This window comes from Labrenzia sp. OB1, assembly GCF_001624695.1.
Taxonomy (GTDB): Bacteria; Pseudomonadota; Alphaproteobacteria; order Rhizobiales; family Stappiaceae; genus Roseibium.
Genome location: NZ_JSEP01000020.1, coordinates 56,330 through 102,528 on the forward strand (window position 1 = coordinate 56,330; position 46,199 = coordinate 102,528).

Consider the following 46,199-nt stretch of genomic DNA (forward strand, 5'->3'; position numbering starts at 1 on the left):
TGGGGCTGGAAAACGTGCCCAGGGATACGCCAATTCGCATGTTCGACGGCCGGGAATTCTAGCCGCGATTGAAGCGCGACACTTCCGGTCAGATGCGCTGCGGTGCACAAAAAAAGATCAACTGCCTGCTGGTGCAGCTGTTAATTCATGCAGGCAGTGCAAGCCGGCTGGCAGGGGCCTAATGCGTAACTCATTGTAAATCATCAGAAAGATCAAAAATCATTTAATTGGCATGCTTCATGCTTTGAATGAAACGTGGCCGACGATGGCCCATCTTATAACGCGCCCGGTGCTGGGTGCTCAGGCAAAGCCGCCGCTCTGATCTGCATGATTTCCTTCCATTCATGCTGGTCAGACGGCGGTTTTTTTATTTGCGCTGGGCCCGGTCGGGCCGGCGCAGGGCAGATGAGGGAAGAGGACGAAACGATGTCAACGACAACTAAGATCACCCGCCGGGTTGCTCTCGGGGCCCTGATGGCGGCCACGGTGCTGGTGCCCGCTTCCGGTGCCTTTGCCGAGATGCTGGATGTCGAAAAGGATGAGCTGACCTTCGGTTTCATCAAGCTGACCGACATGGCGCCGCTCGCGGTTGCCTATGAACTTGGATATTTCGAGGACGAGGGGCTTTTTGTCACCCTCGAGCCGCAAGCCAACTGGAAGGTTCTGCTCGACCGGGTGATCACCGGCGAACTGGACGGGGCGCACATGCTGGCCGGCCAGCCATTGGCGGCGACCATCGGTTTCGGAACCAAGGCGCATATCGTCACGCCGTTTTCCATGGATCTCAACGGCAACGGTATCACCGTTTCCAACGAAATCTGGGAGATGATGAAGCCGCATCTGGAGATGCAGGACGACGGAAAGCCGGTGCATCCGATCAAGGCGACGGCTCTGAAGCCGGTTGTCGACAAGTTCAAGGCCGACGGCAAGCCGTTCAACATGGGCATGGTGTTCCCGGTCTCCACCCATAACTACGAGCTGCGTTACTGGCTCGCCTCCGGCAACATTCATCCAGGCTTCTATTCAGACACGGATATTTCCGGCCAGATCCAGGCGGATGCGCTTTTGTCGGTCACCCCGCCGCCACAGATGCCCTCGACGCTCGAGGCCGGCACCATCCACGGCTACTGTGTCGGCGAACCGTGGAACCAGCAGGCGGTGTTCAAGGGCATCGGCGTTCCGGTGATCACCGACTACGAGATCTGGAAGAACAACCCGGAGAAGGTCTTCGGAATGACGCAGGAGTTCACGGAGGAATATCCGAACACCACGCTCGCCGTCACCAAGGCGCTGATCCGCGCGGCCAAGTGGCTTGATGAAAACGACAACGCAAACCGTATGGAAGCTGTCGAGATCCTCTCCCGGTCCGAATATGTGGGTGCGGACGCGGAAGTTATCGCCAACTCCATGACCGGCACCTTCGAATACGAGAAGGGCGACAAGCGCGACGTTCCCGACTTCAACGTCTTCTATCGCTACTTTGCGACCTATCCCTACTACTCGGATGCGGTCTGGTATCTGACCCAGATGCGCCGCTGGGGCCAGATCGGCGAATACAAGCCCGACAGCTGGTACGACGAGGTGGCGAAGTCGGTCTACCGCCCGGATATCTATCTCCAGGCCGCCGAAATGCTGGTCGAGGACGGCCATGTCGCAAGGGAAGACTTTCCCTGGGACACCGACGGCTACCGGGTGCCCACTCCGGCCGGGGATATCATCGACGGCATCGCCTACGACGGCAAACAGCCGAATGCCTATATCGACAGCCTGCCGATCGGCCTCAAGGGCAAACAGGTCGTGACCGGCAGCGACGTCGTCGGCGGATAAGGGAGGGAAGAGGGGTGGCGGGCTACAGCCCGCCGCTCCTTGCTTTTCCATTGAGCATCAGAAATTTGAGACGAGGACCTTCATTATGGCCAATGCCGACACCGCAGGCGGTCAGGATCTTGCCCGCGCCGCACGCCGGGAAAAGCTTTTCACGCGGATCAACAAGGCTGCCGGCTGGCTGGACGCGCTTGGTCTGTCGTGGACCGTGCCGCTCCTGAAGATCGCCGCCGGCGACAGCCGCAAGGAACAGATGGGTGAACTCAAGCGGGTGCTTGTGATCCCGCTTCTGGGTATCGCCGCCTTTCTGGTCCTGTGGGGCGTTCTGGCGCCGCAGGTGCAGACGTCTCTCGGTGCCGTTCCCGGTCCGGCACAGGTCTGGGATCAGGCCGTCAATCTCTGGGACGATCATGTGCGCGAGCGCGACAAGGCGGATGCCTTTTTCGAACGCCAGGAACAGCGCAACGCCAAGCTGGTGGCCGAGGGCAAGTCCGACAAGGTCAAGTGGCGCGACTATACCGGTAAACCGACCTACATCGACCAGATCGGCACATCCCTGAAAACCGTGGGGCTCGGCTTCCTGATCGCGACGATCATCGCCGTTCCGCTCGGGATCGCATCCGGTCTGTCGCGGTCGTTCAACGGGGCGATCAATCCGCTTATCCAGATTTTCAAGCCGGTCTCGCCACTCGCATGGCTGCCGATCGTCACGATGATCATTTCCGCGACCTATGCGGATCCCTTCGACTGGCTGTCGAAATCCCTGCTGATTTCCGCCGTTACGGTGACGCTGTGCTCCATGTGGCCGACCCTGATCAACACGGCGCTGGGCGTCGCCTCCGTCGACAAGGACCTGATGAATGTCGGCCGTGTCCTGCAATTGCCGACATGGAAGACCATCACCAAGCTCGTGCTGCCTTCCTCCCTGCCGCTGATCTTCACCGGTCTGCGCCTGTCTCTGGGTGTGGGCTGGATGGTGCTGATCGCCGCGGAAATGCTGGCGCAGAACCCTGGGCTGGGAAAATTCGTCTGGGACGAATTCCAGAACGGCTCTTCGCAGTCGCTCGCAAAGATCATGGTCGCTGTGCTGACCATCGGCGTTATCGGGTTTGCGCTCGACAGGCTGATGTTCGCCCTGCAGCGCGCCTTCACCTTCTCGGCGAACCGGTAAGGAGACCGATATGGCGTTTCTGGAAATCTCCGGCATCTCCAAATCCTATGGCGAGGGCGCCAACCGGACGGATGTTCTGGAAGACATCAACCTGAAGGTGGAGGAGGGGGAATTCATTGCCATTGTCGGGTTTTCCGGCACCGGCAAGACGACACTTATCTCCCTGCTTGCCGGCCTCATCGAACCGGACACCGGCGGCATCATCTTCAAGGGAAGGGAAATCGACGGTCCGAGTCCTGACCGGGGCGTGGTTTTCCAGTCCTATTCACTCATGCCGTGGCTGTCGGTCGCGGGCAATGTGGCGTTGGCCGTCGACAGCGTCTTCAGGAAGAAAAGTTCCACCGAGCGCAAAGCCATCTGCGACAAGTACATCGAGATGGTCGGTCTGGCGCACGCCAGGGACCGCAAGCCGGCTGAGCTTTCCGGCGGCATGCGCCAGAGAGTGGCCGTCGCCCGCGCATTGGCGATGCAGCCGGAGCTTCTGCTGCTCGATGAACCGCTGTCGGCGCTCGACGCGCTGACGCGCGCCAAGCTGCAGGACGAGTTCGCGGCGATCTGCGAGCAGGAGAAAAAGACCATCGTCCTCATCACCAACGATGTTGACGAGGCCATTCTGCTGGCCGACAGAATTGTTCCGCTGAAGCCTGGAACGAGCGCAACGCTCGGTCCGGAATTCAAGGTGCCGTTCAAGCGTCCCCGGGACAGGGGAGAACTCAATCACGACGAAGATTTTATCCGCCTTCGCGCCGATGTGACCGCGTATCTGATGGAAGCCGGCGCGCTGCGCGGTGCGGATACGGAGCGAGACATCGTCCTGCCGAATATCGTTCCGATCACCCGGCGGCCGAAGGGTGGCGACAAATTGCCTGACGCCTATGAACGTGCGGCCGAAACGGCCAAACAGGATCGGTATCTGGAATTTTCCCGTCTCAAGAAGGTCTACCCGACGCCCAAGGGACCGCTGACGGTCGTCGACGGGTTTGATCTGAAAATGAAGAAGGGGGAGTTCATCACCCTGATCGGACACTCGGGCTGCGGCAAATCCACGGTTCTGTCCATGGTGGCCGGCCTCAATCCGATCACCGACGGGGCGATTGTCCTGGACGGCACCCATGTCACAGAGGCGGGCCCCGACCGGGCCGTGGTGTTTCAGGCGCCCAGCCTGATGCCGTGGCTGACGGCCTATGAGAACGTGGAGCTCGGAGTCGACAAGGTCTATCCGGACGCGAACAAGGCCGAAAAGCGGGATGTCATCGAATACTATCTTTCCAAGGTAGGCCTTGCCGATGCCATGCAAAAGGCAGCCGTCGACCTGTCTAACGGCATGAAACAGCGTGTCGGCATCGCCCGGGCCTTTGCCCTGTCGCCGAAACTGCTGCTGCTCGACGAGCCTTTCGGCATGCTGGACAGCCTGACGCGCTGGGAATTGCAGGACGTCCTGATGGATGTGTGGAAACGCACCCGGGTGACAGCGGTCTGCGTCACCCATGATGTCGATGAAGCCATCCTGCTCGCCGACCGCGTGGTGATGATGTCCAACGGCCCGAACGCACGGATTGGCAACATCATGGAAGTGGACCTGCCGCGTCCTCGCTCGCGCAGGGAACTTCTCGCCCACCCGGATTACTACGCCTACCGCGAAGAGCTCCTGGATTTTCTGGAGGCCTATGAGGGCGGCGCCGATCCGAGCGAGGACCAGCTCAAATCCATTCAGGAAAAACGCGCTGCGCGCATGGCCCGGCAGAAGGCCGCGGTCGAGGCTGCCGAATGAAGTCGAGGAGCGAGACAATGAGCAAACAGAAACTCGTCATCGTCGGCAACGGCATGGCCCCCGGGCGGATGCTCGAATATCTGTTCGACAGGAACCCGGACGCCTTTGAGGTCACCATTTTCAATGCAGAGCCGCGGGTCAACTACAACCGCCTGATGCTGTCTCCGGTTCTCTCGGGTGAAAAGACCTATGAGGACATCATCACCCACGGCGATGACTGGTACGGCGAACACGGTGTAACGCTGCACAAATCGGCCCGTGTACGCGACATCGACCGGACGGCGAAAACCGTTATCTCCGAGAATGGCGTGACCGCCACCTACGACAAGCTGGTGATCGCCACCGGGTCCGATCCTTTCATCATCCCGTTGCCGGGCAAGGATCTCGACGGGGTTCTGACCTACCGGGATCTCGATGACGTCGAAAGGATGCTGGAGGCCGCCAGGCGCGGCGGACGCGCAGTCGTTATCGGCGGTGGCCTGCTTGGACTGGAAGCGGCGGCAGGCCTGAAGATGCAGGGCATGGACGTGACCGTCCTGCACCTGATGCCGACGCTTATGGAACGCCAGCTCGATCCGGCTGCCGGCTTCCTGCTGGAGGAAGAGTTCAAGCGGCGCGGCATCGACGTGCGAACCAAGGCCAACAGCCATGAGATCGTCGGTGATGAAGCGGGCAGGGTAAAGGCCATCCGCCTGGACGACGGTTCCCAGATCGATGCGAGCATCGTTGTAATGGCGGTCGGTATCCGGCCGTCCGCGGAGCTTGCCAGGACGGTTGGCCTAAACGTCAATCGCGGCGTTCTTGTCGGCGACGACATGCGCACCAGCGACGAGGACATCTTCGCGCTGGGCGAATGCGTCGAGCACCGGAGCATGTGCTACGGGCTGGTCGCGCCGCTCTACGAAATGGCGGGCGTCATCGCGGAGAACCTGCTTGAGGGGAGCGCGGAATATACCGGGTCCGCCACTGCGACCAAACTCAAGGTTACCGGCGTAGATCTCTATTCGGCGGGCGATTTCGTTGAAGGAAAGGACCGGGAGGAGATCGTCCTCAGGGATGCCTCGGCGGGTGTCTACAAGCGGCTTGTTCTCAGGGACAACGTGATCGTCGGTGCCGTGCTTTACGGTGAAACGTCCGACGGTCCATGGTTCTTCGACCTGATCAAGAAAAAGACGGATGTCTCCGAAATGCGGGAGACGCTTATCTTCGGACAGGCGTATCAGGGGGGCGCCCCCCTGGACCCTACGGTGGCCGTTGCAGCCTTGCCGGATGATGCGGAAATCTGCGGCTGCAACGGCATATGCAAGGGACAGATCGTTTCCGCCATCGCGGAAAAGGGCCTGACCAACCTTGATGGTGTCAGGGCGCACACCAAGGCGTCCGCCTCCTGCGGCACCTGCACGGGGCTTGTCGAGCAGCTTCTGCAGGTCACGCTCGGCGAAGCTTATAATCCCGCGGCTGTCACGCCGATGTGCGGCTGCACGCATCTGGGCCATAACGACGTCCGCCGGCTGATCAAATCCAATGAGCTGAAGACCATTCCCGCCGTCATGCAGGAACTGGAATGGACCTCGTCGGGTGGCTGCGCCAAGTGCCGGCCGGCGCTCAATTATTATCTCGTTTCCGACTGGCCGGACGAATACGCGGATGACTATCAGTCCCGCTTCATCAACGAACGCGTGCACGCCAACATCCAGAAGGACGGCACCTATTCCGTTGTTCCGCGCATGTGGGGCGGCATGACGTCCTCCAAGGAACTCAGGGCCATCGCCGACGTCGTCGACAAGTTCAACATACCGGCGGTCAAATGCACGGGTGGCCAGCGGATCGACATGCTGGGGATCAAGAAAGAGGATCTCCCTGCTGTCTGGGCGGATCTCGGCAAGGCCGGTTTCGTCTCCGGTCAGGCTTATGCCAAGGGCCTCAGAACGGTCAAAACCTGTGTCGGGACAGACTGGTGCCGCTTCGGCACCCAGGATTCCACCGGTCTCGGTATCAAGATCGAAAAGTTCATGTGGGGCTCCTGGACGCCGGCCAAACTCAAACTGGCGGTCTCCGGCTGTCCGCGCAACTGCGCGGAAGCGACCTGCAAGGATATCGGCATCATCTGTGTCGACAGCGGTTTCGAGATCCACTTCGCCGGTGCCGCCGGTCTCGACATCAAGGGCACGGAAGTGCTGGGCCAGGTAAAGACCGAGGAAGAGGCGCTGGAGCACGTCGTGGCTCTTGCCCAGATGTACCGCGAACAGGGTCATTACCTTGAACGGATCTACAAGTGGGCCAAACGCATCGGCTACGACGAGATCCGCCGCCAGATCATGGACGATGCGGGCAAGCGCACGGCCTATTTCGACCGGTTCGTCCACTCCCAGAAATTTGCCCAGATTGACCCGTGGTCGGAGCGGGTTTCCGGCAAGGACAAGCATGAGTTCAATCCGATGGCCGTACTTTCCCAGGAGGCTGCAGAATGAACGCCGAAATTCGCAACTGGATTCAGGTCGGGTCCCTGGAAGACATTCCCCGGCAGGGCGCGCGCTGTGTGAAGGCCAGGGGGATGACCGTCGCGGTGTTCCGAACCGCCAAGGACGATGTTTTCGCTCTGGAAGACAAGTGCCCGCACAACAACGGGCCGCTCAGTCAGGGGATCGTGCATGACGGCTGTGTGACTTGCCCGCTGCACAACTGGGTGATTTCCCTGGAAACGGGGGCCGCGCAGGGTGCTGACGAAGGACGGACTCTGGCCTTCCCGGTCCGGCTGGAGGACAGCCGGATCTATATCGATCTTTCCCATTCGCACGAAGCTGTCTGACCGGACGGCCAACCGGGAAAGGAACGACCATGTCCTGTGTAAATCCCAGGGAATTTGCTCACAAGACGATCGACGCGGGAGAATCCAGGATCTGGGAACAGGCCGTCCCGACCGATCCGTGCATCTACCGTCTTGCTGAGATCGATGGAGTCTGCGGGCCGACAGTCAAGGCGCCGATCCACGAGAACTTCGGGGACGGCATCATGTCGGCCGTCGATTTCGACATGTCGGTGACCCGGGCAGGGAACCCGAAGGGGGACCAGGTGAAGCTAGAAATATCCGGCAAATATCTTGCCTGTAGCGCCTGGTAAGGCTGAACCGGGGAGGGATGGCATGACAGATAACAACAAGACCACCCGGACCACTTGTCCCTATTGCGGTGTCGGCTGTGGCGTGCTCGCCACCCGGCGCGAGGACGGGACAGTTAGCGTTGCAGGTGATCCTCATCACCCGGCCAATTTCGGCCGGCTTTGTTCCAAGGGCTCGGCGCTGGGAGAAACCCTCTCGCTCGACGACCGGCTGCTCTATCCGGAAGTTGCCGGAAGGCGCAGCGACTGGGACACGGCACTGCACCTTGTCGCCGGAAAGTTCACCGAGGCGATCCGCGATCATGGTCCCGACAGCGTCGCGTTCTACGTGTCGGGGCAGATCCTGACCGAAGACTATTACATCGCCAACAAGCTGATGAAAGGGTTCATCGGCTCGGCCAATATCGATACCAACTCCCGGCTTTGCATGGCCTCGTCCGTTGCCGGACACAGGCGCGCCTTCGGCACCGATACGGTGCCGGGAACCTACGAGGATCTGGAACTGGCCGATCTGGTGGTTCTGGTCGGTTCCAACCTGGCCTGGTGCCATCCGGTTCTCTTCCAGCGGCTCGAAGCCGCCAAGGCATCAAATCCTGCGTTGCGGGTCGTGGTCATCGATCCGCGCCGGACGGCGACCTGCGCCATCGCCGATCTGCATCTTGCGCTCAAGCCGGACACGGATGTTGCCCTGTTTAACGGTCTGCTGAGTTTTCTCGCTGAGTCGGATGCCACTAACAAACTTTATATCAATAGCTTCACGAAAGGTTTTCATAAAACACTTGAGCTTGCCGGATCTTGCGAAATTGGCGCCATCGCCGAGGCAACAGGTCTGGAGCGGCGGGATATCGCCCTGTTCTACAAGATGGTCGCGCGGACGGAAAAGACGGTGACCGTCTACAGCCAGGGCGTCAACCAGTCGGTGACCGGAACGGACAAGGTCAACGCCATCATCAACACCCATCTGGCGACGGGACGGATTGGCAAACCGGGAATGGGGCCGTTTTCGGTCACCGGTCAGCCGAACGCCATGGGCGGCCGCGAAGTCGGCGGTCTCGCCAATATGCTTGCCGGCCACATGGAATTGGACAATCCCCATCATCGCCGGCTCGTGAAGGACTTCTGGCAAAGCCCGGTGGTCGCGGAAAAGCCTGGGCTCAAGGCCGTCGATCTTTTCAAGGCGGTCGGGGCGGGCAAAATCAAGGCGTTGTGGATCATGGCGACCAGCCCGGTGGACAGCTTGCCCGATGCCGACAGCGTCGCCGATGCACTGAGAGACTGCCCGTTCGTGGTGGTCTCGGAAGTGACCCGGAACGCCGATACGGTGCCTTTCGCCGATGTCCTGCTGCCGGCTGCGGCCTGGGGGGAGAAGGACGGCACGGTGACCAATTCCGAGCGCCGGATTTCGCGGCAGAAGGCGTTTCTGGATCTGCCGGGCGAAGCTCGCCCGGACTGGTGGCAGATGAGCGAAGTGGCGCGGAAAATGGGGTTCGGCGAGGCATTTTCCCATGACAGCGCGGCCAGTATTTTCCGCGAACATGCAGCGCTGTCCGATCACCGTAATGGCGGTAGCCGGGATTTCGACATCGGTGCCTACAAGGATGTCTCCGATACGCATTACGACAGCCTGTTGCCTTTCCAGTGGCCGCAGTCAGCGGGGACCTCTGCAGCGGATACACGGTTTTTCGCCAATGGCGGTTTCTTTACCGAAGGACGGAAGGGTCGTTTCGTTCCGGTCGTGTTTCAGGCGCCCCGCAAGCGGGAACGGGCATACCCGTTTATCCTGAACACCGGCCGCATTCGTGACCAGTGGCACACGATGACCCGCACCGCCAAGACCGGCCGGTTGATGTCCCACATCGCCGAACCGTTCGCTGAAATTCATCCCGACGACGCCGACAGGCTCGGGATCGCCGCCGCGGATCTTGTCGAGGTGAAAAGCCCGCAAGGCTCTGTCCTTGTGCGGGCGCTGGTCACGTCACGGGTACGTTGCGGCGAAGTCTATGTGCCGATGCACTGGACCGACCAGTTCGCCTCGCGTGCCCGGATCGACGCGGTGGTCGCGCCCGAAACCGATCCGCATTCCGGTCAGCCGGGATCGAAATTCACACCGGTCGCCGTCTCCAGAATGCCGATGATCTGGTTCGGATTCGCGGTTCTGAAAGAACGCCCGGCGGAGATCAGGTCTGACTACTGGGCGATCGCGCCGATTGAGGGTGGATACCGGCTGGAGTTCGCGGGCCGGAACAGGGTGGATTTTCAGGCTGTCTCGGCTTCGCTTGGATCCTTCGGCGAGGACCGGATCTGCATCGAGGATGCGGCGGCGGGCCTGAGCCGGCAGGCCTACTGGAATGACGGTCTCCTGCAAGCGGCATTCTTCTTTTCAGCAGGGCCGGTCGAGGTCTCGCGGCAGTGGGCCTGCGGGCTGCTTGCCGCCGCGCCGGATCGCAAGGACTTGCGCTCGCAGATCCTCGCCGGGCGTGCGCCGGCGGACCGGCCGGATTGCGGGGCGATTGTCTGTTCCTGCTTTCAGGTTGGCTGCAACCAGATCACTGAAGCTGCCCGATGCGGCGCTGATAGCGTCATGGCCATCGGCGAAACTCTGCAGGCCGGAACCAATTGCGGCTCCTGCCGCTCGGAAATCCAGACGCTTCTCGACGACATCGCAAAGGAAAACGTCAATGACACCGACATCGCGCAAGCCGGTTGAGGTTAAAAGCCGACGCCGTCCGGCGCATGTCGGCGCGCTGGCCAGTCTGCCCCTGTTCTTCCCGCTCCAGGGCCGCAAGGTCGTGCTTGCGGGGGGGACGGAAGCGGCTGCCTGGAAAGCCGAGCTTCTGGCCGCAGCGGGTGCCGAGGTTCATGTCTATGCCGTGGACCTGGAGCCTTCTTTCTCCGCTCTGCTGGTGTCAGGCAGCCCGGCTGGCCGGTTGCTGCATCACGCAAGGCCGTGGACACCAGCGAGTTTTCGCGGAGCGGCGCTCGCGATCGCCGACGCGCAGAGTGACGACGAAGCCGAGGCGTTCGTTCATGCCGCGCGGCACTCGGGTGTGCCGGTCAACGTGATCGACAATCCTCCTTTTTGCGACTTCCAGTTCGGCTCCATCGTCAACCGGTCACCGGTGGTGATCGGCATCTCGACCAACGGGGTCGCGCCGATCCTGGGGCAGGCGATCAGAAGACGCATCGAGACGTTGCTGCCGCAATCCTTGCAGAGCTGGGCCGGACTTGCGGGCAGAGTGCGGGGCAGGGCGCTTTCCTTGCTGAGCGCGGGCCCGGAACGGCGTCGCTTCTGGGAGCGTTTCTCGGACCTTGCCTTTTCGGGTCAGGATGCGCCCGAGGAGAGTGCAGAGCTGGAGGCCTCGCTTCTTGGCGAAGCAAGGGCGAGCGATGTGGGTCGTGTGACGCTGGTCGGGGCGGGGCCCGGCGATGCGGAATATCTGACGCTGAAGGCGGTCAGGGCACTGCAGGCGGCCGATGTGATCCTGTTTGACGATCTGGTGGACGATGCGGTTCTTGAGCTGGCTCGCCGGGAAGCCAAGCGGCTTCTGGTCGGCAAACGCGGCGGACGGGAAAGCTGCCGCCAGGAAGATATCAACGCCATGATGGTGCGTCTTGCGCGCCAGGGCAAACATGTGGTGCGGCTGAAATCCGGCGATCCGATGGTCTTTGGGCGGGGCGGTGAAGAGCTTGACCGGCTGGCCGGTGAAGGCATTGCCGTCAGCGTGGTCCCGGGCATCACGGCGGCCTCCGCCATGGCGGCGCGTCTCGGGATATCCCTGACGCACAGGGATCACGCCCAGTCCGTCCGGTTCGTCACCGGCCACGGCCGCCATGGCGACCTGCCGGACACGGCCGACTGGCACGGTCTGACCGACCCTGCAACGACGACCGTATTCTACATGGGCGCGCGTATGGCGGGAAAGATCAGCGCGAAACTGATTTCAGAAGGCATGTCAGCGGACATGCCCGTGGTCGCGGTTGCCGCTGTCTCGCGGCAGCGCGAACGCAAGTGGTTCGGCACTCTGGTCGAGCTTGCAGCCGGTGTTGACGGGTTGGGGCTGGAAGATCCGGTTCTTATCGGCGTGGGAAGTGTCTTTCGGGAGAATTCGTCCCGAAAGGAGGCCGGATCGCCTGAAATCGTGAGAGAAGAAGCCTGCCGGACGCAAGTCGCTGTCAGCTTGTAATCGCGCAATGCAGCAAGGGCTTGGCAAATCAACAGGAATTTGGTTTGTTGAGCTGACGCCTTATCGATTGGCCCTGTTTGAATGAACCGCTCCGAACAAATCTGTTCCGCGTTGAGATCCGCTATTCTCGAACGCGCCCTGATGCCCGGCATGAAACTGCCGGAAGACTCGCTGGGCGAGCGTTTCGGCGCCAGCCGGACAATCGTGCGCCAGGCGCTGGAGCGGCTGGCGGCGGAAGGGCTCGTGGAACTCAGACGGAACCGTGGTGCTGTGGTCGCAACCCCGAGCCTGGAGGAAGCCCGCGATCTCTTCGACCTGCGCTCCCAGATCGAGGACCTTGTGGTCAGCCGGCTGATCGCGAACCTCTCCGAAAGAAAACTGGAGGCGCTGAAGGCGCATCTGGACAAGGAAATCGCTGCCGAGAACGGCCCGGAGCCAGTGTCCATCCGTCTTGCCACGGAATTTCATATCCTGATGGCGCAATTGACCGAAAGCCCTGTTCTGATCCGCTACGTGGAAGACGTCGGCTATCGCTGCGGTTTGACGCTGGCGCTCTATTCGCGGCCCCATTCCACGGATTGCGGCATTCAGGAGCATCGCGAGATCATCGAGGCTCTTTCCAGGGGCGATGCAACGCGGGCGCGCGAACTGATGCGCCATCATCTGGGAGCGGTTGCCGACCGCGCTCTTATCAAGGCGGAAGGAGAAGGCCAGACCTTCTATCTCGATGCGCTTGAGCCCTATGTAAGAGCCGTGCGCGGTAACGACTGAAATAGGGTCAGGCGTCGATGCCCTTGCGCGTCAGGATCCGTTCCGCGCTGTCGTTCCAGACATCCATTTTGGTGATCTTGCCGCCCCGCACCTCGAACCGGTCCACATACCGGTTGCCCTTGAAAGAAGTCCCGTCAGGCCATTCTCCGTAGAGCGTGCCCACGGAGTAAACGACCACATCGTCCGCGCCAGTGGCGACATCGAACCGGTCCATCTTTTTCTTCACCCACTTGTAGCGTCCGGCGTTGAATCCCGTCGGCCCCGAAGGATGGTCGAATATTCGGCCGCCGGTAAAGGTGATGACCACGTCCTCGGCCATGAAGGTCGCGGCAAGATCCGGATCGGGCTTCATGGAGGCATCGAGAAAATTCCGGACGATCCGGGCTTCGGCCGGAAGGGTGTCTGTGTCGTCTTGTTCGGGCATCGACTTTGTCCTTGGCGGAGGGGGAGTAGGGTGATCATAAGGGACACCGGAGAATTTGCATGCGAATTTTGTATGCAAATATTGCATGCAATTTGTGCGATGACTTGGAGTCTGGGTGGGTGATTTATGGTCCTTTTCTGTCAAATTATTGAAAAATATAAATTTTTAATTTCTGGCACAGCACTTGCGGGAGAAGCTTCGTTCGGACGTGTCGTCCGGAAGACCAGAGGAGTCTCATATGAAATCCACACGCATTTTTCCGAAGGTGACACGCCGCGTTCTGATGTCGGGTGTCGTTGGCCTTGCGGTCCTGACGGGGCTTCCAGCCTTTGCAGAAGACACGATCAAGATCGGTCTTGTCGCCGCGTTGAGCGGCCAGTCGGCCAAGTCCGGTCAGGCGATCACCCGGGGGCTCACGATTGCCATCGACGAAATCAATGAAAAGGGTGGCGTTCTGGGCAAGCCGCTCGAACTTGTCAGCCGCGACGACGAAAGCAATCCCGGCAAGGGACTTGTCGCCGCCCGTGAACTCGTGCAGCGCGAAGGCGTGGCCGCACTGATCGGCGGTCTCGATACGCCGGTGTCCTTCGCGATCGTTCCTTTCGCCAACCAGTCGAAGGTGCCGTTCGTCGGCCCCTGGGCCGCCGGAACCGGCATCACCAAGAACGGTGCCGAGGAAAACTATATTTTCCGCGTTTCCGCCGTCGATGAATATGTCGACGAAGCCATCACCGAATATCTCATCTCGAACTACGGCTCCAAGAAGCCGGGCATGATCCTCATCAACAATCCCTGGGGTGAATCCAACGAGAAGGGCCTTCTCAAGGCGCTGGAAAAGCGCGGCATGGAGCATGCCGGTATCGAAAAATTCGAATCCAACGACGTTGATGTCGTGCCGCAGCTGACAAGGCTCAAGGAAAACGGCGCCGACGGCCTCTTCGTGGTGGCCAATGTCGCGCCGACCGCGCAGGTGGTCAAATCCCTCGACCGGATGGGCTGGGAAGTCCCCATGGCCTCGCATTGGGGACCGTCCGGTGGCCGCTTCACCGAACTGGCAGGCAAGAGTGGTGAAAAACTGCACTTCATTCAGACCTACCTGTTCAGCGAAGGGGACCCGAAGGGGGAAGCGATGTTCGCCAAGCTTCAGGAAGCCTTTCCGGAAATCGAGACCATGGCCGACGTGACACCCGCGACGGGGATCGCGAATGCATATGACGCCATGCTGCTTCTCGCGGCGGCAATCGACAAGGCCGGATCCACGGACGGACCGGCGATCCGCCAGGCGATGTACGACATCGAAAACATCGAGGGATTGATCAAGACCTATACCGATCCTTTCTCACCTGAGGATCAGGACGCGATTGCGCCGGAGGACTACGTCTTCGCGCATTTCGTCGAAGGTGAAATCGTTCCAATCAAGAAGTGATGCCGGCGCCTCCCGCAGAGATCTGCGGGAGGCGCCCTTTCTCCAGGGGCACGGTTCCCCTTACCAATTCCCAGGAAACGCCCATGACCCTCTTGATTGCCGCACTTGTGACCGGCATCGGCCTTGGAAGCATGTATGGCCTGATCGCCCTCGGCTTCCAGATCACCTATTCCGTTTCGTCCACGGTCAACTTCGCCCAGGGCAGCGTGGTCATGCTCGGAGCCGTTCTCGGTTACGTCTTTACCGAGCGTCTGCAGATCAACTGGTTACTTGCCTATCCGCTGGCGATCCTGTGCTGCGGTCTCTTCGGCATTCTGGTGGAAATGCTTCTGGTGCGGCCTTTCGTGGAGCGCAAGTCGGAAGCGTGGCTGATGGCCACTGTCGCCGGAGGCATTTTTCTGGACAATGCCGTCCTTTTTTCCTTCGGTAACGAACCCCGCTCGCTGTCGTCGCCACTGGTGCAGTCGGCATGGCAATTCGCCGGAACGGGCGTCTACCCGCAGCAACTGCTGATCCCGCTGGCGTCGGTTGGCGTTGCGCTGGCGCTGCATTTTCTTTTCCGCAAAACCCTGCAGGGCAGGGCGCTGCTCGCCGTGGTCCAGAACACCCATGCGGCCCGCCTCATGGGCATCAACACGACGCTGATGGTATCCGGCTCTTTTGCTATTTCCGCCATGCTTGCAGGCTGCGCGGGATTGCTGATCGCACCGCTTTTTTCCGTCCATTCGGACATGGGAACCCTGTTCGGTCTGAAGGCCTTCGCGGTCGCGATCCTCGGCGGCATGACCTCCGCATCGGGCGTCATGCTGGCGGGTTTCATCTTCGGCGTCACGGAAGCCCTGGTGACCGCCTATCTCGGGTCGTCATCCACCTACGTTGTTGTTTTCGGCCTCGTCATCCTGGCGTTGACCTTGAAGCCGGACGGGCTTTTCGGGCGTCCCGCGGTCCAGAAAGTCTGAGGTTCCATGATGCGAATTACCAACCAGCGTGCTTACCTGGACGGATTTCTGCTTGTCCTGACGGTCGCGGGGTGCGGAGCGGCCCTCGTGAGCGGTGGCTACATCCAATTCGTGATCGGTCTTGTCGCGCTGACCACGATCCTGGGTGTCGGATTGAATGTTCTTTACGGGCTTACCGGTCTCGTTTCGCTGGGACAGGTCGGCTTTTTCGCGATCGGGGCTTACGGGGTCGGCATCCTGACCCTGTGGGGTATGAGCTTTTGGCTGGCCCTGCCTGTAGCGGCCCTGATTGCCGGTGCTGTCGGCGTCCTTCTTGCAATTCCCGCCGTCCGGATGGCCGGGCCGTTCCTGGCGATGGTGACGATTGCCTTCGCCTTTATTGTCGAGCACGGGGCTGTCGAGTTGCGCACGCTGACCGGCGGACAGAACGGCTTGATGGGATTTCCCATGCCTGAACTGGCCGGATTTGTTTTTTCCGAGCGTGAACTCGTGCTCCTTGCCATCGTGCTTGCCGGTCTGTCGCTCTACTTGTTCAGGCGTCTTGCCGACAGCGGCTGGGGCATGGCCATGACAGGGATCAGGGACGCGGAGCTTGCCGCATCTTCCCTCGGTTACCGGCCCTTCGTCGTCAAGGCGGCTGCGTTCGCCATCGCCGCCGCAATGGCCGGCCTTGCCGGCGGTCTTTTCACGCCGCTGATGATGTTCATCGCACCGAGCAATTTTCCTTTCTCCCAGTCGATCCTGTTCCTGTTCGCCATTCTGATCGGCGGTGCCGGGACGGTGCTGGGTCCGCTTGCGGGCGCGCTGGTCACGGTTCTTTTGCCTGAATTTCTGTCCGGTCTTGCCGAATACCGCCTGCTCGTCTTCGGCGGTCTGCTGGTCGGCGTGCTGCTGATTGCTCCGCGCGGCCTCGTCGGGACGCTCGCCGCGTTTCTTCCCGGAGCGGCACGGGAAACATCTGCGCTTTCGGCCGATGAAATCGGAACGTTTTTGAAGGTGGCTGGTTCGCCCGGGCCCCTGAAGATCAGAAATCTCGGGATTTCCTTCGGCGGTGTGCGGGCGGTCGACGGGGTCCATCTTGATATCCTGCCTGGGGAAGTGACGTCCCTGATTGGCCCCAACGGAGCAGGCAAGACGACTGTTCTCAACATGGTCAGCGGGTTTTACCGCCCAAACGAGGGGGAAATCCTGCTGGGCGAGCGCAACCTTGCAGGGGCTCCGGCCCATGCGGTCGCCAGAAACGGTATCGCGCGCACCTACCAGACGACGAAACTCTTCGAGAATCTGTCGGTGGAGGAAAACGTGGTATCGGGCCTGCCGCGTGGCGCGCCGGGCAACCCGTGGTCGGATATCCGTTCAAAGGAGAATCTTGCTCTTGCTGCCGGGCTGCTGCGCTTTTGCGGCTATCGCGGGGCGCTGGAAAAGCGCGCCGGGGATCTGCCTCACGTGGACAGGCGTCTGGTGGAAATCGCCAGGGCACTTGCGACGAAGCCGGTTTTTCTGCTTCTGGACGAACCGGCCGCCGGGCTGATGCATGCCGACAAGGAGGCGCTCGCCGGGCTGTTGCGCCGGATCGCCGATTTGGGTATCGCGGTCGTGCTGGTGGAACATGACATGAGCCTTGTGATGGGGATTTCCGACCGCATTCAGGCCGTCGATGCAGGCAAACCGATCGCCTATGGCAGACCTGAGGAAATCCGGGCAGACGCGGCGGTGATCGCCGCTTATCTCGGCGACGGCGGCACCGCGTCGTTCAAACGCGAGCAGCCGTTGAAAACCGCGGAGACTCCTGTGGTATCAACGCTTGCCCTGACCGCAGGTTATGGCGCGGCGCCTGTCCTGAAGGATGTCTCCCTGAAGGTGCGGCAAGGCGAGATGGTGGCGCTGCTGGGGGCAAACGGTGCCGGCAAGTCCACCTTCCTGTGCGCTCTTTCCGGCCTGCATCGGCCTGTATCGGGTACGATCATCCTGAACGACGAACAGGTGCAGACGCTGCAGCCGCACGAGCTTGTCGGCAGGGGGCTTGTCCTTGTTCCCGAAGGCCGCCAGGTTTTTCCCGAACTCACCGTCCTGGAAAACATCGAGCTCGGAGCCTACAACCGGCGCTCCGATATGTCGCGCAGCGAAATGACCGCGCATCTGGACCGGTTTCCCCGCCTGAAGGACCGGCTGTCGAGCCGTGCAGGACTGCTTTCAGGTGGGGAACAGCAGATGATGGCCATCGCGCGCGGGCTCATGGCACGGCCGAAAGTGCTGTTGCTGGACGAGCCTTCGCTTGGTCTTGCCCCGGCAATGATCGACGAACTCTATGCCATTCTCGGTGAATTGCGGGACGCCGGCATCACGATCCTCCTCGTCGACCAGGTGGCGACCAAGGCGCTGGCGGTTGCCGACTATGCCTATGTGCTGGAACAGGGACGCATCGTCTTTGAAGGCAAGGCTGCCGACCTTGCCTCCGACCCCCGTTTGACCTCGGCCTATCTGGGGGGCGGGGAAGCCGCAGCTACCTCGGAGGCACAGGCGTGAGTGCACTCGTCATCCGCAACGTCCGCATCGGCAACAGGGCGCAAACCGTTGACATTGCCGTCGAGGGTGGACGCATCAGTGATATCGGATCGGACCTTGGCAGCGGAGCGGCAACTCTCGAAGGCAACGGGGCGATGCTTATCCCCGGCTTCGTGGAAAGCCACCTTCATCTCGACAAGGCGTGCATACTGGATAAATGCCACAATGAAACCGGTACCCTGGAAGGAGCGATCGCCTCGGTCGGTGAAGCCAAGAAATCCTTTACGCAGACGGATATCCGCGCCCGCGGCAGGAAAGTCCTCGAAAAGGCCATCGTGCAGGGAACCAATGCGATCCGGACTCATGTGGAGATCGATCCGGGCATCGGGCTCATGGGCCTTGAGGCGGTGTCCCAGCTCAAGCGGGATTTTGCCTGGGCCCTGGATCTTCAGATCTGCGTCTTTCCGCAGGAAGGGCTCACCAACAACCCGGGCACGGAGGAATTGCTTGAGGAAGCTCTGGCGAACGGGGCGGACCTTTTAGGCGGCTGCCCCTATACCGACAGCGACCCGAACGCCCAGATCGCCACCCTGTTCGAGATGGCCAGACGGTTCGACGTCGATCTCGATTTCCATCTGGACTTCGATCTGGACCCGAAGTGGCGTCATCTTGACGAGATTGCCCGGCAAACCGTGGCGCACGGTTGGCAGGGACGCGTGGCCGTCGGGCATGTGACCAAACTGTCGGCGATGCCCGGACCTCAGCTCATGGAGGTCGTGGCTCTCCTGAAAGACGCGGGCATTGCCCTGACGGTTCTGCCTTCCACCGACCTGTTCCTGATGGGCAGGGACGGCGATCACCTTGTACCGCGCGGTGTCGCACCGGCGCATGTCTTTCACCAACACGGCGTCTGCTCCACGGTGGCGACGAATAATGTTCTCAATCCCTTCACTCCTTATGGAGACTGTTCGCTTTCCCGCATGGCTAACCTTTATGCCAATATTCACCAGCTCGGCACGGAACCGGAACTGGAGGCCTGCTTCGACATGGTCACCTCGGCTCCGGGACGCCTGATCAACCACGCACGCAGCATTGAGTTGGGGGAGGAGGCGACTTTCGTTGCTCTGCCGGCCGACAGCGGGATGCAGGTCGTGTCGGAAATCGTCCGTCCGCTCTGGGGGATGAAAAACGGGCGGATGACCTTCGAGCACGCCCCAGCCCGGATTTTCACACCAGGACCACCAGACGGCACATAGAGCGGGGCCAAGGCGTTACGCATCGATGCAAAAGAACACAAGGCGCGCTATCGCTTTAAGATCGATCAACTTTTCTGCTTTCATGCGGTTCCAAATGGACACAGGTTGATCTAGGGTTTTGCCAGTCAGTGAAACGATTCCTTCGGCAGTTCATGCCGATTGTATTTTTATTTTGTACAGCGCCGCCGTGTCTCTTCACGTTTCGAGTAAGCGAGATCACTCCTGGCCTGTCCTGGAGCTTTCGGGGTTCGCAAGAACGCCGTTCAGTGCTTCAGACGTTTAAACCGGTCGCATTTTCTGCTTCCATGCAAATCCGCATCGAGGCAGCCTGATCCAGGGGGGGGAAATGATCGAAGCAAATTCCGGGCGGTCGGCCCGGCGTTCCTCAAGGCCGCTTGCGGCCGTCCTGCTTCTGACCGCCGGCGCCCTGCTACAGGGCTGTGGCCTGTCCGATGCGCCGGTCCTCTTTCCGAAGGGGCCAATCGCATTGGCGGAACGGAATCTTCTGTTCACCGCCTTCGCCATAATGATGATTGTCGCGATTCCCGCGATCGTTCTGACGCTTTTCTTCGCCTGGCGGTACAGAAAGAGAAAGAACGGGGCGGTCTATACGCCGGAATGGGACGGGTCCTGGATCATCGAAGCGGTTGTCTGGCTGGTGCCGGGCGCCATCGTCGTCGTGCTCGGAACGCTGGTCTGGACGCGAACCCATGAATTCGATCCCTACAAGCCTATCGTCTCCGACAAGCCTGCCTTCAGGGTGCAGGCAGTGGCGCTCGACTGGAAGTGGCTGTTCGTCTATCCGGAGCTGGGTGTTGCCAGTGTCAACGAACTTGCCTTTCCCGCCGACCGGCCGCTTTCCATCGAAATCACTTCCGATACGGTGATGAATTCGCTGATGATTCCGGCGCTCGGCGGGCAGATCTATGCCATGGCGGGCATGCGTTCGGAGCTCAATCTCATGGCCGACGGGCCGGGTGTCTTCATGGGACGCAACACGATGTATTCAGGCGACGGTTTTTCAGATCAGCATTTCAAGGCACACGCCTTGAACGAAGACGATTTTACCGCGTGGAAGGAAAAGGTCACCGCATCGCCCGACGTGCTTGACGCCAAGGCTTATCTGGAGCTTCACAAGCAGAGCGTCGCCAATCCGGTGAGCTATTATTCGTCTACCGAAGCCAAGCTGTTCGAAATCATCCTGCGCAAATACGCACCGATTATGGGCCCGTACGAAAGTGAAGCGGCCGAACTGATCTGCCGGGGGGCTGCCTGATGCTTGGACGTCTGACTATCGAAGCGCTGCCGTTTTATTCCTGGGTCGCCATGGGCGGAGCAGGCGTCACCGTATTGGGTGGCGTCGCGGTGTTCCTGCTCATAACCTATCTGCGTGCCTGGAAGGTGCTGTGGACGGACTGGCTGACCAGTGTCGATCACAAAAAGATCGGCATCATGTATGTGGTCCTGTCGCTGGTGATGCTGGTGCGCGGTTTTGTCGATGCGTTGATGATGCGCGCCCAGCAGGCGGTCGCCCTCAACAATGAGGGCTATCTGCCGCCGGAGCATTTCGAGCAGATCTTCTCCTCGCACGGCACGATCATGATTTTCTTCGTGGCCATGCCGTTCCTGACGGGCCTCATCAACATTGTCGTGCCGCAACAGATCGGTGCGCGGGACGTGGCCTTTCCGTTTCTCAACTCCGTCAGTCTGTGGCTGACGGCGGCGGGGGCCGGGCTGGTGCTGGTCTCGCTCGTCATCGGCAAGTTCTCGCAGGCCGGCTGGACGGGCTATCCGCCCTATTCGGGGATCGAATACAGCCCCGGCGTCGGTGTCGATTACTGGCTCTGGGCCCTGATCGTCAGCGGCTTCGGCAGCACGCTCGCGGGTATCAATTTCATCGTCACCATCATCAAGAATCGCTGTCCCGGCATGAAGTTCATGCGCATGCCGCTGTTCACATGGACGGCGTTGTGCGTTTCGATCCTGATCGCATTCGCCTTTCCCGGCCTTACGGTGGTCGCCGCCCAGCTCACACTAGACCGTACTCTCGGCTTCCACTTCTTCACGAATGGCGACGGCGGCAACATGATGCTCTTCGCCAACCTTTTATGGATCTGGGGCCATCCGGAGGTCTACATCCTGATCCTGCCGGCCTTCGGCATCTTTTCCGAAGTGGTGGCGACCTTCTCGCGCAAGCGGTTGTTCGGCTACGCGTCGCTGGTCTATGCGACCGCCTGTATCGCGCTGCTGTCGTTCACCGTCTGGCTGCACCACTTCTTCACCATGGGATCGTCGTCCAATGTGAACGCGGTCTTCGGCATCGCCACGATGATCATCGCGGTGCCGACAGGGGTAAAGATCTTCGACTGGCTGTTCACGCTGTACCGGGGCCGCATCGAGTTTCATCCCGCCATGGTGTTCACCATCGGCTTTATGGTGACCTTCGTGATCGGCGGCGTGACCGGGGTGCTGCTGGCGTTGCCGCCTGCCGATTACCTGATGCACAATTCGACGTTCCTGGTGGCGCATTTCCACAACATGCTCATTCCCGGCGCCCTGTTCGGCTATTTCGCCGGGATGAACTACTGGTTCCCCAAGGCGTTCGGTTTCAAGCTGGATGTCAAATGGGGCATGCGCTCCTTCTGGTTCTGGTTCATCGGCTTCTATCTTGCCTTCATGCCGCTCTATGTGCTCGGCTTCATGGGCATGAGCCGACGCATGGAGCATTACGCCGACCCGACCTGGCAGCCTTACCTGATCGTCGCCGCGCTCGGCGCGATCTGTGTCCTGTGCGGCATCGTCTGCATCGCCGTGCAGCTCTATGTCTCGGCGAAGAACTGGGGATCGGCGCGCGACATCACCGGGGATCCGTGGAACGGCCGCACGCTGGAATGGGCGACCTCGTCGCCTCCGGCTCCCTACAACTTCGCGGTCCTGCCGCAGGTCGAGGACATCGATGCCTTTCACGACATGAAGATCCGCGGCGTCGCCTATCAGGTGCCGGACCGCTATGAGGACATCGTCATGCCGAAGAGTTCGGGACTTGGGCCGATCCTCGGAGGGCTTGCCTTCGTGCTCGGTTTCGCCATGGTTTGGTACATCTGGTGGCTTGCCGCCCTGTGCCTGGTGCTGAGTCTCGTCTGTGTCGGCATTCGCGCCTTCGACGACGATAGCGATTACATCTTCCCGGCTGCCGAGGTCGAACGGATGGAAAAGGCCCGGCTGGAACAGATCACGCCGGCTGATCTGCATGACATGCGTGATTTTCTGCCGGTCGGCCCGGCTTCGGGCGAAATTCTGCCGGGGAGAGTTTGATGTCGGAGACTGCTGTGACGGGGACGGCAAGCGACCTCCTCGAAGAGGAAGAAAAAAAATCGCTGGAATCGCGGGAATTCGGCTTCTGGGTCTATCTGATGACCGATGCCATCATCTTCGCGCTCCTGTTTGCCACTTATGTGGTGCTGTCGAAAAACTCCGCTGCCGGCCCGACATCGAAGGACGTCTTCGATCTGCGTCACACGGCAGGGGAAACCGCGCTTCTGCTGATCTCCAGCCTGACTTTCGGCATGGCGACCATTGCCATGGCGAAGGGGCTCAGCGGTCGCGTCATCATGTGGCTCGTGGTGACCGCTCTTCTCGGGGTCGGCTTCCTGGCGATGGAGATGATGGAGTTCCACGGCATGATCGCCAAAGGGGCGGGGCCTGATGTCAGCGGCTTCCTGAGCGCTTTCTTCACGCTGGTCGGCACCCACGGCCTGCATGTCACCTTCGGGACGATCGGCATCCTGGTGATGATTGTTCAGATACCGTTGAAGGGCCTGACGCCGCCTGTGCGCTCGCGGCTTTTGCGGCTCGGCCTCTTCTGGCATTTTCTCGACATCGTCTGGATCGGGATCTTCTCGGTCGTTTATCTGCCCGGCGTCATGTAGGAGCCAAGACAATGAACCACTCCGCCGAACGCAGCGTCTCGACCTATCTTACCGGTTTTGTCCTGGCGATCATTCTGACGGCCATTCCTTTCGGGATCGTCTGGGGAGGTCTCCTGACGGGCACGGCCGTCTACGCGATCATTGCGGTTGCCGCCATCCTGCAGGTGCTGGTGCATCTGGTTTTCTTCCTGCATCTGGACTTGAAATCGACGCCTGCGGAAAACCTGTTTTTCCTCGGCTTTGCAGCCGTCCTGATCGTCATCATGGTCGGCGGAAGCCTGTGGATCATGATCGACCTGCATCACCGGATGATGTGAGGGCCGCCCGAGGCCTGTTTCATTTCGCACGTGGAAAGGGAAACAGGATGCAGATGAAACGTATACCGATTGCAGTCCTCGCGATGGTCCTGGCGTTCGGAGTGCCGGCGACGGCCCTTGCCGATTGCGCCTCCGATATCGACAAGGTCGAGAACGCCATAGACAATACTGAGCGGTCCGGGATCGACGTGACTGTCGCGGAGAAGATGCGCGTCCTGCTGGACGAGGCGACGAAAGAACACCGCGCCGGAAACGAAGCCAAATGCCAGGACCTGATCAATCAGGCGAAATACATGGGCAACGTGGAATAGGGGCCTGAAACCCGTGTCGGCGACCTGTCTCGCGCCACGGAATTCGAAATCCCTCGTTCCGCCTTTTCTGCCGTGCGGTGAACTTTGCCGGACGCGCAGTGACGTCTCCCCTGAGGGAGCGCTGGAGTCCTTTCGCGCGATTGCCGTCCACGGAAGGGACGGCCCCGGTGCATGATGTTCCTGCGATTTCTAAAGTGCCGTTGGAAATCAATCACCAGATGTCCTTCAGGGACTGTTCCAGAAAATCAACGAAAGCCCTGACCTTTGCCGGAATAAACCGCCGCGAAGGATAAACGGCATGCACATCCAGGGACGCATATTCAAAGTCTTTCATCACCCGCACCAAAGTGCCCTCGCGCAGCTCTGCGCGGATTTGAGGCAACTGCGCGCCCCCGAGACCGACACCTGCCTTCAGGGCTCTGGTCAGCGCAAAGGCATTGTTCGCCAGGAAGACCGGCTTTACCGGCACCAAAACCGGCCCGGAGGGCCCGATCAGCGGCATCAAGCTGCCATCGGCGGCACCGCTGAACTGAACCTGCCTGTGAAGCGAAAGTACTTCGGGAGTTTCTGGGCTCCCGTTTGCGGTTATGTAGTCCGGGGCGGCAACCAGAATGCGCCGCAAAGTCCCCAGACGGCGCGCGATCAGGCTCAATGACGAGAGATTGCCGAACCGGATCGCAACATCGACGGACTGGGCTGTGAGATCGACGAACGTGTCATCAAGAATGAGTTCAATGACCACATCGGGATGTCGTTGCTGGAAGGCAATTGCGATGTCGGCGATATAACTTTGGCCGAAACCTACCGGAGCGTGGACGCGCAAATGACCGGTCAGGGTGGTTGTAAGTCCCGCGGCCGATTCTGCCGCTTCATGCACGGCGTCAATGATTGACTGGGCTTTTTGATAATAGTCCAAACCGGCTTCTGTAAGCGTCAGCTGGCGCGTTGTTCTGTTGAGCAGGCGGAGATTCAGATGCCGCTCCAACGCAGACACTTGTTGACTGACCGCAGGCTGAGAGATCCCCAGATCGCGCCCCGCGGCCGACAGGCTGCCCGCCTCGGCGACCCGCACAAACGTCGCCATTGCCTTGAACAGATCCATGCCGATCCTCTAAATTTTTCTTATGAATGATATCAGACCAATCCAACTTCTGCTCGTTTTAAATATGAATGATCCTGAAGTCATCGAGTTTGAACTTCTAGGATCTGACTATGACAAGACGTAAAAAAGTGGCCCTGGTGGTTGGCGCGAACGGCGTCATCGGCGGCAACCTCATCGACCATCTGTTGACACTCGACGATTGGGATATTGTCGGGCTTTCGCGGCGAGGGGGCGTGTCGACCGATCGCGTCACCTACATCCCGGTCGATCTCCTGGATCGGCAAGACGCTGAGTCAAAACTGTCCTCGCTTGCCGAGGTGACGCATATTTTCTACGCGGCCTATCAGGACCGGCCGTCGTGGTCTGAACTTGTTGGTCCCAATCTCGGAATGCTGACAAACGTTGTCGATGTCATCGAGACCGTCGCGCCCGGGCTGGAGCATATAAGTCTCATGCAGGGGTACAAGGTGTATGGCGCGCATCTGGGACCGTTCAAAACACCTGCGCGTGAAAGCGACGCGAACCATATGCCTCCCGAATTCAACATAGACCAGCAGGAGTTTCTGGAGCTCAGGCAAGTTGGCAAGCGTTGGTCCTGGTCGGCTCTGCGTCCTTCCGTGGTCATCGGTTTCGGTCTTGGCAATCCGATGAACCTGGCAATTGCCATTGCGGTCTATGCGACAATGTCGAAAAGGCTCAATCTGCCGCTTCGTTTTCCGGGCAAGCCTGGCGCCTACGACAGCCTGATCGAGATGACCGACGCCGGCTTGCTGGCGCGGGCAACCATTTGGGCGGCCACGAACGAATCCTGTGCCAATCAAGTCTACAACATTACCAATGGCGACCTGTTTCGCTGGTCGGAAATGTGGCCAAGGATAGCGGAGTTTTTCGATCTGGAGGTGGCGCCACCGCTGCCAATGTCCCTTGCTTCAGTCATGGATGACAAGGAAGGCCTGTGGAACGGGATTGTCGCGGATCACAGCCTCGCCGAACATACCTATCAGGAGGTGTCGTCCTGGGGGTTCGCAGATGCGGTATTCAGCTGGAACTATGATTTCTTCGCCGATGGATCCAAGGCAAGACGCCATGGTTTTCATGAATATGTCGATACGGAAGCAATGTTCATGGCGGTTTTCCAGGAACTTCGCTCGCGCAAGATCATCCCATAAGCATTTGTAGCTGGAACCTGCAGCTGGTTGCTTGCCGGGCCATTCGGGAAGCCTGAATGCGGTGCGCGCGTATTCGTGCGCGGATACTTGCGCACTGTGTTCAGGGGCAACTTTCTGCGATGCACGTTCCGGCAAACGAGACGCAGGCGATGCCACGCGTCTGACTGTAACTGCCTATGCCTGTTGCGATTGCCGATAAAAAACAGTTGCCGGTTTAAAAAAATTTTTAATTTGACCCCTGCCACCGGCTCGAGCTCAAATTTGGACAAACAAACGCGGCCAACGCGTGTTTTTTCCAACCTTCAGAGGGGCTCTAAATGTTCTCAAAAATCGCCACAGCTGCGGCCATCGCGCTGACCCTGTCCGCTACATCCGCACTTTCAGAAACCTGGCGCATGGCCACGAAGATGCCGGTCGACAGCCCGGAAGGACAGGTCTTTCAGAAATTCGCGGATTTGACCGAGGAGTATACCGGCGGTGAGCTGACCATTCAGGTCTTCCCCAACGAGCAGCTCGGCAAGGAAGATGCCGTTCTGGAACAGCTTCAGGCCGGTATCGTGAACATCTATGCCGAAGGCTTCGGCTACATGAAGAAGTGGGCACCGGAACTCGTCTGGGCTTCGCCGGCCTTCACGTTCGACGATTACGACCACTGGGTTCGCTTCATGGACAGCGATCTGGTGAAGGACTGGTTCGAAAAGGCGGCGGCCGAGTCCGGTGTTGCACCGCTTGGAAATCCGACGGCGGTGCTGAGGGGGCCGTTTCGTGTCATCGTCTCCAACAAGCCCATCAACGGACTTGAGGATGTGGCAGGCCTGAAACTGCGCATGCATCCGAACAAGCTGGCAATCGCAACCTGGAGCCATCTTGGCGGTGAAGTGATCACACTGCCCTGGACCGAGGTCTACCAGTCGATCAACAAGGATATCGTGCAAGCGGTGAACAGCCCGATCGCACTGGTCGAATCCATGCGTTTCAACGAGGTTGCACCCTATATCAGCCGCCATGACGAGTACTGGCAGTCGATTGGCTTCATGATGAACGTCGACGCCTACGAAGCCCTGTCGGAAGAAACAAGGGCCGGGCTCTTGAAGGCCTATAACGAGGCGGGAGAGCTGTCGCGCGAGATCATGATGTCCGTCGCTGATGAAAGCATCACACGGATGACGGATGCCGGAGCCACCTATACGGAGCTGGATACCGGTCCTTTCGTCGCCAGGATGCAGGAATTCTATCAGCAGATGAACGAGGACGGCGAGCTGCCGGAAGGCTTTATCGAGACGGTTGAAGCGACACGCAGCGAATAAGGCCCGCTGGTGTATCCGCTCGACAACCATGAACCGGGAGGGGCGCTGCAAGGCGCTCTTCTCCGGCTAGACCTGATGCTGTGGCGCCTTGGCGGCGTGTTCATCTGGATCTGCAATATCTGCATGCTGGGGATGCTGACGCTTACCGGTGTCACGATCCTGGCCCGTCCCTTCGGCTGGTCAGCCTACTGGATGTGGCCCTGGACAATGGTGTTCTTCGTCTGGCTTTCCTTCTTCGGCTTCTTCGCCATCTATGTGCGGCTGAGAGATATCCGGGTGGATTTTTTCGCGCAGAGGATGGGTCCGTTCGGCATGGCCGCCACGCGCCTGATCTCCGATCTTTCGGCGCTTGCCATCTGCGGCACGCTGCTGGGTCTGATGCCCACGGTGATCGCGACCTCGCGCGGCTATGTGGACGGCGCTATTTTTCCCGATGGCGGCGAATTGGCCCGGCAGATGCTCTCCGTTCCGCTTTTCATCTCTACCTTCCTGATCTGTCTCGTCGCGCTTGTGGACCTAGCCAAGATGGCTGCTGGTCTGCCGGAGAACGTCAACAGCCACCATCCGGAGGCCTGAAACTTTGGCCTATATCCTGTTCGGAAGTTTCATCCTTCTGATCCTTTTGCGCGTGCCGGTCGCCATTTCCATCGGAACGGCAGCACTGATCACCTTTCTGACCTCCGATTTCTCGACAGCTCTGCAGGTCATTCCCCAGCAGATGCTGGAAGGCGTGAACAAGGCTTCGCTCACGGCGGTGCCTTTCTTTATTCTGGCCGGCAATCTGATGAACGCCTGCGGTGTCACGGAGCGTATCTTCGCCTTTGCCAACGCGCTTGTTGGACATCTGCGTGCCGGTCTGGCGCAGGTGAACATCCTGAGTTCCATGATTTTCGCCGGAATTTCCGGCGCGGCGGTTGCCGATTGTGCGGGACTTGGGGCGATCGAAATCAAGGCCATGCGCGAAAGAGGATACCGTGCCGATTTCGCTGCGGCGATCACAGTAGCGTCTTCCGTCATCGGACCGCTGATCCCGCCGTCTATCGGCCTGGTGCTCTATGCCTTCCTGGCGCAGCAAAGCATCGAGCGGATGTTCCTCGCGGGGCTGGTGCCCGGCATCGTCGTGGGCGCTGCCCTGATGATCTATGTGCGAATCCGGGCTCAGTTTACCGACTTTCCGACACAGCCGCGCGCGACGATGCGTGAGGTGACAGGCTCGGCACGTCACGGGTTCCTGGCGCTGATTGCCCCTGCGATCATTCTCGGGTCCATCATGTTCGGTTTCGTCACCGCCACCGAGGCCGGTGTCCTTGCCTGTCTTTACTGCGCAGGCCTCGGGCTCTGGTACGGGGAGCTTACCTGGAAGAAATTCGCCGCTGCGCTCAGCGACAGCGCGACGATGACCGCCGTGATCATGATCATCATCGCCTTTTCCATCGCGATGGGCTGGCTTCTGACCATCGACAGGGCACCGCAGAAGATTGCGGAACACCTGTTTGCCATGACAGAGAGCAAGTCGGTCTTCCTGGCGCTTCTGCTGGTCTTCATCATTCTGGTGGGCTGCGTCGTGGAAGGCGTTCCTGCCAAGCTGATCCTGGTGCCGACCCTGTTGCCGGTGATCGATGCCTATGGCATCGACCGCGTCCATTTCGGCATCATCATCCAGCTCGGCCTTTTGATCGGCATCGCCACGCCGCCCATGGGGATCGGCCTCTACATCGTGTCGGAGGTCGGCCGTGTCCGCTTCGAGGCGGTGGCGCTGGCGGTGCTGCCCTTCCTGATTCCTCTCATAAGCGTTCTGGTTCTGCTGACTTACGTTCCGGAACTGGTCACCTTCCTGCCCGATCTGATGCTGGGGCCCAATTCCTACTGAAAGACATGACATGTCGACGATGACCTACAAGATCAACCCGATGCCCGCTCCGATTGCCACGGAGAAGCTGGACAGGCTTGCGAAGCTGGAAACGGCAACAATCGGCCATTTCTACCATTTCGGGTTCGCAGATCCGGGCATTTCACCGGTCCTGCGAGGCAAGACTGTGGCGGCGACGGTTGCCACGCTGGCCATACCGGGCCTGGATTCCACACTGCTTCATCATTGCCTGAGCCAGGTCGGACCCGGCTATTTTCTGGCGGTCGACCGGCTGGGCGATAGAAAATACGCGTGCTGGGGCGGCGGCGTCACCCGCATGGCCGCGATGATGAAACTGGATGGCGGCTGCGTCGATGGTCCGCACACGGATACGCTCGAGATCGAAGAACAGGAATTCCCCATGTGGTCGCGCGGCGCTTCGCCGGTGACCACCCGCCTTTACAATTCCGGCGGCGGATTCAACGTGCCGGTCTCCATCGGCGGCGCTGCGGTTCTGCCGGGCTATGCGGTGCTGGCGGACGACTGTGGCGTGCTCTTCATCGCTCCGGAAGATCTGGACGAAGTTCTTGCTCTCGGCGAGGAAAAGACTGCCAAGGGTGCCGTGAACGAACAGAAAGTCACCGAAGGAACCCATCTCGGCGCGCTTTCCGGGGCAACCGCAATGGTGGCTGCCAAGCTGGAAGGCTGATCAGGGGCCGTGTGCAGGTATCAGATTAATACAAGGATAGAGTTTTGAAAGCCGTGATCTATACGCCATCCGAGCCAATCGTTGCCAGCTGGGTTGAGCGCATGCGGAAACTTTTGCCCGACTGGAGCATCAATCCATTGACGGAGGAAGACGATCCGGAGTCGGTGCGTTATGCCGTTGTCTGGCGTCCGCGCACGGGCGATATCGCCCGCTTCCCGAACCTGAAGGCAGTCGTCTCTATCGGCGCGGGAATTGATCATGTTCTGGCCGATGCGGAATTGCCCCGGAAGCTGCCGATCATTCGGACCGTCGGCGCCGATCTGACCCAGTTCATGCGCGAATATGTAGCGTTGCACGTGCTGCGGCACCATCGCAACCGCCCCTACCAGGCGGCCGCTCAGGCGCGAGCCGAGTGGGATGCGGTCGAAGTGCCGCCGGCGCCGCAACGCCGTGTCGGGGTGATGGGGCTGGGAAACCTCGGCAGTTTTGCCGCGCAGACTCTCGCCGGCTTGGGGTTCCGGACTGTCGGTTGGGCGCGACGCCCGCGCGATATCGAGGGGGTGACCTGCTATTCGGGAAGTGAAAATTTCGACGCTTTTCTGGAAGGTACGGAAATTCTGGTCAATCTGCTGCCGCTTACGGATGAAACGAAAAATGTACTGAACGCCGAGACCTTCGGGAAGCTTCCGAAAGGCGCCTGCATCATCAATGCGGCCCGTGGCCCGCATCTGGTCGAGGAAGATCTGCTGGCTGCACTGGACAGCGGTCAGATCGCCCAGGCGACGCTGGACGTTTTCAACGTCGAACCGTTGCCACCCGAGCATCCGTTCTGGAAACACCCGGCGATCACCGTTACGCCGCACATCGCGTCCCGGATAGATGCGGGAACGGGGAGCCGGATCATCGCGGCGAATCTGGATACGTTCGAAAAAACGGGAACGGTCGAGGATCTTGCCGATGCAGTGCGCGGTTACTGAGCATATCCGTTGGTATTTTGCCTATCGTGAAGGCAATGCCCTCCTTTCCTGCCAGCAGGGAAGGGGCGTGGCCTTTTCATTCGTGGTGGCCTAACCTAGATTGCGTGAAAAATGCGACCGGTGGCCATGAACTTCAAACAGATGGAAGCTTTTTACTGGTTATGCCAGCTTCACAGTTATCGCCGTGTCGCAGAACGTTTGTCCCTTACACAACCGGCGGTTTCGGCCCGTATCAACGCACTTGAAGAGGATCTGAACGTCCAGCTCATCGAACGGGACTCGCAGCATTTTCGGCTGACCGAGCATGGCCAGCAGGTGGCGGAATACGCGGAGATGTTCGCCAATCTGCATGAAGCCATGAGCTCACGTCTGGATGAGCGGCGTCAGCGTCACCTGGCCGTCGGAATGGTCAGCATGGTCACGACGTCATGGGGCATCCTGATGAGGGACATGGTGGCACGGGCAGCTCCCAACGTGCTGCTGGACATTCATTCCGGTTCCAACCGTGACCTCAGGCGTCTGCTGCGCGCCGGCGTCCTGGACCTGGCGTTCCTGACGGACGAAGCAGACCTGTCTCGCGTCCCCAACAGCTTTACCGTGCAGTATGACGTGGGTTGGGTTGGACATCCGGATCTCTTGCGGGACCTGAAGCAGCCGCTTCAAACGAAGACACTGCGCCAGTTGCCGATAATTCTCTATCCGCCCAGTTCTCCGCTGATGCAGGTTCTGTCTCGCATGTTGCACGAGAACCGTGCGCGGCCGAATGTGCGGCATGTGGGAAACTCGCTGGCGACCATCAGCGAAATGGTGCGTCGAGGCTACGGTATTTCGGCGGTTGCGTTGTCCCAGGTGGAAGAGGACATCATTAGCGGCAGGCTCGAACTGATCGAGACAACCGAGACAATCGCGCCGCTCGATATCTGTTGCGTACACCTGAACCGCGCCCGCAAGACCCAGGTTCAGCAGATCTTTGAAATCGCCGAAACGGCAGCGCGGGAGTGGTGTGAAACCCACCCGCGCTTCCTGACCTTCAAGAAAGGGCCTGCGTCCTGAGGGGACGGACCCTAAGCAGCTTCAAATCCCTTGGAAACGTGATCCCGGATCAGTCCCGCACCGATTTCGACAAGGCGGGCGCTGAGCTTCTGGCCTGTTTCCGCGCTCGAAAAGACAGGGTCGCCTCCCCAGATGCCGTGCGGGGCCGCCTCGAGGGCTTCGACCGGAGCCTGGATCTTTGCACCCTTGTAGCTGATTGCGTTGATGCCGCCCACGTTCACGCCGCGCACCATGCCACTGGTGGAGGGTTTTTCACGCAGATCCATCCGCAGGATCTCAGGATAATAGTGCAGACCGATTGATGTCAGCGGATCGCCACCGTGGCCGGAGGACTTCGCCGCGCCTTCCGGACCCAGAATGTCTTTCAGGAGCTCGTAGCTGATCTGCCACAGATACATGGACGGCACGAATACTCCGGTCGTCTGGCGCCAGCGGTGGGTGACCTCGGTTATCGCCGTCACGTTGCCGCCATGGCCGTTGATGAGCATGATCTTCTTGATACCGTGCCGGGTGAGACACTTGAAGATATCGTCCAGAAGCGCCACCAGAGTGGATTGCGACATGGCTATGCCGCCATGGGTGGAGCCGAAATAGTCGGAGCCGCCGAATGGAATGCTGGGCGAGACGAAGGTCGCGATTCCGAATTCGCGTGCGCCGCGGGCAATATCGAGGGCAACACATTCGGCACCGAGATAGTCGCCCATGGGGGCATGAGTGCCCTGATCCTCCAGAGATCCCAGCGGCACGAGGACAACGGCCTCGTCGGTCAGGAACCGGCGTGATTCCTCGCTGGTCAGTTCGGCGATTTTCAGTTTCTTGGTTTCAGACCAATTCATGATCACTGGGCTCCAGTTGGTATGTCATCGCGGATACAGGCCGAAAACCGGGTTTTCCCGAGACGGCGCAGTTTCGGAACCTCGGCGGCGCAGGCATCCATTGCATAGGGGCAACGGGTGCGGAATACGCAGCCTGAGGGGGGATTTGCAGGCGAGGGGATCTCGCCCGTAAGACGGACGCGGCCGGGTTTCGGCTTCAGGCCCGGTTCGGCCGAAACCAGAGCGGCCGTATAAGGGTGGGCCGGTTTGAAATGAACATCATCGGCCGGGCCGATTTCCATCACCCTGCCGAGATAAAGCACCATCACCCTGTCCGAGATGAAGCGCACCACGGACAGATCGTGACTGATGAAGAGAAGCGATATTCCGGTTTTCGCGCGCAGGTCCGCAAGAAGGTTCAGCACTTGCGCCTGAATGGACACATCGAGCGCGGAAACCGCCTCGTCGGCGACGATGAAACGGGGTTCGACGGCAATCGCCCGGGCAATGCCGACGCGTTGGCGCTGACCGCCAGAGAATTCGTGCGGCAACCGTCCGAGAAATTCCGGAGACAGGCCGACCATGTCCATCAATTCCTTCAAACGGGCTTCGCGCCGTTCTCCGGTATGAAGATTGTGCGTGTCGAGCGCTTCCGACAAAACGGCACGGATCGGCTTGCGCGGATCCAGGCTGGCATAAGGGTCCTGAAAAATGATCTGCATGTCCTTGCGGGCAGTGCGCAGTTCCTCCTTGCTGAGGCCGGCAAGGTCCCGGCCGTCGAAACGAACCGTGCCCTTGTCGGCGTCGATCAGCTTCAGGACGGTCTTTCCCAGAGTGGATTTTCCGGATCCGCTCTCGCCGACGAGGCCGAGAACCTCTCCGGGGGCAATGCACAGATCGATGCCCCGGAGCACCGGAACGCGGCTCTTTCGGAAAATCCCTCTTCCGGAGCCCGGATAAGACTTCGTCAGTCCGGTGACTTCAAGCAACGCACGGCTCATCACATGCCTCCTTCAGGAAACTCGAGGCCTCGGGAGCGAATATGCAGCGGACGGCACGCAGCGCGTCCTGGGAAGGGTAAAGGCCGGGATGGGTTGCCGCACAAGCGTCCTTTGCGTCCGGGCACCGGTCGCGAAAAGCGCAGCCTGACGGCCTTGCCTGTGGCAGGGGCGGGGTGCCGCCGATGGCCCCAAGCCTGTCGCCACGGGAAGAGTGCATCTCCTCGTGCAGCGAAGGCATGCTTTCCAGCAACGCCCGTGTATAGGGGTGGTGAGGGTCCGACAGAATGTCGCCTGCCGGACCTTCTTCAACGATCTCGCCGGAGTACATCACCACCACGCGGTCGGCGATATCGGCGACGATCCCGAGGTTGTGACTGATGAAGAGCATGCTGAGGCCGGAATCCTGGTTCGCCCTCAGATCGCGCAGCAGGTCGATGATTTCGGCCTGGATCGTGACGTCGAGTGCGGTGGTCGGCTCATCGGCGATCAGAAGCTTGGGTTCACACAGGAGCGCCATGGCGATCATCACGCGCTGGCGCATGCCGCCCGACAGTTCGTGCGGATAGCTGTCGAAGCGCTGTTCCGCTTCGGGAATGCCGACGCGGTCCAGCGCGGCGACGCAGCGATTACGGGCTTCCTCCGGCGTCACCTTCCTGTGTGCCTGAAGTGCTTCCACCATCTGCACTCCCACCCTGAGAACCGGATTGAGCGAGGTCATCGGTTCCTGGAAGATCATGGCGATGTCATCGCCCCGTACTTTCTCGGCTTCTTTTGCCGCCAGCGAAACGAGATCCACCGCAGCGCCCGATTTGCGCTCAATCGCGATATGGCCTGCCGAAGGACGGATGGAGGAGGGCAGAAGCCCCATCAGGGCGAGCGAGGTCAGCGACTTGCCCGATCCGCTTTCGCCAACCAGGGCGGTGCACTGGTTGCGCCGCAGTTTCAGGGTTATGTCACGCACCAGTTCGGCGGGTGCTTCCCGCTTGCCGCGATTCAGGCTGAGCGTCAGTCCCCGCAGCTCGGCGGCGCTGTCCGTATCAAGTTTCGCCGGAGCCGCAGTCTGCCTGCCGGCGGGAGAAACCGAATCCTTGCCGTCTTCCATGCCCTTGGGGTCCAGCACGTCCCGCAGCCGGTCACAGAACAGATTGATGGCGTAGATCGTCACGCAGAGCGCTGCGCAGGGCACGAAGATGCCGAGAGGATCCTGCTCCATGAAGCCGCGAGCGCCACGGATCATCTGGCCCCAGGAGGGAGCGGGCGGCACAACTCCGAGCCCGAGGAACGACAGGCCGGATTCCACGGTGATGGCCGCAGCCGCGGTCAGCGAGAATTGCACCGATATTGCACCGAGTATGTTGGGCAGGACCGTTGAGACCACGATCCGGCGCGGCTTCGTGCCAAGGGCCCGGGCGGCTTCGACGAAATCCAGTGCGGAAACCCTGAGGGTTTCGGAATAGGCGATGCGCGAGAAGGACGGGAAATAGAGCAGAGCGAGAACGGCGACCATGGTGGATACGCCCGGACCGAAGATAGTCACCACGAGCAGCGCCAGAAGGATCGGCGGAAAGAACAGCACCACGTCGGAAACGCGCATGGCGATGAACTCGAACAGGCCGCGGAAATAGGCTCCCATCAGTCCGATGAACGTGCCGATGGCCATTGCGATGAAGCTCGCCAGGAAGGCGACGGTCAGGGAGACCTGTCCGCCGTATAGCACCCGGGCCAGCCGGTCCCGGCCGAACTCGTCCTGCCCGAAGGGATGCGCCCAGGAGGGACCCGCCAGGCGTTTTGAGACCGCGATCTGCACCGGGTCGGCGGACGTCAGCAGCGGGGCCGCGAACATGGATCCGATCAGCAGCAGAAGCAGCAGACTGGCCACGATCAGGCGGCGGGGAAAAGAGAAACGGGAAAACGGCATCACAGGCGGATCCTGGGATCAAGGACGGAATAGAGCATCTCGACCATGAAGTTGATAAGGATGAACAGAGCCGAAACCACGAGGATGACCGCACGGACGGATGGATAATCCCTCTGCTGAACGGCGGTCACCAGATAGCCCGACAGGCCGGGCCAGTTGTAGATAAACTCGATCAGAACGGTGGACCCGAGCAGGATGCCCATCTGCAATCCGACCACCGTCACGATCGGGCCGAGGGCGTTGCGCACGACGTGGCGGCGTACGACCAGTTTGCGCCGAAGCCCCTTGGCGACCGCCGTTCGCACCCAGTCATGGGTGCGCATTTCCAGAACGCTCGCACGGGTCATGCGAAAGATGATCGAGAAGAGATGCAGGCCGACGGTAATCGCCGGCAGCGTCAGCAGTTTCAGGTGAAGCAGCGGATCGGAGGCAAAGCTCACATAGCCGCCTGCCGGGAGCCAGCGCAGCACCTGGGCGAACAGATAGATGAAGAGCGTGCCCGTCACGAAGCCGGGCACCGAGATGAGGACCGCGTTGGCGGCCGAGACCACCCGGTCGAACGAGCGGCCCGGGCGAAGTCCCGCCCAGGTGCCCGCGGGAATGCCGGTGATCAGACCCAGAAACAACCCGGCCAGGATCAGTTCGATGGTTCTGGGCAGACGCAGGGCAATCGTTTTGCCCACCGGCACGTGATCGATCAGGGATTGTCCGAAATCGAAACGGGCCGCACCTGCCAGAAAGTCCAGATATTGCGTGATCAAGGGCTTGTCGAGCCCCATCTGGCGTCTGAGACTTTCGACAGATTCCTGGCTGGCAACCGCACCGTCCGACGTGAGCAGGAGCTCCGCCGGATCGCCGGGGACGACGAAAAGGACTGCGAAAACGATGGTTCCCACGATCCATAGCATCAACAGGGCTGCCAGCCCCTTGTTCAGGGCAAAACGTATCATGGCTCAGGTCAGGACGGCTCGGAGACGTCGAAGGAGAAAGCCGATGACGTGTTCAGCCAGCCCGGGAATGCCTTGAAGCCCTTGACGGATTTCTGCATTGCATGGGCCTGTGCACGCCAGTTGATAGGGACTTGCGGCACTTCCTCGAAATAGGCCTGGGCCAGGTCCTTGTAGATGGCCCCGCGCTCTTCCTCGTCCATTGTGGCACGGCCCTTTTCAAGCAGTTCATCGATGCGAGCTGACTCGAATCCGAAGGACTTAGTGTAGTTTGCCGGCCCGGAATGGAGGAGGGGCCAGAGAGCGTTCGGGTCGTTGTAAAAGCCTGAAAGACCGTGCACGGCGATATCGTAGTCGCCTTCCTTGCCCTTCTTCACGCGCGTCGCCCAGTCCGGGAGATCCAGCGTCGCGTTGATGCCGATCATCTGCAGATAGGCCTGGACGATGGCGGCCGTGTCCTGGTGCATGCCGTAGGTCGATGTGGACAGCAGGCGGCAGGAGAAGCCGTTGGGATAACCTGCTTCGGCAAGAAGTCGCTTGGCCTTTTCAGGATCGAAGGAATATTCGATCGTGGGATCGGAGACGTCGTAGGGAGATCCTGGAGGGTTTGGAAAACCCGTCAGCTGCGTGCCTCTTCCGGCGAAGACCGCGTCGATGACATCCTGCCGCTGGATGGCATAGCCAACCGCCTGACGCACCTTTGGAACCTTGAAGGGCCCGTCCTTGGCGACATTGAAGAGCACGAGCATGAATGGGCTGACCGTTGCGCCGATGTTGAGGGTCTCGGACTGCTCGACCGCGTCGAACTGCGGCCAGGGCAGGTATTCGATGACATCGACATCGCCGGTTTCCAGCGCGGCATAGCGCAGATTCTGGTCAGCATAGGCAGTAAAGCGGATCTTGTCGCAGATTGGCTCGCCCTTGCTGTAGAAGTCGGCGAATTTGGTGACTTCGACGAAGACGCCGCGCTCTTCCGAGCTCTTGGTAAAGGGGCCGCAGCCGACCGGGTCGTCCGCGGAGCTGCCTTTCCAGACGAGGCCGGCGCAGTAATTGGCGAGCTCCTTGAGGAAGATGGCGGACGGTTGCTTGAGTGAAAACCTGGCCGTCTTGGCGTCGACCGCCTCGACCTTGTCGATGTTGAGGAAGGAGGATTTCAGATAGGCGGATGAATCCTCTGCGATGATGGATTCAAAGGTATGGACCACGTCTTCAGCGGTGACCGGTTCGCCATTGTGGAAGACCGCGTTGTCGCGCAGCTTGAAGACGACCGTGTTCGGATCCGGCCATTCGTAGCTTTCGGCGACTTCCGGAATCAGGTTTGCCTCCGGATCGTAGCCCATAAGGCCACGGTAAAGGCAAAGCTTGACGTTGTTGGAAGACGCGCCGGTGTTGTTCCAGGGCGCCAGGCTGGGAGGAAAGGTCGACAGGCCATAGCGTAACGTCTCGCCGTCGGCAGCCCAGACACGGCCGGGAAGGGCCATGGCAGTCATGCCGGCGCCGATCCCTGTCAGAACAGCACGCCGGTTTGGGTTGAAATTCAATTCGGAACTATCGGGCATTCTTGGTCACCCCGTTTTTGTTGCTGAAAGGTTTTCGTGCCGCTTCAAACGTCGGCTATCTGCTAAATTTCGCGCGATCCGGGCAGTGAATGTCCAATTGAAAAAATTTGTCTGCGCCAAAAAATAATTTTCATCCGCAAAGCCCGGTGGCCTCGACGCCGGTCATAAATTTTCTTTTCCCGCATGAAAAAATTACCTTTTTGGCATCGTGCGGCAGCCGGGCTACGCTCCGGCGAAACTGCATGCCGGACGGAACGCAAATGCCCCTCTCTTTTTCCTTCGAATGCGAAAAGCAACCAGCCTTCGGGCCTGGCGGCATGGTCGTGACCAATCACCCCCTGGGAAGTTCGGCGGGGGCGGAGATGCTGGCGGCCGGCGGAAACGCTGTGGATGCGGCTGTCTCCGCCCTGCTGACATTGACGGTCGTGGAGCCGATGATGGTGGGTATCGCCGGGGGTGGGCTGGCCCATCTTCGCCTTGCCGACGGGACCCATGTGGTGATGGACGGGCTGGCCTGCGCGGCGAAAAGCATGCATCCGGCCATTTACGAGCCGGTTTCGGATGAACCGCCGGATTACATGGAGGCGAAGGACCGCCGCAATACGGTCGGGGCGTCGGCTGTGGCTGTGCCCGGCAATCTGGCTGCCTGGTGCCTGCTCCATGAAAAGCATGGCAAACTGCCCTTCGCCGATCTGGTCGAACCGGCCATTCGCGCGGCATCGCGCGGCTTCTTCGCAACGCATTATCTTGCCGGCGCCGTCAACGAGTTCAGACAGGACCTTGCCGCCGACCCGGCAATCGCGGAAGTTCTTCTGCCTGAAGGGCGCCCGCCGCTCTTCGGCGAGCGCATTTTCATGCATGATTATGCCGAAAGCCTGCGTCTGATCGCCCGTGAAGGCGCGGCGGCACTTCATGGCGGTTCTCTCGGGGCCGCGCTGGTGGAGCGCATGGCAACCGGCGGCCCCGATGCCGGCTGGGTGACGCTTGAGGATCTGAAGGCTTACCGGCCGGTCGAGCGCGGTGTGATCACAGGATCCTATCGGGGCTACGAGATCATGGGACCGCCGCCTCCGGCCTCCTCGGGCGTTCACGTCACGCAGATGCTCAATATTCTCGAAGGGTATGACGTGGCGGGCATGGGGTTCGGCTCCGACGAGAGCCTCGATCTTCTGGCGCGAACCATTGCTCTGGCTTTCGCGGACCGCCGCGCGGCTTCAGGCGACCCCGATTTTGTTGACGTTCCGGTGAACCGGCTGACCTCCAAATCCTATGCAGGGGACTGCCGTGAACGCCTCGGCGTCGCCGTTCCGCCGGCCGCGGGGTATGAAAGCCGGGATACGACCCATGTTACCGTCGCCGACAAGGACGGCAACATCGTTTCTGCCACCCATACGATCAACGGGTTGTTCGGCGCGCGGATCATGGTTCCCGGGACGGGGATCATTCCCAACAACTACATGATGAATTACGACCCGCATCCCGGACAGGCGCTCTCGATTGCCCCGGGCAAGCGCGTTCCCACATCCATGGCGCCGATGATCGTGTGCAAGGACGGCGCACCGCGCTATGCGCTGGGTCTTCCCGGCGGACTGCGGATATTTCCGTCCGCCATGCAGTCGATCGTCAATTTGATCGACCACGGCATGAGCCTGCAGCAAGCTGTCGAGGCTCCGCGTATCTGGACTCAAGGCCAGGAGGTGGAAATCGAACAACCACTGGCGCCGCTGAAAGATGCCTTGAGCGAAAAGGGGCACGAAATAAAGGTCATGCCGCACATCGGCGGCGGCATGAACGCAATCGCCTTCGAGGACGGCGGTCTTCGCGGCGCTGCCTGTTGGCGCGCCGACGGTACCGCGATCGGGATCGGTGGCGGTCTCGCCCGTCCGGGCGTCCGGTTCTGGCCGGATCGCGCACCTGACGACGAGGCAAAGGCGTGAGGCCGGGAGCTTCCGGGAATATGACCAGGCTCGTCGTTCTGGACCCCATACCGGAGGAACGGCTTGACCGGATCCGTGCGTTTTTACCCGAGGGCTGGCAGATTTCGGCGGCAGATTCCCGGGACCCGCAGTCTCAGCTCAGAATTCTGCAGGGTGCTGACTGCGCCATCGTCTCGGACGTGGCGGTGACGGCGGAGATGATGGCGACGCCCGGGCTTCGCGCCATACACAAATGGGGCGTCGGCTATGACGCCATCGACTGTGACGCCGCCCGGATCAACGGGGTCCGGGTCCTGCGCACGACAGGGTCGAACGCCATTGCGGTCGCCGAAACGACGCTCGGGCTGATTCTGGCCCTCAACCGGAATCTGGTGCGCGGCCATAGTGCCGTTGCCGAAGGACGCTGGCCCAAGGCGGCATTGGCGGCCACATCCATGCAACTGACCGGCAAGACCGTCGGCATCGTGGGGCTCGGTTATGTCGGCAAGGCTCTCGCAGGGCTTCTGGCGGGGTTCGGTTGCCGGATACTGTATACGGGACGCGCGCCGCAAGACCCGGAAACCGAAACGGAACTTGGTGTCCGCTACGTTCCCTTGCAGGAACTGCTCGCGGAAGCCGACGTGGTGACGCTGAATTGCGCGCTTACCGAAGAAACGCGCGGAATGATCAACCGCGAGACGCTCGCGCTGATGAAACCCGGTTCACTGCTGGTCAACACGGCCCGAGGCGGTGTCGTGATCGAGGCAGATCTGGCGGATGCTCTGAAAAGCGGTCATCTGCGCGGTGCCGCCAGTGATGTCTTCTCGCGGGAACCTGTCGAAGCAGGCAATCCGCTGATCGGCCTGGCGACGGCGATCAACACGCCGCATACGGCGGCGGTCTCCGCCGACATGTTTGCGCCGACAGTCAAACGCATGGTCGATAACCTGAGCGCCGTTCTGGAGGGGCGGACACCGCCGCCTCTTGACGTGGTTGTGTAACCGCCTACGAGTTTGCCCGGCTCTGGCGTTCCCTGAAGTGCGAATGCGTCTACCTGCATGCTTGAGAGACAGGATGGCAGGCTAAAGCCGGCATCGCGAAATGGATCACGTTGCTACAACCAAAGCGGCCTCATGCGACCCATGGCGGGAAGCTGCCCGCAGTGGTCTATTTCACCCAAATCGAAACCGACGAGCAGACCAAGAGAGTAGCTTAAATCACGCCGGATCCCCTCCAAAGGATGAGGAGTGGCTCAAAGAACGCTTGTATCGAACGCTACAACAGGATCACGCCACGCGCTGGCTATGGACATACAACAATGAGCGGCCCGACATGACCCGCGGCGTAATCGGGAAAGGCGGTGCATTTGCCGTCTTTCCTTTTGAATACGAAGAAGCCAGGCCGGCTTTCGCAGCAGGCTCCTGAAGCTTCTCAGCTTGGGGCGCATCGTTTTGCGCGCGCCGATGAGATCTGGACAGCCCGGCGCAGTGGGCCGTCATAACTAACCTCACCAAACAAGACCCTACTGGATGGGGTGTTCAGCTACGCCTGCCAGTTCGCGCTGAACCTTCGACCGCGCAGTCTTGATGTTGTCGAGTACCTGAGGGCTGGTGTCGCTCGCCTCCTGTTTCTCTGCCAGGAACGTTGTCATGCGCGCATCCAGGTCGCGCAAGCGGGTTGTCGTGCGATGTCGCGGCTGAACCGCCGAAGGCGGAATGAAAAAGAACGGCCAGAACATGAAAGGTACTTGCTCCTCGAAGTTTCAGGAAAGGGGAAGCCGCTTCTGCCGGCGTCAGGAGGCCAGCCTTTGGGGGAGCAGATGCGTCTCGACCCGCTCGATCTCGTCGCGCAGACGCAGCTTGAATTTTTTCAGTGAGCGGATGTGCAGCATGTCAGGGTAGGGGCGCATTTCCTCCTTCCGGATCAGACCGTCGAGAGTGCTGTGCTGACTGCGCAAGGATTTCAAACGGTTGTGCATGGTTGTCTCCTCATTAACATCGGCGTCTTGCCGACACTCCGGATATGGGGGCCATGTGTTGATAGGAGAAATACATTGTTTATATTGTGTGGATAGAAAAAAACTATCAATTGGGATTTCGACATGCGTTTCCGGCCATCTCCACGCCAGTTGGAGTATTTCGTTGCCCTCGCCGGATCGCTGCATTTCGGACAGGCCGCTGCCTCCTGCAACGTCTCGCAACCTACCTTGTCGTCCCAGTTCAAGCTGTTGGAAGATCAGCTCGGATCGGCTTTGCTCGAGCGGGGGAGCGGCGCGATCCGCCTGACTGCGGCGGGCGAACGGCTGCTGCCGCTGGCAAGGCGGGCCCTGGAAGATCTGGACGAAATCGTGACGGCGGCGCAGGCCGGTCAGGCGAATCTCGGCGGACTGATCCGCTTGGGGGTGTCGCCCACATTCGGGCCGTATTTCATGCCGCGACTGCTGCCCGCGCTCAAAAGCGAATATCCGGGGCTTGAGCTCTATATTCGGGAGGACAGGCCCAATTCTCTAGAAGAGGGGCTCGCGGCCGGCATCTTCGACTGCATTCTCACACCCGACATCACGCCGTCTGATCAATGGGCAGCAAAGGTCCTGTGCCGGGAGACCGTTCTTCTAGCCGTGCCAAGGAGCCATCCACTGGCCGGTCTGGAAGTCGTGCCGGTCTCGATGTTGCAGGACGAGAAGCTGCTCGCGCTCGGCCAGGGGTACCGCCTCCATGACGACGTTCAGGCGCTTGCTCGCACAGCAGGTGCGGATTTTCGCCAGGATTACGAAGGCACGAGCCTCGATGCGCTCCGCCAGATGGCCTCCATCGGCATGGGACTGGCCCTGTTTCCGGCTGCCTATATCGCCTCGGAGTTCGGCAAGGAGCCGGATCTTGTCCTGAAACGGGTCGAAGGCATGGCCATGCAGCGCCTGATCTACCTGGTGTGGCGGCGAGGAAGTGCCCGAACGGATCATTTCGAAAAGCTGCTGGACCTGGCGCTGCAGACGGCACGGGGCATGAACGTGGAAGGGGTAAGCGTCGAGCCGGGCTGAACCGGGGCCTGCTCGTTCTGTGGACCTGTCATGTTTTCTTTCCAGCCCCATTCAGGCATTCGATCCTCTCCGGGCGGACGTCAGCTTTCGTCAGTTCAGCGGAGTTGGTCGTTTGCCGTACAGCCTCGATCTGTCTTAATAACCACACACGGTGGCATGCTGAAAATCAGGCCTGGGGGTTCATCGCAGCATCGCGACAATTCAGGTTATCAGAAACCGAATGTGCTGAATAACTGCGTGCCATTCGAAATTGCGCGGCTCTCCAACCGAAGTTGCGCTACAATTTGAAATTTGAGGAAAAATGGTGCCGGCAGCAGGATTCGAACCCGCGACCCCGAGATTACAAATCACGTGCTCTACCAGCTGAGCTATACCGGCGCCGGGGATGGCTTCTAGCAGATTGGGCGGGCTTGTCCATGCCCCAAAACGAAAATTTCTGGTCTGGCCACAAAATTTCAATGTCTTACCGGAATTGCGGGCTCTTTGGGCCGCAGCAGGAAATACGGATGATTTGCCGGTCCTCAGTCTTGTGAGCTGATTGAAAGTGGGTCCTGCGAGGAGCATTGCCGGAAGCGGGGCTGCTCATGGCACGCTCAAACATCGCTTTGCGAGGACTTGCCACCGCCGTCCCGGTCCTAAGCCGGAATGCTATGCCTAGCGTAAGAGCCTTTGGTGCAAGACCCGGGGGACCGGAAGTCTGAGTCTTCCAAAAGTGCTATGGACTGGCGTTTCCGGTCATATGCGACGGACCGCGTGTGATGACGCCGGCTTAAGGCAGCGGCGGCCAGGGACGGGAAGCTTGGGTCGGAGGGCAGTATTCGGAGTAAAGGCTGCGGGTTTGGCGCGTGTCAACAGAACGAGTGGCGCCGTCTTCCCTCGGAACCAGGCCGGTCCGTGCCTAAAGCCCCATCTTCATCCGCGCCACATATAATGACAGCGCGGCGGCGTTGGAGACGTTGAGGGAGCGGATCTCGCCGGGCATGTCGAGGCGGGCGGTGAGGCCGCAGGCCTCGCGCACACCGTGGCGCACGCCTTTTCCTTCAGAGCCGAGCACCAGCACGGTCCGGTCGGTGAAAGGCGTTTCCTCCAGGCTGGCGGTGCCGTCGCTGTCGAGAGCGATGCAGCCGAATCCCTCTTCGGTCATTTCCGCGATGAAACGCGCCATGTTCTTCACGCGCACATGTTTGATCATGTCGAGGGCGCCCGAGGCGGATTTGGCCAGCACTGAGCCTTCTTCCGGGGCATGGCGTTCGGTGGTGACGACCGCGTCGGCGCTCAGCGCGACGGCGGAACGCAGGATGGCGCCGACGTTATGCGGATCGGTGACCTGGTCGAGCGCCAGCACCAGACGGGCGTCCGTCAGGTGTTCCGGGCCATAGGCGGGCAGGGGATCGGCTTCCAGAATCATGCCTTGGTGGACGGCATCCTTGGTCACCATCCGGTCGAGCGCCTTGGGCATCATCGGTTCGACCGGCACGTCTATGGTGATGCCGCGCTCCTCAAGACGCCGCTGGGCGTTTTCCGTGGCGTAGAGTTTCAGCCGCTTGCGGTCGGGATTCGCGAAAGCGGCCTCGACCGTGTGCAGGCCGTAAAGCAGGACCGGGCCGTCCGGCGGCAGGCCGGGACGGCGCGGCGCCGGTTTGCCGCCGCCCTTTTTGTAATGACCCGCTTTGGAACCGCCCGCGCCGTGACCTGGTCGGGAGCGCGGACGCGCTGATTTGCTGTTTTCCGTCATGGCGCAGATCTAGCGGGTAAAAGCGGCAAGGGGAAGAGGCCGCAATGTCCCGAGGGCCGCGGCCGGAGGTTTTCAGGATGACCTTCAACCGGTAAAAAAGAAGCTGGCAGGTTGTCCACAGCCGGAGGTGAAAACGCGTCCGGGCCCCGATAAAACAACGATGGTGGGTGACAGGCAGCCGGGATCGGGGCACAGTTTGAATGCTGGTTGCCGGAGCAATCCCCAGCGCCCGAAGCGGCTGTTTCGGGCGTCTCCCTGATTTTGTTCATTTCTTTGCAAAATCGGCGTTGACAGGGCAGGTCCTCATCTGCATAACACGCGCCACAGGATTGCTCGCCCCATCCGGGCGGGTTCTCAGGTCAAGCCATCCTGATTGCTTCGGCGTGAAGCAGGACGAGATGGAGGAGTGCCCGAGTGGCTAAAGGGGACGGACTGTAAATCCGTTGGCTATGCCTACGTTGGTTCGAATCCAACCTCCTCCACCATCGTACTGATTCCTTGTTGTGCGGGTGTAGCTCAATGGTAGAGCAGCAGCCTTCCAAGCTGACGACGAGGGTTCGATTCCCTTCACCCGCTCCATCATGGGTGTTGATCGGAGTGTCCGGAACGGAAGGTTCTTCCGAACGGAAATCCTGACCGGATCAGCCTGTTTTCATGTGGGCTCACGTGAAGGCGGAAAGCTGATCGACCCTAAAGTTGCGGAGTGTCCAATCGCCTGCGAGCGGACGCTCCGGAAGTTCTACGGGAAGCAATTCGTCGCTCGCGGATCTGTCCAAGGCGCCGGAGCGCGTCCCGCTCGAGCCTTTTATCGACCGACCCGAGTAGTGGACAGAGAGCGACGCCGATGGCGAAAGAAAAATTTGAGCGCACGAAGCCGCACGTTAACATTGGCACGATTGGCCATGTTGACCACGGCAAGACGACGCTGACAGCTGCAATCACGATGACGCTGGCTGAGGCCGGTGGTGCGACAGCAAAAGCTTATGACGAGATCGACGGCGCGCCTGAAGAAAAGGCCCGCGGCATCACGATCTCCACGGCTCACGTCGAGTATGAGACGGAAAACCGTCACTACGCGCACGTTGATTGCCCGGGTCACGCCGATTATGTGAAGAACATGATCACCGGCGCGGCGCAGAT

The 46,199-nt window shown here is 60.3% G+C and carries 39 protein-coding genes, 3 tRNA genes and 2 pseudogenes (1 of these 44 cut by a window edge); 33 read left to right on the top strand and 11 right to left on the bottom strand.

All coding sequences use genetic code 11. The annotated features are described in order from the left end of the window. The 10 genes and pseudogenes from OA90_RS21825 to OA90_RS21870 form a co-directional block, all read left to right on the top strand. A protein-coding gene (locus tag OA90_RS21825; RefSeq protein WP_068417503.1) for a CmpA/NrtA family ABC transporter substrate-binding protein crosses the window boundary here: on the top strand, positions 1 to 62 show its 3' end. The gene continues 1,048 nt to the left of window position 1, outside the view; 62 of the gene's 1,110 nt are visible here — the last part of the coding sequence; the start codon falls outside the window, past its left edge; the stop codon is at positions 60 to 62. A 364-nt stretch (positions 63 to 426) separates the two neighbouring features. After that, positions 427 to 1,827 carry a CmpA/NrtA family ABC transporter substrate-binding protein gene (locus OA90_RS21830; RefSeq protein WP_068417607.1) on the top strand — a complete coding sequence of 467 codons (1,401 nt, stop codon included), beginning with the start codon at positions 427 to 429 and terminating at the stop codon, positions 1,825 to 1,827. An 85-nt stretch (positions 1,828 to 1,912) separates the two neighbouring features. After that, positions 1,913 to 2,995, top strand: a complete 1,083-nt coding sequence (locus tag OA90_RS21835; protein ID WP_068417505.1) for an ABC transporter permease — start codon at positions 1,913 to 1,915, stop codon at positions 2,993 to 2,995. A 10-nt stretch (positions 2,996 to 3,005) separates the two neighbouring features. Next, complete coding sequence (locus OA90_RS21840) at positions 3,006 to 4,766, top strand: nitrate ABC transporter ATP-binding protein (protein ID WP_068417508.1); 1,761 nt, start codon at positions 3,006 to 3,008, stop codon at positions 4,764 to 4,766. 17 nt (positions 4,767 to 4,783) lie between these two features. Then, positions 4,784 to 7,237 (top strand): nitrite reductase large subunit NirB, encoded by a 2,454-nt coding sequence (gene nirB / locus OA90_RS21845; RefSeq protein ID WP_068417511.1) that lies wholly within the window; start codon positions 4,784 to 4,786, stop codon positions 7,235 to 7,237. Continuing rightward, positions 7,234 to 7,575 (top strand): nitrite reductase small subunit NirD, encoded by a 342-nt coding sequence (gene nirD, locus OA90_RS21850; protein ID WP_068417514.1) that lies wholly within the window; start codon positions 7,234 to 7,236, stop codon positions 7,573 to 7,575. Before nirB ends, nirD begins: the two co-directional genes overlap by 4 nt. 107 nt (positions 7,576 to 7,682) lie before the next feature. Further along, positions 7,683 to 7,886, top strand: a pseudogene (locus OA90_RS21855) (cyanate hydratase); the annotation flags it as partial. A gap of 22 nt (positions 7,887 to 7,908) precedes the next feature. Next, positions 7,909 to 10,590, top strand: a complete 2,682-nt coding sequence (locus OA90_RS21860) for a nitrate reductase (protein WP_068417517.1) — start codon at positions 7,909 to 7,911, stop codon at positions 10,588 to 10,590. Beyond that, entirely contained in the window at positions 10,562 to 12,067 is a 1,506-nt protein-coding gene (gene cysG / locus OA90_RS21865) for a siroheme synthase CysG (RefSeq protein ID WP_082837203.1), read from the top strand. Before OA90_RS21860 ends, cysG begins: the two co-directional genes overlap by 29 nt. Positions 12,068 to 12,148: 81 nt before the next feature. Next, positions 12,149 to 12,838 carry a GntR family transcriptional regulator gene (locus OA90_RS21870; RefSeq protein ID WP_068417522.1) on the top strand — a complete coding sequence of 230 codons (690 nt, stop codon included), beginning with the start codon at positions 12,149 to 12,151 and terminating at the stop codon, positions 12,836 to 12,838. A gap of 7 nt (positions 12,839 to 12,845) precedes the next feature. Here OA90_RS21870 and OA90_RS21875 read toward each other — a convergent pair whose 3' ends face one another. Further along, on the bottom strand, positions 12,846 to 13,262 hold the full coding sequence (locus OA90_RS21875; protein ID WP_068417524.1) for a nuclear transport factor 2 family protein: 417 nt from the start codon (positions 13,260 to 13,262) through the stop codon (positions 12,846 to 12,848). 238 nt (positions 13,263 to 13,500) lie between these two features. Here OA90_RS21875 and OA90_RS21880 point away from each other — a divergent pair, with 238 nt between their 5' ends. From OA90_RS21880 to OA90_RS21920, 9 genes are all read left to right on the top strand, one after another. Next, positions 13,501 to 14,688 carry an ABC transporter substrate-binding protein gene (locus OA90_RS21880; RefSeq protein WP_068417526.1) on the top strand — a complete coding sequence of 396 codons (1,188 nt, stop codon included), beginning with the start codon at positions 13,501 to 13,503 and terminating at the stop codon, positions 14,686 to 14,688. An 83-nt stretch (positions 14,689 to 14,771) separates the two neighbouring features. Then, positions 14,772 to 15,647 (top strand): branched-chain amino acid ABC transporter permease, encoded by an 876-nt coding sequence (locus OA90_RS21885; protein ID WP_068417527.1) that lies wholly within the window; start codon positions 14,772 to 14,774, stop codon positions 15,645 to 15,647. Positions 15,648 to 15,653: 6 nt separating this feature from the next. Next, positions 15,654 to 18,173 carry a branched-chain amino acid ABC transporter ATP-binding protein/permease gene (locus OA90_RS21890; protein WP_068417529.1) on the top strand — a complete coding sequence of 840 codons (2,520 nt, stop codon included), beginning with the start codon at positions 15,654 to 15,656 and terminating at the stop codon, positions 18,171 to 18,173. Beyond that, positions 18,170 to 19,408: an amidohydrolase family protein gene (locus tag OA90_RS21895; RefSeq protein ID WP_068417530.1), complete on the top strand. Its 1,239-nt coding sequence runs from the start codon at positions 18,170 to 18,172 to the stop codon at positions 19,406 to 19,408. Before OA90_RS21890 ends, OA90_RS21895 begins: the two co-directional genes overlap by 4 nt. Before the next feature lie 346 nt (positions 19,409 to 19,754). Beyond that, positions 19,755 to 20,684 (top strand): ubiquinol oxidase subunit II, encoded by a 930-nt coding sequence (gene cyoA / locus OA90_RS21900; RefSeq protein ID WP_082837204.1) that lies wholly within the window; start codon positions 19,755 to 19,757, stop codon positions 20,682 to 20,684. Continuing rightward, positions 20,684 to 22,723, top strand: coding sequence for a cytochrome o ubiquinol oxidase subunit I (gene cyoB / locus OA90_RS21905; RefSeq protein WP_068417532.1), 2,040 nt, complete (start codon positions 20,684 to 20,686; stop codon positions 22,721 to 22,723). Before cyoA ends, cyoB begins: the two co-directional genes overlap by 1 nt. Continuing rightward, positions 22,723 to 23,337 carry a cytochrome o ubiquinol oxidase subunit III gene (gene cyoC, locus OA90_RS21910; RefSeq protein ID WP_068417535.1) on the top strand — a complete coding sequence of 205 codons (615 nt, stop codon included), beginning with the start codon at positions 22,723 to 22,725 and terminating at the stop codon, positions 23,335 to 23,337. The genes cyoB and cyoC overlap by 1 nt, the downstream gene beginning before the upstream one ends. An 11-nt stretch (positions 23,338 to 23,348) precedes the next feature. Then, positions 23,349 to 23,654 (top strand): cytochrome o ubiquinol oxidase subunit IV, encoded by a 306-nt coding sequence (cyoD, locus tag OA90_RS21915; protein ID WP_068417538.1) that lies wholly within the window; start codon positions 23,349 to 23,351, stop codon positions 23,652 to 23,654. A 53-nt stretch (positions 23,655 to 23,707) separates the two neighbouring features. After that, complete coding sequence (locus OA90_RS21920) at positions 23,708 to 23,965, top strand: hypothetical protein (protein ID WP_156510596.1); 258 nt, start codon at positions 23,708 to 23,710, stop codon at positions 23,963 to 23,965. 211 nt (positions 23,966 to 24,176) lie between these two features. Here OA90_RS21920 and OA90_RS21925 read toward each other — a convergent pair whose 3' ends face one another. Next, positions 24,177 to 25,067 (bottom strand): LysR family transcriptional regulator, encoded by an 891-nt coding sequence (locus OA90_RS21925; protein ID WP_068417542.1) that lies wholly within the window; start codon positions 25,065 to 25,067, stop codon positions 24,177 to 24,179. Between the two features lie 110 nt (positions 25,068 to 25,177). Between OA90_RS21925 and OA90_RS21930 the strand changes: the two genes are divergently transcribed. From OA90_RS21930 to OA90_RS21960, 7 genes are all read left to right on the top strand, one after another. Beyond that, complete coding sequence (locus OA90_RS21930; protein WP_068417545.1) at positions 25,178 to 26,236, top strand: SDR family oxidoreductase; 1,059 nt, start codon at positions 25,178 to 25,180, stop codon at positions 26,234 to 26,236. A 317-nt stretch (positions 26,237 to 26,553) separates the two neighbouring features. Continuing rightward, the gene (locus tag OA90_RS21935) at positions 26,554 to 27,543 is read left to right on the top strand and encodes a TRAP transporter substrate-binding protein (RefSeq protein WP_068417548.1); all 990 of its coding nucleotides are present in this window, start codon (positions 26,554 to 26,556) and stop codon (positions 27,541 to 27,543) included. Positions 27,544 to 27,552: 9 nt separating this feature from the next. Then, positions 27,553 to 28,119, top strand: coding sequence for a TRAP transporter small permease subunit (locus OA90_RS21940; RefSeq protein WP_068417551.1), 567 nt, complete (start codon positions 27,553 to 27,555; stop codon positions 28,117 to 28,119). A gap of 4 nt (positions 28,120 to 28,123) precedes the next feature. After that, the gene (locus OA90_RS21945; RefSeq protein WP_068417553.1) at positions 28,124 to 29,413 is read left to right on the top strand and encodes a TRAP transporter large permease; all 1,290 of its coding nucleotides are present in this window, start codon (positions 28,124 to 28,126) and stop codon (positions 29,411 to 29,413) included. 10 nt (positions 29,414 to 29,423) lie between these two features. Beyond that, a complete protein-coding gene (locus OA90_RS21950; protein ID WP_199823807.1) occupies positions 29,424 to 30,101 on the top strand; it encodes an RraA family protein in 678 nt (225 codons plus the stop codon). Between the two features lie 53 nt (positions 30,102 to 30,154). Beyond that, a complete protein-coding gene (locus tag OA90_RS21955; protein WP_244274696.1) occupies positions 30,155 to 31,078 on the top strand; it encodes a glyoxylate/hydroxypyruvate reductase A in 924 nt (307 codons plus the stop codon). Positions 31,079 to 31,219: 141 nt separating this feature from the next. Then, positions 31,220 to 32,131, top strand: a complete 912-nt coding sequence (locus OA90_RS21960) for a LysR family transcriptional regulator (RefSeq protein WP_244274697.1) — start codon at positions 31,220 to 31,222, stop codon at positions 32,129 to 32,131. Between the two features lie 11 nt (positions 32,132 to 32,142). Here OA90_RS21960 and OA90_RS21965 read toward each other — a convergent pair whose 3' ends face one another. Genes OA90_RS21965 through OA90_RS21985 form a run of 5 tightly spaced genes read right to left on the bottom strand, consistent with a single transcriptional unit; the run spans position 32,143 to position 38,371 of the window. Beyond that, entirely contained in the window at positions 32,143 to 32,967 is an 825-nt protein-coding gene (locus OA90_RS21965; protein ID WP_068417561.1) for a creatininase family protein, read from the bottom strand. A 2-nt stretch (positions 32,968 to 32,969) separates the two neighbouring features. Continuing rightward, a complete protein-coding gene (locus OA90_RS21970) occupies positions 32,970 to 33,947 on the bottom strand; it encodes an oligopeptide/dipeptide ABC transporter ATP-binding protein (protein ID WP_068417564.1) in 978 nt (325 codons plus the stop codon). After that, positions 33,928 to 35,865 (bottom strand): dipeptide/oligopeptide/nickel ABC transporter permease/ATP-binding protein, encoded by a 1,938-nt coding sequence (locus OA90_RS21975; protein ID WP_068417565.1) that lies wholly within the window; start codon positions 35,863 to 35,865, stop codon positions 33,928 to 33,930. The genes OA90_RS21970 and OA90_RS21975 overlap by 20 nt, the downstream gene beginning before the upstream one ends. Then, positions 35,865 to 36,815, bottom strand: coding sequence for an ABC transporter permease (locus OA90_RS21980; RefSeq protein WP_068417567.1), 951 nt, complete (start codon positions 36,813 to 36,815; stop codon positions 35,865 to 35,867). Before OA90_RS21980 ends, OA90_RS21975 begins: the two co-directional genes overlap by 1 nt. Positions 36,816 to 36,823: 8 nt before the next feature. Next, positions 36,824 to 38,371, bottom strand: a complete 1,548-nt coding sequence (locus OA90_RS21985) for an ABC transporter substrate-binding protein (protein ID WP_068417570.1) — start codon at positions 38,369 to 38,371, stop codon at positions 36,824 to 36,826. 260 nt (positions 38,372 to 38,631) lie between these two features. On the opposite strand from OA90_RS21985, the gene ggt reads away from it, so the two are divergent. The 3 genes and pseudogenes from ggt to OA90_RS29615 all read left to right on the top strand — a co-directional run. Further along, positions 38,632 to 40,308, top strand: coding sequence for a gamma-glutamyltransferase (gene ggt / locus OA90_RS21990; protein WP_244274694.1), 1,677 nt, complete (start codon positions 38,632 to 38,634; stop codon positions 40,306 to 40,308). Between the two features lie 20 nt (positions 40,309 to 40,328). Next, positions 40,329 to 41,288 (top strand): 2-hydroxyacid dehydrogenase, encoded by a 960-nt coding sequence (locus OA90_RS21995; protein WP_068417574.1) that lies wholly within the window; start codon positions 40,329 to 40,331, stop codon positions 41,286 to 41,288. Positions 41,289 to 41,305: 17 nt separating this feature from the next. Further along, a pseudogene (locus OA90_RS29615) lies at positions 41,306 to 41,503 on the top strand (integrase core domain-containing protein); the annotation flags it as partial. A 306-nt stretch (positions 41,504 to 41,809) separates the two neighbouring features. Here OA90_RS29615 and OA90_RS29810 read toward each other — a convergent pair. Together OA90_RS29810 and OA90_RS22005 are read right to left on the bottom strand one after the other, a co-directional pair. Further along, on the bottom strand, positions 41,810 to 41,938 hold the full coding sequence (locus OA90_RS29810; RefSeq protein ID WP_279625827.1) for a hypothetical protein: 129 nt from the start codon (positions 41,936 to 41,938) through the stop codon (positions 41,810 to 41,812). A gap of 141 nt (positions 41,939 to 42,079) precedes the next feature. After that, positions 42,080 to 42,265, bottom strand: a complete 186-nt coding sequence (locus OA90_RS22005) for a YdcH family protein (RefSeq protein ID WP_068417577.1) — start codon at positions 42,263 to 42,265, stop codon at positions 42,080 to 42,082. Positions 42,266 to 42,388: 123 nt separating this feature from the next. On the opposite strand from OA90_RS22005, the gene OA90_RS22010 reads away from it, so the two are divergent. After that, positions 42,389 to 43,324, top strand: coding sequence for a hydrogen peroxide-inducible genes activator (locus tag OA90_RS22010; protein ID WP_068417580.1), 936 nt, complete (start codon positions 42,389 to 42,391; stop codon positions 43,322 to 43,324). Between the two features lie 302 nt (positions 43,325 to 43,626). On the opposite strand, the gene OA90_RS22015 is transcribed toward OA90_RS22010, so the two are convergent. Beyond that, a tRNA-Thr gene (locus tag OA90_RS22015) sits at positions 43,627 to 43,702 on the bottom strand. Positions 43,703 to 44,222: 520 nt separating this feature from the next. Further along, positions 44,223 to 45,059: an RNA methyltransferase gene (locus tag OA90_RS22020; RefSeq protein WP_068417583.1), complete on the bottom strand. Its 837-nt coding sequence runs from the start codon at positions 45,057 to 45,059 to the stop codon at positions 44,223 to 44,225. A 400-nt stretch (positions 45,060 to 45,459) separates the two neighbouring features. Here OA90_RS22020 and OA90_RS22025 point away from each other — a divergent pair. From OA90_RS22025 to OA90_RS22035, 3 genes are all read left to right on the top strand, one after another. Further along, positions 45,460 to 45,544: transfer RNA gene (locus OA90_RS22025), tRNA-Tyr, on the top strand. A gap of 20 nt (positions 45,545 to 45,564) precedes the next feature. Then, positions 45,565 to 45,638 (top strand) — tRNA-Gly (locus OA90_RS22030). 265 nt (positions 45,639 to 45,903) lie between these two features. Then, positions 45,904 to 46,199 (top strand): GTP-binding protein (locus OA90_RS22035; protein ID WP_244274695.1); only part of this gene is annotated, 296 nt, incomplete at its 3' end.

Coding starts and splice junctions, on each gene's coding strand:
- OA90_RS22005 (WP_068417577.1), bottom strand. CDS start 42,265: ATGCACAACCGTTTGAAATCCTTGCGCAGTCAGCACAGCACTCTCGAC.
- OA90_RS21960 (WP_244274697.1), top strand. CDS start 31,220: ATGGAAGCTTTTTACTGGTTATGCCAGCTTCACAGTTATCGCCGTGTC.
- nirD (WP_068417514.1), top strand. CDS start 7,234: ATGAACGCCGAAATTCGCAACTGGATTCAGGTCGGGTCCCTGGAAGAC.
- OA90_RS21995 (WP_068417574.1), top strand. CDS start 40,329: ATGACCAGGCTCGTCGTTCTGGACCCCATACCGGAGGAACGGCTTGAC.
- ggt (WP_244274694.1), top strand. CDS start 38,632: ATGCCCCTCTCTTTTTCCTTCGAATGCGAAAAGCAACCAGCCTTCGGG.
- OA90_RS21840 (WP_068417508.1), top strand. CDS start 3,006: ATGGCGTTTCTGGAAATCTCCGGCATCTCCAAATCCTATGGCGAGGGC.
- OA90_RS21830 (WP_068417607.1), top strand. CDS start 427: ATGTCAACGACAACTAAGATCACCCGCCGGGTTGCTCTCGGGGCCCTG.
- OA90_RS21920 (WP_156510596.1), top strand. CDS start 23,708: ATGAAACGTATACCGATTGCAGTCCTCGCGATGGTCCTGGCGTTCGGA.
- OA90_RS21860 (WP_068417517.1), top strand. CDS start 7,909: ATGACAGATAACAACAAGACCACCCGGACCACTTGTCCCTATTGCGGT.
- OA90_RS21985 (WP_068417570.1), bottom strand. CDS start 38,371: ATGCCCGATAGTTCCGAATTGAATTTCAACCCAAACCGGCGTGCTGTT.
- OA90_RS21970 (WP_068417564.1), bottom strand. CDS start 33,947: ATGAGCCGTGCGTTGCTTGAAGTCACCGGACTGACGAAGTCTTATCCG.
- OA90_RS21890 (WP_068417529.1), top strand. CDS start 15,654: ATGATGCGAATTACCAACCAGCGTGCTTACCTGGACGGATTTCTGCTT.
- nirB (WP_068417511.1), top strand. CDS start 4,784: ATGAGCAAACAGAAACTCGTCATCGTCGGCAACGGCATGGCCCCCGGG.
- OA90_RS21885 (WP_068417527.1), top strand. CDS start 14,772: ATGACCCTCTTGATTGCCGCACTTGTGACCGGCATCGGCCTTGGAAGC.
- OA90_RS22010 (WP_068417580.1), top strand. CDS start 42,389: ATGCGTTTCCGGCCATCTCCACGCCAGTTGGAGTATTTCGTTGCCCTC.
- OA90_RS21965 (WP_068417561.1), bottom strand. CDS start 32,967: ATGAATTGGTCTGAAACCAAGAAACTGAAAATCGCCGAACTGACCAGC.
- cyoB (WP_068417532.1), top strand. CDS start 20,684: ATGCTTGGACGTCTGACTATCGAAGCGCTGCCGTTTTATTCCTGGGTC.
- OA90_RS22020 (WP_068417583.1), bottom strand. CDS start 45,059: ATGACGGAAAACAGCAAATCAGCGCGTCCGCGCTCCCGACCAGGTCAC.
- OA90_RS21935 (WP_068417548.1), top strand. CDS start 26,554: ATGTTCTCAAAAATCGCCACAGCTGCGGCCATCGCGCTGACCCTGTCC.
- OA90_RS21880 (WP_068417526.1), top strand. CDS start 13,501: ATGAAATCCACACGCATTTTTCCGAAGGTGACACGCCGCGTTCTGATG.
- OA90_RS21870 (WP_068417522.1), top strand. CDS start 12,149: ATGAACCGCTCCGAACAAATCTGTTCCGCGTTGAGATCCGCTATTCTC.
- OA90_RS21925 (WP_068417542.1), bottom strand. CDS start 25,067: ATGGATCTGTTCAAGGCAATGGCGACGTTTGTGCGGGTCGCCGAGGCG.
- OA90_RS21875 (WP_068417524.1), bottom strand. CDS start 13,262: ATGCCCGAACAAGACGACACAGACACCCTTCCGGCCGAAGCCCGGATC.
- OA90_RS21930 (WP_068417545.1), top strand. CDS start 25,178: ATGACAAGACGTAAAAAAGTGGCCCTGGTGGTTGGCGCGAACGGCGTC.
- cysG (WP_082837203.1), top strand. CDS start 10,562: ATGACACCGACATCGCGCAAGCCGGTTGAGGTTAAAAGCCGACGCCGT.
- OA90_RS21980 (WP_068417567.1), bottom strand. CDS start 36,815: ATGATACGTTTTGCCCTGAACAAGGGGCTGGCAGCCCTGTTGATGCTA.
- cyoD (WP_068417538.1), top strand. CDS start 23,349: ATGAACCACTCCGCCGAACGCAGCGTCTCGACCTATCTTACCGGTTTT.
- cyoA (WP_082837204.1), top strand. CDS start 19,755: ATGATCGAAGCAAATTCCGGGCGGTCGGCCCGGCGTTCCTCAAGGCCG.
- OA90_RS29810 (WP_279625827.1), bottom strand. CDS start 41,938: ATGACAACGTTCCTGGCAGAGAAACAGGAGGCGAGCGACACCAGCCCT.
- OA90_RS21975 (WP_068417565.1), bottom strand. CDS start 35,865: ATGCCGTTTTCCCGTTTCTCTTTTCCCCGCCGCCTGATCGTGGCCAGT.
- OA90_RS21835 (WP_068417505.1), top strand. CDS start 1,913: ATGGCCAATGCCGACACCGCAGGCGGTCAGGATCTTGCCCGCGCCGCA.
- OA90_RS21950 (WP_199823807.1), top strand. CDS start 29,424: ATGTCGACGATGACCTACAAGATCAACCCGATGCCCGCTCCGATTGCC.
- cyoC (WP_068417535.1), top strand. CDS start 22,723: ATGTCGGAGACTGCTGTGACGGGGACGGCAAGCGACCTCCTCGAAGAG.